Annotated in this window: 58 protein-coding genes, 1 tRNA gene, 2 other RNA genes and 3 pseudogenes (2 of these 64 cut by a window edge); 11 read left to right on the forward strand and 53 right to left on the reverse strand. The window is 42.0% G+C overall.

Going from position 1 to position 57,417, the window contains the following annotated elements:
• The 6 genes from FZ954_RS06860 to FZ954_RS06885 all read right to left on the reverse strand — a co-directional run.
• Positions 1–783 carry the 5' portion of an alcohol dehydrogenase catalytic domain-containing protein gene (locus FZ954_RS06860; protein WP_148877840.1) on the reverse strand. 255 nt of this gene lie to the left of the window's left edge, so 783 of the gene's 1,038 nt are visible here — the first part of the coding sequence; it begins with the start codon at positions 781–783; its stop codon lies beyond the left edge, outside the window.
• A 727-nt stretch (positions 784–1,510) separates the two neighbouring features.
• A complete protein-coding gene (locus FZ954_RS06865) occupies positions 1,511–1,717 on the reverse strand; it encodes a CsbD family protein (RefSeq protein WP_005591616.1) in 207 nt (68 codons plus the stop codon).
• Between the two features lie 34 nt (positions 1,718–1,751).
• Positions 1,752–2,351: an Asp23/Gls24 family envelope stress response protein gene (locus tag FZ954_RS06870; protein ID WP_005591615.1), complete on the reverse strand. Its 600-nt coding sequence runs from the start codon at positions 2,349–2,351 to the stop codon at positions 1,752–1,754.
• Between the two features lie 13 nt (positions 2,352–2,364).
• On the reverse strand, positions 2,365–2,538 hold the full coding sequence (locus FZ954_RS06875) for a DUF2273 domain-containing protein (RefSeq protein ID WP_005591614.1): 174 nt from the start codon (positions 2,536–2,538) through the stop codon (positions 2,365–2,367).
• A gap of 12 nt (positions 2,539–2,550) precedes the next feature.
• Positions 2,551–3,117, reverse strand: a complete 567-nt coding sequence (gene amaP / locus FZ954_RS06880; protein ID WP_148877841.1) for an alkaline shock response membrane anchor protein AmaP — start codon at positions 3,115–3,117, stop codon at positions 2,551–2,553.
• 45 nt (positions 3,118–3,162) lie between these two features.
• On the reverse strand, positions 3,163–3,402 hold the full coding sequence (locus FZ954_RS06885; protein ID WP_015605856.1) for a GlsB/YeaQ/YmgE family stress response membrane protein: 240 nt from the start codon (positions 3,400–3,402) through the stop codon (positions 3,163–3,165).
• 270 nt (positions 3,403–3,672) lie between these two features.
• Between FZ954_RS06885 and FZ954_RS06890 the strand changes: the two genes are divergently transcribed.
• Complete coding sequence (locus FZ954_RS06890) at positions 3,673–5,154, forward strand: M protein trans-acting positive regulator PRD domain-containing protein (RefSeq protein ID WP_148877842.1); 1,482 nt, start codon at positions 3,673–3,675, stop codon at positions 5,152–5,154.
• A 163-nt stretch (positions 5,155–5,317) separates the two neighbouring features.
• Here FZ954_RS06890 and FZ954_RS06895 read toward each other — a convergent pair whose 3' ends face one another.
• From FZ954_RS06895 to FZ954_RS06970, 14 genes are all read right to left on the reverse strand, one after another.
• Positions 5,318–6,076, reverse strand: a complete 759-nt coding sequence (locus FZ954_RS06895; protein ID WP_148877843.1) for an ABC transporter ATP-binding protein — start codon at positions 6,074–6,076, stop codon at positions 5,318–5,320.
• Complete coding sequence (locus tag FZ954_RS06900) at positions 6,073–6,939, reverse strand: ABC transporter permease (RefSeq protein ID WP_148877844.1); 867 nt, start codon at positions 6,937–6,939, stop codon at positions 6,073–6,075. The genes FZ954_RS06895 and FZ954_RS06900 overlap by 4 nt, the downstream gene beginning before the upstream one ends.
• Positions 6,940–7,041: 102 nt before the next feature.
• Positions 7,042–7,536, reverse strand: a complete 495-nt coding sequence (locus tag FZ954_RS06905) for a carbonic anhydrase (RefSeq protein WP_061908850.1) — start codon at positions 7,534–7,536, stop codon at positions 7,042–7,044.
• A gap of 168 nt (positions 7,537–7,704) precedes the next feature.
• A complete protein-coding gene (locus FZ954_RS06910) occupies positions 7,705–8,400 on the reverse strand; it encodes a TIGR00266 family protein (RefSeq protein WP_005591607.1) in 696 nt (231 codons plus the stop codon).
• Between the two features lie 72 nt (positions 8,401–8,472).
• The gene (radA, locus tag FZ954_RS06915) at positions 8,473–9,840 is read right to left on the reverse strand and encodes a DNA repair protein RadA (protein ID WP_148877845.1); all 1,368 of its coding nucleotides are present in this window, start codon (positions 9,838–9,840) and stop codon (positions 8,473–8,475) included.
• A gap of 10 nt (positions 9,841–9,850) precedes the next feature.
• Positions 9,851–10,366: a histidine phosphatase family protein gene (locus FZ954_RS06920; RefSeq protein ID WP_187423340.1), complete on the reverse strand. Its 516-nt coding sequence runs from the start codon at positions 10,364–10,366 to the stop codon at positions 9,851–9,853.
• Between the two features lies 1 nt (position 10,367).
• The gene (locus tag FZ954_RS06925) at positions 10,368–10,811 is read right to left on the reverse strand and encodes a dUTP diphosphatase (RefSeq protein ID WP_148877847.1); all 444 of its coding nucleotides are present in this window, start codon (positions 10,809–10,811) and stop codon (positions 10,368–10,370) included.
• 85 nt (positions 10,812–10,896) lie between these two features.
• Positions 10,897–11,346: an 8-oxo-dGTP diphosphatase gene (locus FZ954_RS06935; RefSeq protein ID WP_148877848.1), complete on the reverse strand. Its 450-nt coding sequence runs from the start codon at positions 11,344–11,346 to the stop codon at positions 10,897–10,899.
• A gap of 254 nt (positions 11,347–11,600) precedes the next feature.
• Positions 11,601–12,290: a gamma-glutamyl-gamma-aminobutyrate hydrolase family protein gene (locus FZ954_RS06945; RefSeq protein WP_005591601.1), complete on the reverse strand. Its 690-nt coding sequence runs from the start codon at positions 12,288–12,290 to the stop codon at positions 11,601–11,603.
• A 169-nt stretch (positions 12,291–12,459) separates the two neighbouring features.
• Positions 12,460–13,203, reverse strand: coding sequence for a 16S rRNA (uracil(1498)-N(3))-methyltransferase (locus FZ954_RS06950; RefSeq protein ID WP_148877850.1), 744 nt, complete (start codon positions 13,201–13,203; stop codon positions 12,460–12,462).
• The gene (gene prmA / locus FZ954_RS06955; RefSeq protein WP_187423341.1) at positions 13,204–14,157 is read right to left on the reverse strand and encodes a 50S ribosomal protein L11 methyltransferase; all 954 of its coding nucleotides are present in this window, start codon (positions 14,155–14,157) and stop codon (positions 13,204–13,206) included.
• 141 nt (positions 14,158–14,298) lie between these two features.
• Positions 14,299–14,769: a GNAT family N-acetyltransferase gene (locus tag FZ954_RS06960; protein WP_148877852.1), complete on the reverse strand. Its 471-nt coding sequence runs from the start codon at positions 14,767–14,769 to the stop codon at positions 14,299–14,301.
• Complete coding sequence (locus tag FZ954_RS06965; protein WP_148877853.1) at positions 14,766–15,218, reverse strand: NUDIX hydrolase; 453 nt, start codon at positions 15,216–15,218, stop codon at positions 14,766–14,768. Before FZ954_RS06965 ends, FZ954_RS06960 begins: the two co-directional genes overlap by 4 nt.
• Positions 15,219–15,227: 9 nt before the next feature.
• A complete protein-coding gene (locus FZ954_RS06970) occupies positions 15,228–15,698 on the reverse strand; it encodes a DUF3013 family protein (RefSeq protein ID WP_148877854.1) in 471 nt (156 codons plus the stop codon).
• Positions 15,699–15,785: 87 nt separating this feature from the next.
• Here FZ954_RS06970 and FZ954_RS06975 point away from each other — a divergent pair, with 87 nt between their 5' ends.
• The 3 genes from FZ954_RS06975 to FZ954_RS06985 all read left to right on the forward strand — a co-directional run bounded on the left by FZ954_RS06975 (position 15,786) and on the right by FZ954_RS06985 (position 17,392).
• Positions 15,786–17,054 (forward strand): replication-associated recombination protein A, encoded by a 1,269-nt coding sequence (locus FZ954_RS06975; RefSeq protein WP_148877855.1) that lies wholly within the window; start codon positions 15,786–15,788, stop codon positions 17,052–17,054.
• Positions 17,055–17,121: 67 nt separating this feature from the next.
• Positions 17,122–17,315: non-coding RNA, 6S RNA (gene ssrS / locus FZ954_RS06980), on the forward strand.
• Between the two features lie 4 nt (positions 17,316–17,319).
• Positions 17,320–17,392: transfer RNA gene (locus FZ954_RS06985), tRNA-Lys, on the forward strand.
• A gap of 88 nt (positions 17,393–17,480) precedes the next feature.
• Here FZ954_RS06985 and FZ954_RS06990 read toward each other — a convergent pair.
• From FZ954_RS06990 to FZ954_RS07000, 3 genes and pseudogenes are all read right to left on the reverse strand, one after another.
• Positions 17,481–18,617, reverse strand: a complete 1,137-nt coding sequence (locus FZ954_RS06990) for a site-specific integrase (RefSeq protein WP_148877856.1) — start codon at positions 18,615–18,617, stop codon at positions 17,481–17,483.
• A gap of 1 nt (position 18,618) precedes the next feature.
• A complete protein-coding gene (locus FZ954_RS06995) occupies positions 18,619–18,807 on the reverse strand; it encodes a DUF3173 domain-containing protein (protein ID WP_000369785.1) in 189 nt (62 codons plus the stop codon).
• Between the two features lie 11 nt (positions 18,808–18,818).
• Positions 18,819–19,796, reverse strand: a pseudogene (locus FZ954_RS07000) (replication initiation protein).
• A gap of 433 nt (positions 19,797–20,229) precedes the next feature.
• Between FZ954_RS07000 and FZ954_RS07005 the strand changes: the two are divergent.
• From FZ954_RS07005 to FZ954_RS07025, 5 genes and pseudogenes are all read left to right on the forward strand, one after another.
• Positions 20,230–20,742: a helix-turn-helix domain-containing protein gene (locus FZ954_RS07005; RefSeq protein WP_002919839.1), complete on the forward strand. Its 513-nt coding sequence runs from the start codon at positions 20,230–20,232 to the stop codon at positions 20,740–20,742.
• Positions 20,743–20,965: 223 nt separating this feature from the next.
• On the forward strand, positions 20,966–21,481 hold the full coding sequence (locus FZ954_RS07010) for a DUF308 domain-containing protein (RefSeq protein ID WP_002896717.1): 516 nt from the start codon (positions 20,966–20,968) through the stop codon (positions 21,479–21,481).
• A 588-nt stretch (positions 21,482–22,069) separates the two neighbouring features.
• Positions 22,070–22,117, forward strand: a pseudogene (locus tag FZ954_RS12175) (hypothetical protein); the annotation flags it as partial.
• 216 nt (positions 22,118–22,333) lie between these two features.
• Positions 22,334–22,699, forward strand: a pseudogene (locus FZ954_RS12180) (XRE family transcriptional regulator); the annotation flags it as partial.
• 313 nt (positions 22,700–23,012) lie between these two features.
• Entirely contained in the window at positions 23,013–24,158 is a 1,146-nt protein-coding gene (locus FZ954_RS07025; protein WP_060553848.1) for a low temperature requirement protein A, read from the forward strand.
• Between the two features lie 494 nt (positions 24,159–24,652).
• Here FZ954_RS07025 and groL read toward each other — a convergent pair whose 3' ends face one another.
• The 13 genes from groL to FZ954_RS07100 form a co-directional block, all read right to left on the reverse strand.
• Positions 24,653–26,275, reverse strand: coding sequence for a chaperonin GroEL (gene groL, locus FZ954_RS07035; RefSeq protein ID WP_148877857.1), 1,623 nt, complete (start codon positions 26,273–26,275; stop codon positions 24,653–24,655).
• Positions 26,276–26,298: 23 nt separating this feature from the next.
• On the reverse strand, positions 26,299–26,580 hold the full coding sequence (gene groES, locus FZ954_RS07040) for a co-chaperone GroES (RefSeq protein ID WP_048766103.1): 282 nt from the start codon (positions 26,578–26,580) through the stop codon (positions 26,299–26,301).
• A gap of 140 nt (positions 26,581–26,720) precedes the next feature.
• Positions 26,721–27,011, reverse strand: coding sequence for a hypothetical protein (locus tag FZ954_RS07050; RefSeq protein WP_005591588.1), 291 nt, complete (start codon positions 27,009–27,011; stop codon positions 26,721–26,723).
• A gap of 17 nt (positions 27,012–27,028) precedes the next feature.
• Positions 27,029–27,868: a PTS system mannose/fructose/sorbose family transporter subunit IID gene (locus FZ954_RS07055; RefSeq protein WP_039975565.1), complete on the reverse strand. Its 840-nt coding sequence runs from the start codon at positions 27,866–27,868 to the stop codon at positions 27,029–27,031.
• A gap of 1 nt (position 27,869) precedes the next feature.
• Positions 27,870–28,715 (reverse strand): PTS sugar transporter subunit IIC, encoded by an 846-nt coding sequence (locus FZ954_RS07060; RefSeq protein WP_148877858.1) that lies wholly within the window; start codon positions 28,713–28,715, stop codon positions 27,870–27,872.
• A 118-nt stretch (positions 28,716–28,833) separates the two neighbouring features.
• Positions 28,834–29,328: a PTS sugar transporter subunit IIB gene (locus FZ954_RS07065; protein ID WP_125382829.1), complete on the reverse strand. Its 495-nt coding sequence runs from the start codon at positions 29,326–29,328 to the stop codon at positions 28,834–28,836.
• Between the two features lie 38 nt (positions 29,329–29,366).
• On the reverse strand, positions 29,367–29,801 hold the full coding sequence (locus FZ954_RS07070; protein ID WP_148877859.1) for a PTS sugar transporter subunit IIA: 435 nt from the start codon (positions 29,799–29,801) through the stop codon (positions 29,367–29,369).
• Between the two features lie 179 nt (positions 29,802–29,980).
• Positions 29,981–31,261: an ABC transporter substrate-binding protein gene (locus FZ954_RS07075; RefSeq protein WP_148877860.1), complete on the reverse strand. Its 1,281-nt coding sequence runs from the start codon at positions 31,259–31,261 to the stop codon at positions 29,981–29,983.
• Positions 31,258–31,941, reverse strand: a complete 684-nt coding sequence (locus FZ954_RS07080) for a response regulator transcription factor (protein ID WP_148877861.1) — start codon at positions 31,939–31,941, stop codon at positions 31,258–31,260. Before FZ954_RS07080 ends, FZ954_RS07075 begins: the two co-directional genes overlap by 4 nt.
• Positions 31,934–33,247 carry a sensor histidine kinase gene (locus tag FZ954_RS07085; protein WP_148877862.1) on the reverse strand — a complete coding sequence of 438 codons (1,314 nt, stop codon included), beginning with the start codon at positions 33,245–33,247 and terminating at the stop codon, positions 31,934–31,936. Before FZ954_RS07085 ends, FZ954_RS07080 begins: the two co-directional genes overlap by 8 nt.
• The gene (locus tag FZ954_RS07090) at positions 33,247–34,233 is read right to left on the reverse strand and encodes a substrate-binding domain-containing protein (protein WP_148877863.1); all 987 of its coding nucleotides are present in this window, start codon (positions 34,231–34,233) and stop codon (positions 33,247–33,249) included. Before FZ954_RS07090 ends, FZ954_RS07085 begins: the two co-directional genes overlap by 1 nt.
• 209 nt (positions 34,234–34,442) lie before the next feature.
• On the reverse strand, positions 34,443–36,221 hold the full coding sequence (locus tag FZ954_RS07095; RefSeq protein ID WP_148877864.1) for an ABC transporter ATP-binding protein: 1,779 nt from the start codon (positions 36,219–36,221) through the stop codon (positions 34,443–34,445).
• 1 nt (position 36,222) lies between these two features.
• Complete coding sequence (locus FZ954_RS07100) at positions 36,223–37,929, reverse strand: ABC transporter ATP-binding protein (RefSeq protein WP_148877865.1); 1,707 nt, start codon at positions 37,927–37,929, stop codon at positions 36,223–36,225.
• Between the two features lie 157 nt (positions 37,930–38,086).
• Here FZ954_RS07100 and FZ954_RS07105 point away from each other — a divergent pair, with 157 nt between their 5' ends.
• Both FZ954_RS07105 and galU read left to right on the forward strand, forming a co-directional pair.
• Complete coding sequence (locus FZ954_RS07105; protein ID WP_148877866.1) at positions 38,087–39,103, forward strand: NAD(P)H-dependent glycerol-3-phosphate dehydrogenase; 1,017 nt, start codon at positions 38,087–38,089, stop codon at positions 39,101–39,103.
• Positions 39,104–39,133: 30 nt separating this feature from the next.
• On the forward strand, positions 39,134–40,036 hold the full coding sequence (galU, locus tag FZ954_RS07110) for a UTP--glucose-1-phosphate uridylyltransferase GalU (protein ID WP_015605882.1): 903 nt from the start codon (positions 39,134–39,136) through the stop codon (positions 40,034–40,036).
• 98 nt (positions 40,037–40,134) lie between these two features.
• Here galU and FZ954_RS07115 read toward each other — a convergent pair whose 3' ends face one another.
• The 17 genes from FZ954_RS07115 to tadA form a co-directional block, all read right to left on the reverse strand.
• On the reverse strand, positions 40,135–42,111 hold the full coding sequence (locus tag FZ954_RS07115; RefSeq protein ID WP_148877867.1) for a C69 family dipeptidase: 1,977 nt from the start codon (positions 42,109–42,111) through the stop codon (positions 40,135–40,137).
• Positions 42,112–42,393: 282 nt separating this feature from the next.
• A complete protein-coding gene (locus FZ954_RS07120) occupies positions 42,394–43,077 on the reverse strand; it encodes a rhomboid family intramembrane serine protease (RefSeq protein ID WP_062004326.1) in 684 nt (227 codons plus the stop codon).
• The gene (locus tag FZ954_RS07125; protein ID WP_148877868.1) at positions 43,061–43,597 is read right to left on the reverse strand and encodes a 5-formyltetrahydrofolate cyclo-ligase; all 537 of its coding nucleotides are present in this window, start codon (positions 43,595–43,597) and stop codon (positions 43,061–43,063) included. Before FZ954_RS07125 ends, FZ954_RS07120 begins: the two co-directional genes overlap by 17 nt.
• Before the next feature lie 20 nt (positions 43,598–43,617).
• Positions 43,618–44,751 (reverse strand): N-acetyldiaminopimelate deacetylase, encoded by a 1,134-nt coding sequence (locus tag FZ954_RS07130; protein WP_148877869.1) that lies wholly within the window; start codon positions 44,749–44,751, stop codon positions 43,618–43,620.
• Between the two features lie 85 nt (positions 44,752–44,836).
• A complete protein-coding gene (gene dapD, locus FZ954_RS07135; RefSeq protein WP_125387234.1) occupies positions 44,837–45,535 on the reverse strand; it encodes a 2,3,4,5-tetrahydropyridine-2,6-dicarboxylate N-acetyltransferase in 699 nt (232 codons plus the stop codon).
• 234 nt (positions 45,536–45,769) lie between these two features.
• The gene (locus FZ954_RS07140; protein WP_148877870.1) at positions 45,770–46,660 is read right to left on the reverse strand and encodes a hypothetical protein; all 891 of its coding nucleotides are present in this window, start codon (positions 46,658–46,660) and stop codon (positions 45,770–45,772) included.
• Positions 46,661–46,772: 112 nt separating this feature from the next.
• Positions 46,773–47,753: a hypothetical protein gene (locus FZ954_RS07145; protein WP_260470146.1), complete on the reverse strand. Its 981-nt coding sequence runs from the start codon at positions 47,751–47,753 to the stop codon at positions 46,773–46,775.
• A gap of 75 nt (positions 47,754–47,828) precedes the next feature.
• A complete protein-coding gene (locus FZ954_RS07150) occupies positions 47,829–49,181 on the reverse strand; it encodes a hypothetical protein (RefSeq protein ID WP_125372634.1) in 1,353 nt (450 codons plus the stop codon).
• Between the two features lie 605 nt (positions 49,182–49,786).
• Positions 49,787–50,158, reverse strand: a complete 372-nt coding sequence (locus FZ954_RS07155) for a PTS glucitol/sorbitol transporter subunit IIA (protein WP_125372635.1) — start codon at positions 50,156–50,158, stop codon at positions 49,787–49,789.
• Between the two features lie 98 nt (positions 50,159–50,256).
• On the reverse strand, positions 50,257–51,237 hold the full coding sequence (locus FZ954_RS07160; protein WP_048766067.1) for a PTS glucitol/sorbitol transporter subunit IIB: 981 nt from the start codon (positions 51,235–51,237) through the stop codon (positions 50,257–50,259).
• 16 nt (positions 51,238–51,253) lie between these two features.
• Complete coding sequence (locus FZ954_RS07165) at positions 51,254–51,796, reverse strand: PTS glucitol/sorbitol transporter subunit IIC (protein ID WP_023024625.1); 543 nt, start codon at positions 51,794–51,796, stop codon at positions 51,254–51,256.
• The gene (locus tag FZ954_RS07170) at positions 51,793–52,290 is read right to left on the reverse strand and encodes a transcriptional regulator GutM (RefSeq protein ID WP_048766061.1); all 498 of its coding nucleotides are present in this window, start codon (positions 52,288–52,290) and stop codon (positions 51,793–51,795) included. The genes FZ954_RS07165 and FZ954_RS07170 overlap by 4 nt, the downstream gene beginning before the upstream one ends.
• Positions 52,290–54,116: a PTS sugar transporter subunit IIA gene (locus FZ954_RS07175; protein WP_080978303.1), complete on the reverse strand. Its 1,827-nt coding sequence runs from the start codon at positions 54,114–54,116 to the stop codon at positions 52,290–52,292. The genes FZ954_RS07170 and FZ954_RS07175 overlap by 1 nt, the downstream gene beginning before the upstream one ends.
• A 62-nt stretch (positions 54,117–54,178) precedes the next feature.
• Positions 54,179–54,979, reverse strand: coding sequence for an SDR family oxidoreductase (locus FZ954_RS07180; RefSeq protein ID WP_125372636.1), 801 nt, complete (start codon positions 54,977–54,979; stop codon positions 54,179–54,181).
• Positions 54,980–55,163: 184 nt separating this feature from the next.
• Positions 55,164–56,513 (reverse strand): glucose-6-phosphate isomerase, encoded by a 1,350-nt coding sequence (locus FZ954_RS07185; RefSeq protein WP_125372637.1) that lies wholly within the window; start codon positions 56,511–56,513, stop codon positions 55,164–55,166.
• A gap of 310 nt (positions 56,514–56,823) precedes the next feature.
• An RNA gene (gene ffs / locus FZ954_RS07190) (signal recognition particle sRNA small type) lies at positions 56,824–56,922 on the reverse strand.
• A gap of 32 nt (positions 56,923–56,954) precedes the next feature.
• Positions 56,955–57,417, reverse strand: partial view of a tRNA adenosine(34) deaminase TadA gene (gene tadA, locus FZ954_RS07195; protein WP_185758380.1) — the 3' portion only. Its footprint extends 5 nt past the window's final position; 463 of the gene's 468 nt are visible here — the last part of the coding sequence; its start codon lies beyond the right edge, outside the window; it ends in the stop codon at positions 56,955–56,957.

Here is a 57,417-nt window from a genome sequence, read left to right on the forward strand (position 1 = left end):
GCCGCCGTTGTGAAGGACTCCAAGCGCTTGATCGACAGCTGCTTCTGTTCCGACACATTCAAGCGCAGCGTCAGCACCGCCGCCGAGGATTTCACGCACCTTGGCAACGCCTTCTTCGCCACGTTCAGCGACCACCGCTGTTGCTCCTGATTCAAGCGCCATCTTTTGTCGGTCTTCGTGACGGCTCATGAGGACGATTTGGGAAGCTCCCCGCATCTTAGCCGCGATAACAGCACATTGTCCAACAGCGCCATCTCCGATGACAACTACCTTGTCGCCTGGTTTGACATCTGCCACACGCGCCGCATGGTAGCCTGTCGGCATGACATCAGCCAGCGACAAGAAGGACTTAAGCATCCCTTCTGAATAATCTGACGGCTGACCCGGAATTTTCACCAAAGCCCAGTTGGCATACTTGAAGCGCATATATTCTGCTTGCACCCCATCTGACCAGTTATTGCCAATATGCCGGTCACAAGTCCCGTCATATCCTGCTCGGCAGGCATCACAATCCCCACATCCATGAGTAAAGGGAGCAATGACAAAATCGCCTGCTTTCACAGTCGTTACTGCCTCACCGACTTCCTCGACAATCCCAATCGCCTCGTGTCCACTGTTCATGCGCCCAGGCTTCACCTGCTCATTTCGATAACTCCACAGGTCAGAGCCGCAGACACAGGTCCGAACAATACGGATAATGGCATCATCTGGATCTAGAATTTGCGGATGATCCATTTCTGCTAGTCCAACTTGACCAGCCTTAAGATAAACTGCAGATTTCATTGCTTTTCTCCTTGTGTTTTGCTAACTATATTATATCACTTTTCAGAGACCTAGCCTAAGGGAAGGTAAAAGAGTTGCGTGACAATTTTCTTTCCCAGCAAGCCCTACCCATCACTTTTTAAAGCCGCTTTCTTAGTCCTCACTAGCTGAGGCCATACTCCAGCAATAGCTGCTGAATCCATCAAAATGACCTCTAGCGTGACTCGGCTAGAGGTCTGATTCACCTTGCTGATATGGGAGCAATCAGTTTATTCCATTCGGAACTGACTAACAATGATTGTTGATTATTAAATTTTTAATTCCTTTAAGCGCTAATGATTTTCTTTTATCTTAGCATTAGAAATATTAATCACAAAGCAACTATCGGTTAACATCTCGAAGACTGAAAACCATCTAAAAGCTTCTACTTTCTATCCCACTGTCATAATCAGATAGGCTAAGCAGGCCTACCCAATGATCTAACCAATAGTCCAGTAAAGCAACGACTTATATGTTACAAATAAATATATCAGCAAAGCAAATCGAATGCGAAATTAAGTTTTTCCTTTCCCTATCTTCACTTGTATTATACTCCTTCTACCAAAAGATTGCAAGCGTTTACGCTATGGAGTTTGAAAAAATTTAACTAAAAAGAATGAACATAAAAAAGTAAAGGAGACCCTAAGATGAGGTCTCCTTTAGACTATAGTTGATTTCTACCAGCTACTATATATAATACAGCATAACCTTATTTCTCGTCGTCTTTATGAAGCATATTTTTAACACCTTCAATAGCGCCTTCAACTGCATCTTTTGCATCTTCAGCAACTTCTTTGACTTTAGAAACAACTTTTTCAGCTGCTCCTTCTTTTTCAAGTTTTTCGTCACCGATTACTTTCCCAACACCTTCTTTGACAGCGCCTTTAGCTTGGTTGAATTTTTCTTCTGTTGACATAGCTATGTCCTCCTTTATTTCTTTTTGTTTTTAATTAATGTACGCGAGCTTTTTCACTTGATGAAGCAGCATCTTTAACAGCTTCTACACCTTCACCAACTTTTTCTTGAACGGCTGAAAAACCACCGCTAAGACCAGATTTTGCTTTTTCGAATTGCTCTGAAGCAAATTCTCCTGTTGATTCAGCAACATCTGTCACTCGATCTTGAAGGCTAACTGAGTCAGCTTCATGTTGTTCTTTCGTTTTAATATCAACAACATTGACATTTACTTCAACAACTTCCAAATCAGTCATCTTAGAAACTTCCGCCACAACAACATCTTTAATTTCCTTGTACAAGGCAGGAACATTCTTTTGATATTCCACTACTACGTTCAAATCAACAGCCACTTGTTCTTTCCCAACTTCAACATTAACACCATTCGTTACGTTATCAGTATTAATCAATTTATCTGCTAAATTAGAGAAGAAGCCACCATCAACAGCTAGCAAACCTGAAACTTTCTCTAAAGAGAGACCAATGATTTTTTGAATGACTTTATCTTCGTAAGTCAATTCACCTTTTACTTCATGAGTTGCTTGCGCAACTTCCTTTTTAGCAACATCTTTAAAATCTTTATTTGTATTTGACATAAGAAACTCCTTATTATTTATTTAATATATTTTTTTGTTGTATATAATATCCGATTCCTGCTCCTATGGCAGCGCAAATCAAGACAAATAGTGTCTTAAAGAAGCCAAAGGATAGGATAAAGCAGGCTAGAACACCGCCCGCTAATCCAGATAGGATTAGATATTGATATTTTTTAAACCATTCCATTTTGGTACTTCCTTACTTTACACGACTAGTATTTTTTTTAGCCTGCGATTTTGGTTTGAAATCTGATACAGAGATTTCAAGCTTGACATCATGATTGAGACCGAAGAATTCTGTTAATCCAGTAGCAATTTCTTCTTGAATCAACTGACTTCTTTTGATGATGTTTTCTGACGGAACAATTGCTCCTTTAACAGAAACCATACATTTGTTTTTCCGGCTATTTACGGAAACTGTAGGATCTTTAATAAAATCATGGTCTGTCACCAGACTACGAACAAATCCTTCTATCGCTGAATTTTTCAGTATCAGTTTACCATCCGCATCAGCTAACTGAATTTCCAAACGTCTCTTAGGATAAAAAAGTATCACTAACATCAGCAACAATATTAAGCTTGCTAAAACCAGTGTCCCCCAGAAAACATATCTAGATAGATAGTATCCTACAAACGGAATCTTTTTCCAAGTGAATAACTGGAGGCCTAAACCGCTAACTTTATGAAAATCTAGTAAAACAGGAATCAAAATCGTCAAGATTAAAATACAGAAAATAAGGGAAAGTATTTTTCTTGATTTTGACATATTGAATCCTTTCATCATTAAATTATATTTGTACAAAAAGCAATTCTATGCTTTCTTTCCTACAAAAAACGATACAACTGCAACTACAATAACCGCACCAATGATAGAAGGAATCAAAGCCATGCCAGCCAAACTAGGTCCCCAAGTTCCTAAAAGAGACTGACCAACAGCTGAACCAACTAAACCTGCAACAACGTTGGCGACAATTCCCATAGAACCGCCTTTTTTTGTTATTGATCCAGCAACCAGACCAATAAGCCCACCGATAATAATTGACCACAACATAGTGATTCTCCTTTCTAAATCAAAATTATTTAATATTATTTTTGATTAATATAATTATATAATTTTCCAAATTGGAAACATAATAATTCAGCTTGGTTTTCTTACCGTTTATCTGTACTATAGATACAAAAAGATAAAAATTCCTTGTTCTACAGGCTTTTATAAGCATTTTTAGATATATTTCAGAGTTATTAAACGAGATTAAATGTATAAAAATATGGTATAATTTCCTGATAATAAAAACACTATATAAAGAAAGATATTATTTTAATGCGAGAATTACTGTCTAAAAAGAGTCACAGGCAATTAGAACTATTAGAACTACTATTTAAAAACAAACGCTGGTTTCATATTTCTGAACTGGCTGAACTATTAAATTGTACAGAACGTTCAGTAAAAGATGATTTATCCCATGTTAAGTCCTCTTTTCCCCAATTGATTTTTCACTCGTCCACTAATGGCATACGTATCATTAATACTGATGATAGTGATATTGATATGGTCTATCATCATTTCTTTAAGCATTCAACTCATTTTTCAATTTTAGAATTCATCTTCTTTAACGAAGGATATGAAACTGAGAATATTTGTAAAGAGTTTTATATAAGCTCTTCCTCACTCTATCGTATAATCAGTCATATTAACAAAATCATAAAAAAGCAATATAATTTTAAAATTAGTCTCAATCCTGCTCGAATCATTGGAGATGAGATTGATATCCGTTATTTTTTTGCACAATATTTTTCGGAAAAATATTATTTTCTTGAATGGCCCTTTACAGATTTTTCAGTAGGACCTTTGTGTAAGCTGTTAGCACTGGTATACAAAGAAACTGTATTTCCTGTCAATTTCGCAACTCAACGAATGTTAAAATTGCTCCTCGTTACGAATTTATATCGAATAAAGTTTGGCCATTTCTTGGAAGTTGAGAAAAATTCTTTTAACAATCAATTGTTAGAATCTTTCATGCAGGCAGAAGGAATTGAAGACATTGTAGCGAGCTTTGATTCTGAATATCATATCTCTTTGAATAAAGAAGTGATTGGTCAACTATTTGTCTCCTATTTTCAAAAAATGTTTTTCATTGATGAAAATTTATTTATGAGCTGCGCAAAAACAGACAGCTATGTAAAAAATTCGTATCAATTATTAAGTGATTTAATTGTTCAGATAGAAAGCAAATATAATCTTAAAATTGACAATAATGATAATCTTATTTGGCATTTGCATAATACAGCACATCTGCACCGTCAGGAACTATCTACAGAGTTTATCCTATTTGATCAAAAAGGGAATACCATCAAGAACTTTCAAAATATTTTCCCTCAATTTGTTTCAGATATTAAAAAAGGAATTGAACATTATCTAGAGACTCTTGGTATCGATAATAATTCAATGAAAGTCAATCATCTATCTTATACTTTTATCACTCACAGCAAACATTTAGTGCTGAATCTTTTACAAAATCAGCCTAAATTAAAGGTTTTAGTCATGAGTAATTTTGACCAGTATCATGCAAGATCAGTAGCAGAGACACTTTCTTATTATTGCAGTAATAATTTTGAACTTGAAGTTTGGAATAAATTAGAATTATCAATCGATTCTTTAAAAGAATCACCCTATGACATCATCATTTCTAATTTTATTATCCCACCGATTGAAAACAAGAGGCTGATTTATTCCAACAACGTTAATACGGTTGAGTTAATATCCTTACTTAACGCCATGATGTTTATTGGAATAGATGAGTGAGCAAGATTTTCATAAGATAAAAAACCGCAATCTAGCGGTTTTTATTGATTTATTTGAGAAAATGTTAAAAAAAGATACAGTCCTGTGGAAAACAGAACTATATCCGTTTAATAACTATTCACTGCTTATTCCCTTTGTCAGCCTTACAAAAAACTGGTCAACTTTACTCAAACAAACCATAATAGTCCGCTATGGTCATCTTGGCTTTTTCTTCTTGCTTGAGATCTTGAATGATTTGCCCTTCCTTCATGACAATCAGTCGGTTGCCGTATTTGAGAGCATCCTCCATTTGGTGGGTAATCATGAGGGCCGTCAGCTGGTCTCTGCGGACAAAGTCGTCAGTTAGCTCCATAAGGGCAACGCTAGTCTTGGGATCCAGCGCTGCTGTATGCTCGTCCAAAAGAAGCAATTCTGGACGCTTAAGCGTCGCCATGAGCAGACTCAAAGCCTGTCTCTGACCACCCGATAGAAACTCAATCGGCGTATCCAAGTGTTTTTCCAGACCATTGCCAATTTTATCGATAGTCTCCTGAAACTCCTGCCGATAGCTATTCAACCGACGAGGGACTAGACCGCGCGATTCGCCACGAAACTTGGCAACCAGCAAGTTTTCCGCCACTGTCATCCGAGGGGCCGTTCCCATCTTGGGATCTTGAAAGACACGCGACAGATATTTAGCTCTCTTTTCAGGAGAAAAGTTGGTCACATTTTCGCCCAAGATGTAAATGCTACCGCTGCTCAGAGAGAGCGTACCGGCAATCACATTAAAAAGAGTTGACTTCCCCGCTCCATTGCCACCCAAAATCGTGATAAAATCATGCTCATGAATCTCCAGCGACACATCGTTTAGGATGACCTTTTCTTCATCAAAGCCGTTATTGACTCGCTTGCTGGCATTTTTTAATTCTACAATCGCTGTCATTTGCTTAACTTAGCTCCTTTAAAGAATGTATTTTTCAAGGTCGGAATCATGAGGCAGACCGCCAAGATAACCGCACTGTAGAGACGGAGATAGCTCGTGTTGAAGCCAAGAGCAATGACACCCCAAATCAGAAACTGGTAGGCAATGGCACCAACCACAATGGTAATCAGGCGTTCAGCCAAGGTCAAACCCCTAAAAAGTACTTCCCCGATAATCAGGCTGGCCAAGCCGACGACGATAACCCCAATTCCACGGGACACATCCGCATAGCCTTCCTGCTGGGCAATCAAAGCACCAGACAAGGCAATGACGCCATTAGACAAAATCATGCCCATCAATTCCATGCGGCCAGTATTGATACCGAAACTACGCGCCATATCAGGATTGTCCCCAGTTGCGATATAGGCCTGCCCTAGCTTGGTATCTAGGAAAAAGAGTAGGGCTACAATGACCAGGCTGACAAAAATCAAGCCTGTCAGGAAATTGTTAATTTCTCCAGAGAAGGGCAAAAAGTCCTGAATCTGCTGAGTTCCCAGCAGACCTAGATTAGCCCGCCCCATGATCATAAGCATAATGGAATGGCAAGAGGTCATGACCAAAATTCCTGACAGCAGGGTCGGAATCTTGCCCTTGGTATAGAGAAGCCCGGTCGCCAAGCCTGCCAGACAGCCCGCCAACACCGCAGCCGCCGTCGCCAAGAAAGGGTTCACCCCCTTGGTAATCAAGGTGACAGCTACCGCCCCACCTAGTGGAAAGGAACCTTCCGTAGTCATATCTGGAAAATTCAAAATCCGAAAAGTCATGAAAATCCCCAGACCCAAAATGGCCCAGACCAGACCTTGTGAAATAATGGAAAGAATCATCTTATTGTCCTAACTAAATTAAAATCGTATTCTATTTTAACACAAAAAAGCAGCCAATTTCAATGCCGAAATACCGACAGATAAATTGGCTTTCCTAGGTAATTACTGAACGACGGTCATTCGCCCTGTAGCAACGTCATATACCGCTCCTGAGATCTCTACATCATCTGGGATTAGGGGTGATTGGCGGAGAAGCTCCACGTCTTCCCGCACACTTTCCTCCACATCTGTAAAAGGAAGGAAATCCTGACCGCTAACATCAACGCCCAGCTCTTGATTGAGAAAAGCAGTAAATTCTTCATTTTTAAAAGTCTGTGCGCCACAATCCGTATGGTGCAAGACTACAATTTCCCGCGTGCCCATCTGCTGCTGCGAAATAACTAGCGAGCGAATCATGTCCTCTGTCACCCGACCGCCAGCATTGCGCAGGATATGGGCATCTCCTAGCGCCAGCCCCAGAGCTTGAGCCACGTGGAGTCTGGAGTCCATACAGGTCACGATTGCGACCTTGGTCTTGGGCTTAATCGGCAGGTGGGAGGTTCCATGCAGGTCCACATAGGCTTGGTTGGCCTTCATAAAGTTTTCAAAATAGGACATTCTTTCCCCTTGCTAGAATTTATTTGATATTCAAACCATTTCCTACCATCTTATCATCTTTTGGGTATTTTGTCAGTTTTCAGATCTAGATAAATCAAAAATGTCCGTTTTTTATAAAAAAAATGAAAGAAAAATGCAAAAAAGGTGCGGAAATTCATCCACACCTTTCTATGAACCTTTTGCGATATAGCGGCTGAGTGAGCCCGCAAAGCTTTGAAGATTGAGACTTTGAACATAGATTTCTCCAGTGCCTCGGAAGGTGTTTACAACTCCCTCTCCCGTTCCGATCGACTGCCAGAAACCATTTTCTAGATGGATATTATAATCCAAAGACTGACTCCAAGCTACGACATGGGCATTGTCAATGGTTACTTCTTGGTTATTTAGCTCAATTTTCCTAATCGATCCATAGGCATTGGCCAAGAGAGTGCCCTGACCTTGAGTCGTCATGACGAAGAGGCCACCTTGACCGCCAAATATCGCCTTGCCAACAGACTGGCGCTCCATCGTATAGTAAGCTGTACCATCCAGAGCCAGAAAGGCACCGTCATTGAGCCGGTACTGCTTTTCTCCCAGATAGAGAGGGATAACTTGGCCGGGAACTTCTGGTGCTAAAGCTAGGAAACCATTATCGGACTGGGCGACAGCTTGGGTGATGAAGGTACTTTCACCCGACACCATGGAACGGCCGACTGCCTTAACAAAGCGGCCCAAACCTGAACCGTTAGCATTGAGCTGAGTGTTCAAGGTTACATTAGGCGTGTGATAGACCATACTGCCACGCTGGATAAAGACTGTCTCTCCTTGATTGAGGTAGAGGTCAACGAGTGGAAATTGCATGTTGCTATCCATGGAAAATTGCATAAGAGTTCCCTCCTTGTTTTTAAGAAAATTATAGCAATAATAAAATATTTTTGCAATCTAAAACAAAGAAAATCATCCAGCAAAGACTTTTTTCAAGACTTCCCCAATTGTTGTCACACCGATGACTTGGATATTGTCTGGAACTTTGAGGCCATTCAGAGAGTTTTTGGGAGCATAGACTTTGGTGAAGCCCAGTTTTGCTGCTTCGTTGATGCGCTGCTCGATGCGATTGACTCGACGGATTTCGCCTGTCAGGCCAATTTCACCGATAAAGCACTCTTGAGGATTGGTAGGCAGTTCCTTGTAGCTGGAAGCAATGGCTACCGCCACCGCCAAATCAATGGCTGGCTCATCTAGCTTGACACCGCCAGCTGACTTGAGGTAGGCATCCTGATTTTGCAGGAGAAGGCCTGCCCTCTTTTCCAGAACCGCCATGATGAGGCTGGCTCGGTTAAAGTCCAGTCCAGTCGTGGTTCGCTTGGCGTTGCCAAACATGGTCGGTGTCACCAAAGCCTGCACCTCAGCTAAAATCGGCCGCGTTCCTTCCATGGTCACGACGATAGAAGAGCCTGTCGCACCATCCAGCCGTTCTTCCAGAAAGACTTGACTTGGATTCAGCACCTCAACTAGCCCGCCAGACTGCATTTCAAAGATACCAATCTCATTGGTCGATCCAAAGCGGTTCTTGACTGCTCTCAAGATACGGAAAGTATGCTGACGTTCACCCTCAAAATAAAGCACGGTGTCCACCATATGCTCCAACGTTCGGGGGCCAGCTAAAGTTCCTTCCTTGGTCATGTGACCAACGATAAAGGTCGCAATATTATTGGTCTTGGCCAGTTGCATGAGCTCGGCTGTCACCTCGCGAACCTGAGAAACAGAGCCTTGAACACTGGAAATTTCTGGTGACATCACCGTCTGTATAGAGTCGATAATCAGAAAATCTGGCTTGATCTTCTCAATCTCCGTGCGGATGTTTTGCATATTGGTCTCGGCGTAGAGATAAAATTCACTGTCAATATCACCGAGGCGTTCCGCCCGCAACTTAATCTGCTCAGCTGATTCCTCCCCGCTGACATAAAGGACAGTGCCCTGATGAGAAAGCTGAGTGGACACCTGCAGAAGCAGGGTAGACTTCCCGATGCCAGGATCCCCGCCAATCAGGACCAGACTGCCAGGCACGACTCCTCCACCCAGCACACGATTGAACTCATCCATGTCCGTCTTGGTCCGGTTGACATCAATCGAAGTGACCTCAGCCAGCTTCATTGGCCGAGTCTTTTCGCCTGTCAAGGAAACACGGGCATGCTTGACTTCTGCGGCTTCTACTTCCTCAACAAAAGAAGACCAAGAGCCGCAGTTGGGACAGCGACCTAGGTATTTGGGCGAATGGTATCCACAATTTTGACAGACAAAGGTCGTTTTTTTCTTAGCGATGATAAACCTCTTTCTATATCTCTATCTCACATTCAATCACTTGGCAAAAATCAATCTGCTGATCAGGCACAAACTGACGGATCAGCATGCGATGGGCTACAAGGACTACTATCTGATAATCTCGATACTTTGCCATACAGTCTACAAAACGAGCCTTCATCTCCTCAGCCGTCTCATACTGAATAGGACTACTGGGGAGCAAGGCACCATTATTTTCTAAAAACAGGCTTCGAGCTTTTTCAAAGTTCCCTCTTCCCGTTTGATAAACCTGCCATTCGTGTAGCAAAGGCTCCACTCTCAAAGGAAGGCCAGTGGCACAAGCCACATAAGATGCCGTTTCTAAAGCTCGCGTCATTGCAGAAGCCACCAGCAAATCAGCTGAACGCAGTAAAGGATGCTGGCAAAGTTCCTGAGCCTGCCGTCTTCCCTGCTCAGATAAAGGCGCCAAATCCAGACCAAAGCCAGTATAAGAACGCTCCTCTAACTCATGGTAATCAGGCTCACCATGGCGCACAAAGATCACTTTCATCTCAATGCCCAGTAGAGCCAAATCCGCCTGTCCGCACACCGTCGGCTACATCCCCATCCGCAATTAAAAATGGTGCAAAGACAGCCTGGACCACACGTTCACCAACTTCGAGGACGACTTCCTGATCTGTGATGTTTTTCATCTGAGCAAAGATATGCCCTTCATTTCCAGGATTGCCGTAGTAGTCACCATCAATAACCCCAACGGAGTTAATCAAGACCAGGCCTTTTTTACGAGGGTTAGACGAGCGGTCATAGAGGTAAAGCACCTCACCCGGCTGCATATAGGCCTTGACACCCGTCGGAACCAGCTTAATCTCCCCCGGCACAATGATGGTGCGCTCTGCTACTTTCAAATCATAGCCCGCTGCGTGAGCCGTCTCTCTCTTGGGTAATAAATCTTCATTTGGAAAGCTGGAAACCAGCTCGAATCCACGAATTTTCATACATTTCTCTTTTCTATTTTTACTGTCCCTATTATACTAAATTCGCAAAAAACAAGCAAAAAAACCGCCGATTGGGCGGTTCTCCTTAGTATAAATCTTTGACGACCTCTCCATCTTCTAGATAGGTAAACTGCTCCGTCAAATCTGATGTGAAAACCTGATACATTTCCTTAAAGCTCACGGCCAGCGAGTAGCGGTCAAGGTCTTTGCGGTCAATCCAGAATACCTCGCCTTCGTCGGATGAAACCAGTTCTCCCTCAAAACGATTGGTCTTGTAAAGAAAAACGATATAGCGCTCATCTTTTTCAGTATAAAACTGCTTGACACCACACAAGCGAGGCTCATAGATCGTCAGACCCGTTTCTTCCTTGATTTCCCGTATCACCGATTTGACAAAGGACTCACGATGTTCAACATGGCCGCCTGGAAAGCATAGTCCCGTCCAATCATCATTTACTTTATTTTGCACTAAAATGCGGTCCCCATCGTAAACCATACACATATTTGTTAAAATAACTCGTTCTGCTCTTGACATCTCTGCTCCTCCATCTACCGACCGATTCGCTCGGCCTGCTGTGACTCATTATAACATAAAAGTGAGCAAATTGATGAAAATCCAGATTTCTCAGCCTTTCCAGCAAAAAAACCGCCGATTGGGCGGTTCTTATAGGGAGATTATTATGAAAAAGAAAAGTTTTAGGATTTCATCAAACAAAGTTAGGAGGTCTTCATTTGATGGTTATATTATATAAAGCTTATCTTAAAATTAGCTAAAAATAATTTTAGATTTTATAATTCTTGCAAAAGATATTGAAATAGCTCTAAATTGCCCTTTTCTTCGTTGATCAAAAACTCTGGATGCCACTGAAGGCCGATGATACGACTGCCATCCACAGCCTCAATCGCTTCGATAGTATTATCCCTTGGGTCAAAGGCAGTTGCTCGGAAATTAGGCGCCAAGTCCTTGATGCTTTGGCGATGGACAGAATTGATCTGGCTGGCTTGACCAAATAACCGCTCCACAACACTGCCTTTCTCTGTGCGAATGGAGTGCGAAGTTCCAAATGGTTGCCCCTGCCAATGATTGTCAATTTGCTGATTAAGCGTGCCACCAAAAGCAACGTTGACCAACTGCAGACCGCGGCAGATAGCCAAGACGGGCTTACCCTGACGAATAGCTTCCTTTAAGAGAGCTAGCTCAAATTCATCGCGAGCCAGATTGTAATCATCGCTATCGATGGCCTTTTCTTCCCCATAAAACTGCGGATGAACATTTTGACCGCCTGATAGGATCAGCTTATCAATGGTTTCTATATAGTCCTTGACCAGACTTTTATCCCCAACAGGAATCACCATAGGCAGACCACCGACTAGCTTGATGCTTTCGGCAAATTTGCAAGATACAGACGAATGAATATTTTTGCCCGCCTGATCCACTGGACAAAGATTAGCCGACACTCCAACAATTGTTCTGCACATAGATGATCCCTCCTTAACTTAATATAGAATATCTTACCATTCCGCCTCTCAGTCGTCCAATAGTATTTTTTAAAGCTGGCCATAAAAATTTTTTATGTCAAGAACAGTTTTCCACAAAAAGAGATATAGTAGCGACAGACAAGAAAAAATCAGCAGAAGTCCGCTGATTTCATTTTTCTAATTCGAGCATAACGCTGACTGCGGTCAAGGCATACAGCGGAGCGGTTTCAGCCCGCAGAATACGTGGGCCTAGACCTGCTGAGACAGCGCCTACTTGGCCAAAGGCTGTTATTTCCTCTGGCGATAGACCACCTTCTGGTCCGAAGATAAAGAGCACTTTTGCGCCGGTTGCCAAGCCTGACAGAGCCCGGACTAGTGCTGCAGATTCTCCTTCTTTGGCCGATTCTTCATAGGCCACGATGATGCGGTCAAAGTCTGCCAAGGCTGCCAGAAAATCGGCCTTTTTATCAAATAGCCGAATCTCAGGAATCAGATTGCGCTTGCTCTGCTCAGCTGCTCCCTGAGCAATTTTCTCCAGTTTTTCACTCTTTTTGGCCAGCTTTTTGCCATCCCACTTAGCCACCGACCAGGCAGCTGGGAAAGCCCAGATAGCACTGGCTCCTAGCTCCGTTGCCTTCTGAGTGATAAACTCTAACTTATCACCCTTGGGAAAGCCTGAAGCAATGGTCACTTGAACCGGCAGCTCGGTATTGTCCGCCAGCTCCTCCAAGATTTCCAAGCTCTGCTGACTGGGGTCCAATACCCGGGCCAGCCGTTTCACGCCATCATCAAAGACCAGTGTGACTTGGTCGCCCTCTTTGAGCCGCATGACTGAAAACATGTGTTTGGCCGTGTCCTTATCCGTGACCACCAGAGGAGACTGAGGACTTCCTTTTATAAAATACTGTTGCATCTAACCACCTATCACGCCTGAAATGTCCTGCGTTTTCTTAAAGACACAGGCATTCCATTCGCCCTGAATCATATGCGTTTCCAGGAAAAATCCTGCCGCTTCTGCTGACTCGCGCACCATTTCCCACTTCTCAGAAATAATCCCACTCATAATCAGATAGCCCTCATCCTTGACCAGACGATAGGCATCCTCTGTCAGATGGATGAGAATATCAGCCAAAATATTGGCAACAATGACATCCGCCTCGATTTCTACACCTCGAAGAAGATCCCCCGGCGCCACATGGATATTCTCCATACTGGGATTGAGCTCAATATTTTCCTGCGCCACGCGCACCGCCACCTCGTCTAAATCATAGGCGTAGATGTCCTTAGCGCCTAAGAGAGAGCTGGCAATAGAGAGAACGCCACTACCTGTACCTACATCTAACACCGTTTCTCCGCCACGCAGGACCTGCTCCAGCGCAAAGAGGCTCATCTTGGTCGTCGGGTGAGTACCCGTACCAAAGGCCATGCCAGGATCCAGTTTAATAATCTTCTCACCAGCTGTCGCCTCATATTCCGTCCAAGACGGCACAATAGTCAAGTCATGGGTGATCCGAGCTGGCTCAAAGTATTTCTTCCAATTGTCCGCCCAGTCTTCCTCAGCCAGTTCCTGCCGAGTCAGCTGAATATCTCCCGTCTCCAAGCCGAAGCCATCCAGCTCAGCCAGACGCTTATTGGCCTGGGCCGCAACAGCCTCTATATCCACCGAATCCGGGTAGTAGCCAGTAATCCGGACCCGATCGCTCTGCTCAACTTCTGGAAAAAGCTCACCATACTGGTCGACCTGTCCCAGATAATCTGCGCTGTCATCGATAGCCACACCCTGACTGCCCAGCTCAATCAGAATATTCGAGGCCGCTTCCTCCGCCTCACGCTTCACTTCAATCGTTAATTCCTGCCAAGTGTCCATTATTAAATACCAGGCCCGTAAAACATAAAGCCAAAATAGGAAATTCTCTGACGACGTTTGTGTCTATGAGAACTTTAACATTTGGCACAGTGTTTAGGGCGGGTTCAGTTTAGAAATTTAACTGAACGATCCTTTCTTTGTTTATTTCATTGTCTTCGTCATGTAAACCATATCCATGCCCTCTTTTTCAGGCTCCGTATGGGTCTGATGATAGCCATTTTTCTCATAAAAAGCCACCATGCCTTTATCCTGGAAAACCGTACACAAATCCCATTGCGTAATGGTGGAGAATGCCTCCTCAATCAGACCAAGCCCCTCAGAACCATATCCTTTATTCTGGTACTCTGGCAAAATCGCTACTGTTCCAATCCAGCCTGCTGTCTGTTCGTCATTTGTATTCAATCGGATAAAGCCCAGAATCTTCTCGCCGTCTTTGACAAAATAATAAAAACTATTGGGCCGCTCAACCAGCTTCCAGCGAATTCGCTCTCGCTCCTCCAGATAAGGATCATATTGATCCTGATATTTCTCATAAACGGCCTTAAAACTCGCTCGCTGAATGGCAATAATAATCTCTAAATCCTCAGCGCCTGCCCGTTCAATATAAATCATACTCGCACCTCCAAATAATCACTCAACCTGTCCTGCAGCTGCGGAATAACCTTGTCATCTGCTAAAAACTGGCTCACATCCATCATCTGATAAACCTGGCCCTCATCACCAAAGACAATGCTGGCACATTCTTCCTGAGTGATGGTTCCCACCATAAAAATAGAGGTTTTGTCAGGATCAAGCATTCCTTGATATTCCTTAACCCAGAGAATATCTGCTTCTTCAAGCTTCAAACCAAGCTCTTCAAAAACCTCTCGTTGGACGCATTCAAAAGGCGTTTCCTCGTCCTCTCGGCCACCGCCCGGTAACTCCCACATATTGGGCCAAGGAATGGTTGAAATATCGTCTCGCAAGATAGTCAGCAGCTTGTCATCACTGAGCAAGGCAATCTTGCAGCCAGAAAATTCCATCTGTGTGTGCAGCAAATCTAGTCCTTCTGCATTTTCCATAAGCGCCTCCTAATACCTCGGATAAGGATAAAAGTCTGTCTCAGCCAAGTCAGCTCTGCCATTTTCAAAAGCCTCTACATTCCAAGCTAGCTCAAACTCTGCTGCCTCTGGATCTGCTAAGAAGTCCATGAGCGCATCGAGGCCAGACTCAGCTGTTTGGCTTAGGAAATCCACGAAATAAGCCAGAAACTCCCGTGACAGGCCCTTCTTCGGCTCATAGGGCAGGGCAGCCAGATAGTCCTCGGCCTCAAAACGAGACTTGACCGGATTATAGAAAAGCACGGCTTCCTCAAAGTAAATATCCTCAGCCGAGGCATTGCCCTCAGCATCAACTGTCTCAATCCCTCCTGGATTTTGCACCTCAAGGAGAAAGGCCACTTCCACCGTGTGGTTCTTCTTGTCCCAGTTTATCTCATAGTCAAAAGGAAAGCTCTTCCCCATTTCCTCGTCCAATATCTCCAAAAAACCGTACTTAGCCATGATTTCCTCTTTTCATTGTGATAAAATATTACTATCTACAATAGTAACACAAAAAGCCAAGAAAAACACTTGCAGAAAGGAAATCTTATGCCAGAAAACCTCGCCCTACGCATGCGACCGACCAGCATTGATCAAATCATCGGCCAGCAGCATCTGGTCGGACCTGGGAAAATCATCCGTCGCATGGTTGAAGCCAACCGCCTGTCCTCGATGATTCTATATGGACCACCCGGCATCGGCAAAACCTCCATCGCCTCGGCTATTGCCGGCACAACCAAGTTTGCCTTTCGGACCTTTAACGCCACCGTAGATAGCAAGAAGCGCCTGCAGGAAATCGCTGAAGAAGCGAAATTTTCCGGCGGACTGGTGCTCCTGCTAGATGAAATTCACCGCTTGGACAAGACCAAGCAAGACTTTCTGCTGCCACTATTAGAAAGCGGTCTGGTCATCATGATTGGGGCGACGACGGAAAATCCTTTCTTTTCTGTCACCCCTGCTATCAGAAGCCGGGTTCAGATATTTGAGCTTGAGCCCCTCAGCAACGACGACATTCGGACGGCCATTCAGCTAGCCCTGACAGACAAGGAGCGAGGATTTGATTTCCCAGTGGAGCTAGACGATGAGGCTCTGGACTTCATCGCCATCTCTACCAATGGAGATTTGCGCTCCGCCTATAACTCGCTGGATTTAGCGGTGCTTTCTACCCCAGAAGATAGCAAGGGCATCCGCCATATTACACTTGATGTGATGGAAAACAGCCTGCAAAAGAGCTATATCACCATGGATAAGGACGGGGACGGCCATTATGATGTCCTCTCTGCTCTGCAGAAGTCCATCCGTGGCTCCGATGTCAATGCTAGCCTCCACTACGCAGCTCGCCTCGTTGAGGCAGGAGACCTACCTAGCCTAGCTCGACGCTTGACCGTTATCGCTTACGAGGATATTGGTCTGGCAAATCCTGACGCCCAAGTCCATACCGTTACAGCTCTAGAAGCTGCCCAACGGATCGGCTTTCCTGAAGCCCGTATCCTCATTGCCAATATTGTCATTGATTTGGCGCTGTCGCCCAAGTCCAACTCAGCCTATGTGGCCATGGACAAGGCCTTAGCTGACCTACGGAGGAATGGAAACCTGCCCATTCCCCGCCACTTACGCGACGGCCACTATGCCGGCAGCAAGGAATTGGGCAACGCACAGGACTATCTCTACCCTCACTCCTATCCTGGCAATTGGGTCAAGCAGGACTATCTACCCGACAAGATAAAAGATGCCAATTACTTCACGCCTAATGAGAATGGCAAATACGAGCGAGCCCTTGGATTGACCAAGAATAAGATCGATGACTTAAAAAAATGATGGCATCGTTTGCAAAAAATCACATTTTTCTCTTGAATTTTTCAAAATTTATGGTATTATAATTATAGAAACGCTGTGGTGTACGACTTCACACTTAAGTGTTGACCGACTATTTTTTGTATTATTAGGGAAACAAAAGACTTCTAACAGCGTGCAAGCCGTGTCACGCGGAAGCAGCTTCAGTTAGAGCGAGTTGCCCACCTGCTTAATTGCGCGGGTTCAATACAAATCGTGAAGGTCCGGCACCAATACAGCTTTTTCTCTTGCCTCCTTAGCTCAGTTGGTAGAGCAGTAGACTCTTAATCTATGGGTCGCAGGTTCGAGCCCTGCAGGGGGCATAGAAAGTATGACTAAGAAAGCCTATTCTGTAGGCTTTTTTACTTGCTCTGAAATCATTCTGCCCCATCATTTGCCCCACATTTTTTATTAGCAATCTTTCCAAACATCTCTTATTTGATTAAATTCTTCAAAAATTTTCTCTTCTAAAGTGTATCCATACACTTCTACCAACATCGAAATATCTCTATGCCCTAGAATTTTTGCAATAACTCCAAGGTCAAATCCTTTGTGCCAGAGGTAGCTTCCATAGGTGTGGCGTGCTCCTTTTGTCGTGATAATTGGATAAATGTTCAACTCATTTAAGAGAACACTCAAAGCTTTATTGACACTTGCAATATCTGGTACCAAGTGAATATATCCATAATGCTGAAAAATCATTTTATACCTATTCTTGATTCCTAGCTCTTTATTAGCCTTCTCCTGTTCAATTTTTAGGACTTGTAATATCTTAATACATTCTTCGTCTATCGGTACCATCCGAATAGACGTTTTATTTTTTGGAGGGACAAATTTATGAGAAAGGGTATTAAACCTCCTATATGTTTTTAGCAGTCCTCTGTCAAAGTCAACTTCATTCCAAGTTAACGCTATTAACTCTCCAAACCTCATGCCTGTTTTTAATAGAAAATAGACAATATAAGGAACAATTGAACGTTGGTAATCAAATTTTCTCTTTACTGCTAAAAGTAAATCCAGATAGTCCTTTTCTGTATGTAAATATTTCTCTTCTGTCATCTGTTGTTCTTTGGATGAAAATAACTCGACATGTTGTGTAAAATCATCTATTAGAACTTTGTCTGCAATTGCCATTTGGATGCTCTGATGAATCCCAGTATACAATCTACCAAGAAAATTTCTACCAACTGTTTGTCCATACTTATTCATAATTCTTTGGTATTCACTCGCACGAATTTGAGTGACTTTTTTATTTCCAAATAATCTTTCAATTGTGTTTTTACGGAGAAGATATTTTTTCTTTGTCTCTTCCGACCTACTACTCGGTAGAATTTTTAGTTCAAGCCATTCTTGATACAGATCTACAAGAGAAATATCTCTAGAAATTCTTTTTCCTAAACGAAGTTCTTGCAGAATCGGTTCAGCTTCTGACTCTGCAAGTTTTTTTGTTTTAAAACCGCTATTATGAACAACAGTTTTCCCTTCGCTACGAATTTCATAGGTCCATAAATTACTATCTCCTCGCTTTCGATAACGAACACTTGCCATATTACGCCACTTCAGTTCCTAGAATCTCATTTACAACACTTTTTGGAACAACCATCAAACGTTTGCGATTATAAAATGTATAGCCTCGTGAGACAAGTAATTCTCTTGCCTGATGAATGATATCATTTGCTGTATGAGGGCGATAGCCCATTTCAATTAATTCTTTGTTACTAATTAAATTATTGTCCATAGTTATCCTCCTTATTTATTTTCTAAATTCAGAAACTCGCCTACAAGTAGTTGTAATTCTGCATTTAATTTAGGGAGATTCTGTATTAATACTTCTTTTAATTCTTCCGCAAATTGGTTCGTTTCTTCTCTCAATAGTTTGCGGACTCTTGTTTTTTTCTTTTTGATGCTGTCTGATTTTAAATTTGGAAAAGCCAATGATAACAGTTCAGGATTGTTGAGAAAGATAATTGTAAATGCTCTTTGCTCCACTCGAATATGATCTAGCTTATAAAAACCGAAATTATCAAGTCTACTCATAATATCTTGGACCATCTCCTCACCAATCGCTTTGGTTCTGAGTTGGAACTCTAGTCTCCACCAAAACGGATTTACACCCAAATCTAGCTTCTCTTGGCGCTTGTGAGCAATGATTTCTTTATTCTTATCATATAACCTAACTTGTACATTACTACCGCTAGAACCCCAATATTTCATCTCTAATTCGCCCCCTCGACCATAGAAGACCTTATGGGTAACACCACCTTTAATATGTTGCAAATTAACGATTTCAGGCCTATTGAAAATATCAAATGCCAAATCAAAACGAGACAATCGTACCGTCAATGAATTCAATCTAGCAAAGTACATTAATTGCCTCCATACTTTCATCCCATCAAATTCTTTTAAAGTATTAGGATTGAAATCAATTCTTATTAATTGTTCATTTCCATAAGTGGATAATTGAAAAAATATAATATTGATCGAATCATACTCATTAAAATCCTTAGCTAAAGTAAAGACATCATCTCGCACGTTATCATGTATTTCAAATGCGTCAACTCTTGTACTTATTGCCTATTTCAAATTTTTAAAAATTCGTCTTAGCGAACCAGTGTCTGTATCCCAGATAACCGTTAATCTATCAATACTGACATCTAGTCGCTGTACTAATTTTCCTACATCACATTGTTCCTGAATGTTTCTTAAATCTTGTATAGAGACCAACAAAATTGCCCCCCTTTTTTTAGATTTTTTGGCTCTCAGAAACGCCGTCAAATCAACGTTTACCCGTTCCGTTGTTCTTTGGACGTTGTCCTAAGTGTACCTTTTTGCTGGCTGTTAGAATAGCCAGCTTTTGCTTGGTAAGAAATTGTGTGGACGGCAGTCTGCAGGACTTCGCCTGACTTCCCGTCAGGCGAAGTCCCTTGCCCTTGTCCACTCAATTTCTAGCACCAAGGCTTCTAATAGTCATAAGTCGTGGTCTCGTCCTCAAGTCCTTCCTCACTATTACTAAACTAACATACCTTTTTGTGTTATTTATAACTTATTTTTAAGTTATAAATATATTTTATAAAAAACATTTTAGTTAGTCAACTAAAAACTTGATTTGTAAGTTTATAGGTGATAAAATAAGTTAAAAATAAAAGAATAGGAGTTTTCCATGACCTTTATTATTCAAAATTTTGGACCCAATTTGGCACGCCTACGCATAGAAAAAGGAGTAAGTCAAACTCAACTAGCTGAAGATTTAGGAATTGGTAAACAGTCCATCTCTGATTACGAAAAACAAAAAAGCTATCCTACCTTTGCAAATTTGGATAAGATAGCAGAATATTTTAATGCAACTCCAACCCAACTCTTTGGAACGAGTAAAGAGATTGAGTTAGAAAAGAGTGTTCTTGAATCTAATGAATACTCTGATAAAGTAAGTGAGATTTTAAAAGCTGTCAAATACATCGAAGATTTTCTAGAAACTGATGGACAGTACTTAGAGGATTTACTTTACTTAACAAGAGGCAACCAACTATACACAGAAGATGGAGATGAGTTGTATATTGATCCAACTTCTCAGAAAAGAACACTTCATAACCAATATGAACCTGGTTTTATTGTAGCAAGGGATAAATCTCCACTAGAACTCTTAATTGAAAATAAGGAATTGTTTGATAAATAGAAAAAGCGAGGATAACCTCGCTTCAGATTGAAGTTAAAATCTTTAGAAGACACTTTTATAAGGACTTTGTCTTCAATCTGTGAAAAGGAGTGAAAACTCCTTTTCTTTTTGTAAGTCAGACTGAAACTTCCAAATTGTTTATTTATTTTATTGACATTTTCTATAAAAATAAGTACAATAGTTTTATTAGCAAACTATACTATACTATATAGAGGGTATTGAAATGAAATTTTCTAATCGTTTACTGCTATTCCTTGCAGGAGTTGTTTTTGTCCTTTTAGGACTTTTCCTATTTACAAACCCAGTAGCTAATCTTGTTGCTTACAGCTGGTGGATTGCATTTAGTTTACTGGTTTCTTCTATAGCAGCTATTTTAGGCTATTTCTCTGCACCAAAAGAGCTTCGCTCACCTGTTTATCTTTTCCAAGGATTTGTTAGTCTTCTCTTAGCTCTTTACCTCGTTGCTTATGGCTTTTTGACCCTGCCGGTCGTCATTCCGACCATTGTAGGAATTTGGTTAATTGTAGAAGCCATTATTGCTTTCTTTAAAGGCAATCGTCTAGGATTGATTTTCCCTATTATTGGTAGCAATATCACGTGGGTAGCCTTGCTTGAATTTTTACTAGGTCTAGTGATTCTGTTCAATCCAGTGGCTACAGGTGTCTTTGTCGTTTATGTCATTGCCTTTGCATTTTTAGTTACTGGCTTCACCTACATTATTGAGGTCTTTCGTAAATAGTCTAGTTGCTATTTCTATCGCATTCAAAAAAGCTGGGAAATCATATTCTCAGCTTTTTTGTCTCTTTAATTATCACTTTTTCGCATTCCATTCTGCGTAGAATTGCTCCAAGTATTCTTCCAAAAAGTGATGGCATAGTGCTCTAGCATTCGATAAGTTGCAATAATAACCGGTCGAGAACGGGGCATCGACTCAATCATACCGAAAATAAAAGAGCGAATGTTATCTGCAAAAAGAAAGCTTAGATTCTTTGCGATTTCAACAAAAAAAGCACTGTTTGTACTGACCCCAAAAAGTTAGACAAGTAATTTAAGTGAAGGATTTAGTTCTGTATTTCACAGGACTAATGTAAGTGGCTCATTTGGACTATCCTCCTGTTTTGTTTTGTCACTTACAGTATAGTCCTTTTAGGCTTTTCTTGTATTTTGAGTTTAACTAGCACCACGGGTATTATTTTTCCTTTTACTTACCAGATAGAAGTTAAAACTTAATTGAAAAGAACCATTTAATTTAACTAATGAGAGAAATTTTCGAAAAAAAATTAACAGACTGAAGAGACTGAGGTAATTAGGAATCGGTAAACAGTCCATCTCTGATTACGAAAAACAAAAAAGCTATCCTACCTTTGCAAATTTGGATAAGATAGCAGAATATTTTAATGCAACTCCAACCCAACTCTTTGGAACGAGTAAAGAGATTGAGTTAGAAAAGAGTGTTCTTGAATCTAATGAATACTCTGATAAAGTAAGTGAAATCTTAAAAGCTGTTAAATACATCGAGCATTTCCTACATACTGATGGACAGTACTTAGAGGATTTACTTTACCTAACAAGAGGCAACCAACTATACACNTTTGCAAATTTGGATAAGATAGCAGAATATTTTAATGCAACTCCAACCCAACTCTTTGGAACGAGTAAAGAGATTGAGTTAGAAAAGAGTGTTCTTGAATCTAATGAATACTCTGATAAAGTAAGTGAAATCTTAAAAGCTGTTAAATACATCGAGCATTTCCTACATACTGATGGACAGTACTTAGAGGATTTACTTTACCTAACAAGAGGCAACCAACTATACACAGAAGATGGAAAAGAGTTGTATATTGATCCAACTTCTCAGAAAAGAACACTTCATACCCAATATGAACCTGGTTTTATTGAAGCAAGAGATAAATCTCCACTAGAACTCTTAATTGAAAATAAGGAGCTATTAGATTAAATAAAAAAAGCGAGTTTTAGGCTCGCTTTTTCTATTGTATAATCTTATTCTTCAGTTCTTCCGGTTGCTTAGTTGCATTGAACTCAACTCGTTTTGTTGTTCCATCTTTCTCAGTATGATAATAACTTGAATGTTTCAACACCCATTCTTTATTACCAATCATCAAACACTCCGCCTGTAAGTTGGTACATGAGGTAAATGTGTCCAAGGTTTTTACAATTCGCGCCACATGAAATTATTTAAGCATCTCCTTTTCTCTCATTACCATTTTCTGTTATAATAAATTGTACTTCTAGAATAGAAAGGACTTAAGATGACAACTCTTATTAAACATAAACGTGTAGAATTTTCAGAACTATTTTATGACCTAGTGTTTGTTTTTGCAATTTCAAAAGCAACTGCTTTAATTCACCCTCTTCATAGCGGTGTTGTGGCTTGGGATTCTTTACTTGATTTCTTCATCTCTGTCATGGTTATCATCAATTCCTGGATGATTCAAACCATTTATACCAATCGCTATGGAACAAACTCGTTATTTAACATGGTAATCATGTTTATCAACATGGGACTTATGCTCTTTATGTCCAATATGATTGGATACAATTGGCAACAATGGTTCTATTATACCTGTTGGGCTGTTGGTACATTGACCCTTACCTTATTTTTTCAATATTTGGTTGAGTTTTTTAGAGAATCAACCGATAATACTGATCGGGAAAGTATCAAAGGTTTTCTATGGTTAACAGGTCTAGGAAGTTTAGGAGTCTATCTGGCAGCTCTTTTTCCTATTTACGTTGGAGTCTATATCTTTATTGCTAGTATTCTGCTAACATTTATTGTGCCAATTTTCTTGATTACTAAAGATGAGCATTTCCAGGTAAATCTTCCCCATTTAATCGAGCGCGTCTCCCTTCTTGTCATTATTACGTTTGGAGAGATGGTTGTTGGGCTAGCTAGCTTCTTTACAGTCGAGAATTTCTCGATTTATTCGGTTCTCAATTTCGTTATCATGCTTTCCCTGTTCTTGTTTTATTTTGGCGAATTTGACCATGCTATTGATGAAGGATCTAGTCAAAAGGGATTATTTGTAATTTATAGTCACTATCCTATTTTCATCGGGCTTATGTTGATGACAGTTTCGATGGGTTATCTCCTGAATCCCGAGGCTAATCTTCTCGTTGCAATCAGCTTCTTTTATATCGGAATTGGCCTCTTCCAAGCTGCTGTCCTAGCAAATGGGCCCTATAACAAAAACTATCTTCGCTATCCGAGAAGTTACTACTGTGCTCAAGCGACACTCTATCTGGTTGCCTTGATTCTCTCTTTGCTTTTCGCTTCTAATCCTATAACAGTGTTGAGTATTGCAACCATCTTCGCTCTAGCTATAGCCATTCATTTTATTTATTTTTATGTGACACAGAATAAAAAATATTCCAAATCTAACTGGGGGTTCTTTTAATGAGTTTATAACATAAAAAAGCTTTGGGAACCAAGGCTTTATATGATATCAATCACCGACCACGAAAATGTTTAGCTTACAGAACTGCTAGTGAAGCTCTAGAGGATGAGTTCGAGTAAATGTTGCACTTATTCTTGCAATTTATCATTTACTTGATGCACGAACTCGATATTTTTTTCGTTAATTTGTTTTTGCCCCACTTTTGCCCCATTTTTAAATCCTGACATTGAAAATACCTAAAAGTATTTCCCTAAAATCAGCTATATTTCAACATTTTTGTTTATTTTCAATATGAAAAGTTCTTACAAATCCATGCAGGGGGCATAGAAAGTATGACTAAAAAGCCTTGGAATCCAAGGCTTTTTCATTATTTTACAAATTTTTGTCTCATTATCCGTACAATAAAAAGACTTCAAACCATTGTTTTGGATCAATAGTTTGAAGTCTTTTTTACTTTATTGATTTCAAAAAAGTTGTACTTTCTTCGATGTGTCTTACATCATGCCGCCCATCATGCTTGGGTCCATAGCTGGTGCTGCTGGCGCAGGTTCTGGCCTATTGGCCACAACTGCTTCTGTTGTCAAAATTAGACTAGCAACTGAAGCGGCATTTTGCAGGGCTGAGCGCGTCACCTTAACTGGGTCAATGATTCCAGCTTCAATCATGTTCACCCATTCGCCAGTCGCTGCGTTAAAGCCTGTACCAGCTTCAGAGTTTTTCAGGCGGTCGATGATGATAGAGCCTTCAAAACCAGCATTCAAAGCGATTTGACGGACAGGCTCTTCCAAAGCGCGGAGGACGATGTTCCGGCCAGTCGCTTCATCGCCTGTTAAGTCAAGGTCAGCTACTGCATCTAATACGCTAACAAAGGCTGTACCACCACCTGACACGATCCCTTCTTCTACTGCGGCACGAGTCGCATTAAGGGCATCTTCAATGCGGAGTTTCATTTCTTTAAGTTCGGTTTCGGTTGCAGCACCGACCTTAATCACAGCTACACCACCGGACAATTTAGCCAGACGTTCTTGCAATTTTTCTTTATCAAACTCAGAAGTTGTACTTTCGATTTGCGATTTAATAACGGCCACACGGTTAGCAATGGCTTCTGGATTACCAGAGCCTTCCACAATCACAGTGCTATCCTTGTCAACAGTTACTTTAGAAGCTTGTCCAAGCGCTTCAATGGTCGCATCTTTGAGCTCCAGACCAAGGTCTTCTGTAATCACTGTACCACCAGTCAAGATGGCAATGTCTTCCAACATAGCCTTGCGACGGTCACCGAAACCTGGTGCTTTAACAGCCACGACATTAAAGGTACCACGAATCTTGTTAAGAACCAGTGTTGGCAGAGCTTCACCATCCACATCATCTGCAATGATCAAGAGCGGACGGTTGGTTTTCAAAATACTTTCCAACAATGGCAAAATCTCTTGAATGTTAGAAATTTTCTTGTCTGTAATCAAGATATAAGGGTTGTCCAGATCAGCCACCATTTTTTCGCTATCCGTCACCATGTATTGAGACAGGTAGCCACGGTCAAACTGCATTCCTTCTACGACATCCAGCTCTGTTTCCATCCCTTTGGACTCTTCGATGGTGATAACGCCATCGTTGCCAACTTTTTCCATAGCTTCAGAGATGTACTCGCCGACTTTCTCGCTGCGAGAAGATACGGCAGCAACCTGAGCAATTGCTTCCTTGTTAGAAACTGGAATCGCAGTTTCTTTCAGAGCGCTGACAGCAGTCGCAACTGCTGCTTCAATTCCGCGGCGGATACCGATTGGGTTGGCACCCGCAGTCACGTTTTTAATCCCTTCTCGGACGATAGCTTGGGTCAAGACAGTAGCAGTCGTTGTTCCGTCTCCAGCGATATCATTGGTTTTTGAAGCCACTTCTGACACTAGCTTAGCACCCATATTTTCAAAATGGTCTTCCAGTTCGATTTCCTTGGCAATGGTCACACCGTCATTGGTGATGAGGGGTGAACCAAAAGATTTTTCCAAAACGACATTGCGACCTTTAGGGCCCAAGGTTACCTTGACAGTATCTGCTAGAATATCCACACCACGAACCATTGCGCTGCGTGCATCTGATGAAAATTTAATATCTTTTGCCATTTTTAAACCTCTTTCTTAGATTTTTACTCCACAATTGCAAGAATGCTTGCTTCCCCAACAACCAAGAATTTCTCATCTTGATCTTTGACTTCAATGCCAGCATGACTTTCAACTAAAACCTTATCACCTGGCTTGACACTTGGTGCAACCAACTCTCCGTTCAACGTACGGATTCCTTGGCCAACTGCAATAACTTTTGCTTCTTTTGTCGCGTCCTGTCCTGCACCAGCAATGACAAAGCCACCAACTTTCTGTTCTTTTTCTTCTACTTTTAAGACCACACGGTCACCTAATGGTTTTAACATCTTTTTCCTCCAAAGATTGAATTTTAGCACTCTATGACATCGAGTGCTAATCTATAGTTATTATTTTATCACTTGGTCAGAAATAGTCAAGAAAAAACTTTGCCGAATGACAAAGTTTTTGGGGAAATTAATTGGAAACATTATTGAGCTAACTTCAGTTTCTCTTCAAAATCATCAATCACTTTTTGCAGATTTAGTCTACCCTTGTAGATGCCATAGCCAAAGACCAGCATGACAAGAATTCCCAAAATAGCTAAGATGACTCCTACGATAAACAGAAGCAGATTAGTTCGATGAAAGAGATAAATCAGGACAAAACCGATACTGGCAATGGTAAAGAAAAGACTAAACCAGCGTCCGAGATTTTCAATCATATGCTTCTGGTATTGAATTTCTGTTTCATAGCCTTGAATCAATTCTTGTTCTGTCATGATTTTTCCTCTTTTTCTTAATATTGGAGACCTGGGTTAAAGAAGCCAGCCAGTACTCCAAGAAAGGCGATAACAACCAGAATGAGCATCACTTTGATTGGAGAAAGGTTCTTCTTGGCCATGAGCCACCAGCAAAATACGATAAAAACAGCTGTTAAGAGACCTGGGTAAACACCGTCTAATTTATCTTGTAAGACAAGGTAAGGCTCTTTTTCACCCGGATTGGTCAATTGGAAGGCAGTTTTGATAGGTACCCAAGTTGCTGCAACAGCACCGATAACCATTCCGCCGACAATCCCAACAGATTTACGGATAGCTTGCCCTTGTTCTCCTACTAGAAATTCAACGGCCTTGTCTCCCAATTCATAGCCTTTAAAGTAAGCGAAACGCATACCGAAATAAGCCAGCAGATTCCAAACTAGGATATAGAAGATGGCACCGACAGGTGAGCCTCCATTTGAAAGCCCCATTGAAATCCCTAAAATAACTGGAATCAAGGTTCCAACGATCAGAGAGTCACCGATACCAGCAACCGGCCCCATCAAGCCAGCCCGAAGTCCGTTGATGGTTTCGTCATTTACTGCTTCTGCACCATTGGCACGCGCTTCTTCCAAACCAGCTGTGATCCCAACGACCAGAGTACCCAGCTGAGGTTCCGTGTTGAAGAAGGCTGTATAAGTGTGCATAGAACGCGCTTGCTCTTCTTTTGTATCGTACAATTCTTCCACGATTGGTAGCATAGAAGTCAAGTAACCAAAAGTCTGCATGTGCTCTTGAGAGAAGCAGGTCAAGTGACCATAGTACCAGTGGTGGAATGATTTGGTCAGTGTTTTTTTAGATATTTTTTTAGTTGCCATCTTAGATATCCTCCTCGTCATCATCGTCAAAATCACCTACTGCCACAGCACTAGCTTTGACATTTTTCGCCATCTGTACTTCATAGAAGAGCAGGGCAAAGATCAGTGATACAACTGCACTAGACACAAGGTTGAGGCCAAGTGAGGCAGCCAAGGTAAAGCCAACGAAGAATGGGACAAAGTCTGTCACTTTTTCAACGATTTGTTTCAAGAGAATCGCAATACCGACACATGGGAGGAGAGAACCTACTGTGAAGAGGGTTTTCATTGGTAGACCATCCATTGGGAGGGCATCTTTCAGAGCTGTAACAGCATCAGCACCGTAACGGCAAAGAATTAATGTTGGCAAAAAAGAGAAGAGGAAGTGGGAAACCCAAGGCAGATACCAGTCAACTGCATACAATTTTTTGTATGCTCCCTGTTCGACTGCTTTCCAGCCCATGTGTTGCCATACCAAGTTCATCGTTGCTGTTCCGTAGAAGAGAACAGTTCCCAGCGTACCAACCAGCACACCCATTGATTTTGCAAAGTCAGCAGCCTGCTGAGCATCTGAAATCCCTTGTGACTTGATCGCAACCATTGCCAAAGGAATACCGATATAAGAAACTGCACGGACATCGGCCGAAACAGTACCGCCAGGGGTTACCAGCGCGATATACACCAACTGCATGGCTACCCCACAGATAATACCGAGGCTCACATCTCCTAAAATCAAACCACAGACGAGGCCTCCGACAAGCGGACGTCCAAGTGTATAGTTACCAATACTTGAGCCACCCATACCCGGCATAGAGGATAAACTAGCAAAGATACCGAGTATTGCGGCTTGCAACCAAGAAATTGTCATAATCTTTCTCCTTTAAGTAAGATCGAGCAGGAGCTCAGTTCCAACTCCTTCAAACAGACCCTGCCCCGCAAGGCTATCGAAAGTCCAAAACCTTGTCCTGCTTAACTTCTGCTCCTGTTTAAAAACCAAATTTAGATTTGAAATCGCTCCAGTAACCGATGGAAACGTCTGGAAGCAGCTGGAATTTCACCTTGTAACCTGCTTTTTCAATCGCTTCAATCGCTTCCGCTTCTTCTTGCGTGATGGATTGATTGTTGCCCAGCTTGACAGCTCCTGGACGGTCATTGGCTGGTCCGACGATGATTTCTTTGACATTACCTGGCACAAATCCTTGGTCCACCAAGATTTCTTTCATATCAATCGGATTTTTGGTAATCAAGAAATAGCGGCTGTCAGATTCAGTTACCTTGCCAGATTTTTCCTTGAAGGCTTCCTTAGTCCAAACGAAAGTTTTCTTGTCAGAAGCCCCTTTGTAGGCTTGAATCAAGACTTTGTTGCTGGCTGCTGCATCATTGACTGCAATCAGCCCATCGCAAGGATATTCCTTAGCCCAACGAGTGACAGTTTGACCGTGGATCATGCGGTCGTCAATCCGTACAAATGTTACTACCATTTTGAATCTCCTATCTAAGTTAGTAAATGAATAACTTTTTAAATGTCGTCGTCTTCCTCATCATCGTCTGATGAAACTTCAAACTCCTGCAAGGCTGCCGTCGCTTCTGAAAGAATCGTTTGAGCAAGGTCTTTGCCTTCCAGCATGTCCTTCATCACAAGGCCAGTGAGCCCCATCGTCAGATTCAGCCCTCCAAGAATGACTGCCGAATCCAATTTGCCTAATTCTGCTAGGACACTAGCCGCTGTGGTCAAAGGACTGCCTCCGACAATATCGGCTAAAACCAAGACTGAATCATCTGCTTCTAAACCTGCCAAGGCTTGACGGAAATCGAGAGCAAAATCATCGACTGATTTTCCCTCTTTCAGACCCATAGCGATGATTTGGTCTGTTTTATCACCAGCAAACATCTTCAAGGAGCTTTGTACGCCTTCAGCTAGCCCCCCATGACTGACCAGTACAAGATATTTCATCTTTCCTGCCTCCTTATTTTCTTGATTCTATTGTACACAAAATGAAATCGCTTCCCTATTGTCAAATGTCACTTTGAAAAGATGACAAATGTGAGTTTAGATGTGACAAATGTCATATTGGTCTAGTCACCCGTGGCTTTTTTTCTGACTTAATTAGAAATAAAAAAGAAAGCAGAAAATTATCTGCTTTCTATTTCTCTTTGAATGCTCGGCAAGGCACTGTCAATCTCTTGATTTCCCAGAGCTTCCTTAATCAAATAATCAAGCCTTTCCAAGGTCTGCCGATCGACTTCTTGTCCAATATCTATGATAGAACGCTCCATCATACTATCTAGCCTCTCAGAAGTCAGAGAATCCAAGCCGAAGTCATCTGCCTGCAGAATTTTTCTGGTTTGTTGACTTTTCACAACAGAGGGCAAGACTGAAGTTCCCTGCGATTTTTCAAACAAGGCCTGCTGGCTCTCTTTGTCCTGTGACAACAAGAGCATAAATTCCCAAGCCAGCTTCTCTTGCTTGGTGTTGGAAGACATGCCAAAGAGGGAAGTCTTGACCTGAGTTCCCATCACCTTGCTATTGGCTGTCGGCATCGGGATACAGGTCCAAGAAAAGCTAGAATACTTGGCAACATGGTATGGGTAGGGCTTGTAGGTCCGATACTGGGCCAGACTCATAGGATAGAAGGCCACCCGCCCCTCATCAAAGTCATGAGAAGTCACCTTATAGTGCTGGCTGAGCATATCTAGCTTGCTCATAAAGGCCAAGGCTTGGTGCATATCTGGGCTGTCTACATTGATACCGGATTTATCGGTCAAATGGCCGCCGTAAGCTACCAGAGCTTGCTGCCAAGTGTAATCTGTAATACCATACTGATCTACCACGCCATCGCCATTGGTATCCTTGGTTACTTTCTTGCAAATCTCATAGAAATCCGCCAGGGTCCAACCTGACTCAGGAATGCTGATTCCTTCTTTTTCAAGCAGGTCCTTATTGACACACATCATGATAGGATTGCTCTCAACTGGAAGAGCATAGCTGACTCCCTGATATTGCCCAGCTTCATAAGCGACGGGATAAAAGGCTGCCCGTTCATCATCCGTTAAAAGGGTATCCAAGGATTTGAGGGCACCAGCAGAAGCCAACATGCTAAAGTCATTTTCTGGCACCATGAAAAGATCTGGCTGTTCGCCTTTTAAAACCTGTTCTGCCAGCCAGTCAGCATAATTCTTCTTGGGAATCCCGCTTTCGTAGACGACTTTGACATGGGGATGCGTCTTTTCAAACTTTTTAATCAGGGTGTCCAAGACCTTGTTTTCACGACTATTTGGAACATCCCAGCTAGAGCCCGCATAGACACCGATGTGTAGGACTTTTTCATGACTAGACGACCAAAGTGCAAAGCTTAAAATACCTGAAACAAAAACCAAAACAAGAACAACCAAATGTCTAAGTCGCCACTTCATTTGTCACTTCCCTTGCTAAAGTCTCGCTGGGTGACTCCGGTCTGCACGGCCCAGATAGCCAGCTGAGTCCGGTCACGCAGATTCAGTTTAGATAGAATCCCTGATAAGTAGTTGCGCACGGTTCCTTCCGACAGATAAAGCTTGGCTGCAATCTCCTTATTAGAAATTCCAAAGCCAATCTGCTGGATAATCTTCCACTCTGTCTGGCTCATGTCCTCTACATTTTCCTCTGACACCGTGATAGCAAAGTTGGACTGGGCCATCTGTGAAAAGATTTTGAAAACCTTGGTGGCAATATTGGGATTGATCATAGCTCCGCCTCGATAGACTGTCTGAATGGCTTCGTAGAGCTCTTCTGTCGAGACCCCTTTGAGAATATAGCCAGACGCGCCGTATTTGAGAGCAGAAAAGATAAATTCATCGTCATCAAAGGTCGTCAGAATGATAATCTTAACATCCGGATACTGTTCCTTGACAGCCTTGGTACAGAGTACACCGTCCATGATCGGCATGCGGATATCCATCAAAATTACATCTGGGCGTACCCGATGAAGCTTTTCCAGAACTTCCTTGCCGTCTCCAACTGTCCCAACTACCTCGATGTCAGCATGAGCGGACAGGATGATTTGCAGAGACTCACGAATCAAGGCCTGATCGTCTGCAATTAAAACTTTAATCATTCCAACCTCCTATTTTAGGGATTTCAATGTAGGTATAGAAGCCCTCTCGATTTTCAAAATGAACCTTCCCACCGATAATAGCCAACCGTTCCTGCATTTGCTTCAGACCATAGCCATAGTGCAATTCATCAAACCCTACACCATCATCTCGAATGGTCATAATATAATTTTCTTTTTCTAACAACTCAATCCAAACGGTCTTGGCGTGCCCGTGACGCACAGAATTGGTCATTGATTCCTGAACGATGCGAAACACAATATCTTCTTTGGCAATATCTAAATCGATCGTATCCCATTCATAGAGAAAATGGATATCCAAGTTGGAAATGGCTTCATACTCTCGAATAATCTTTAACAAAGCCTCTTTCAGACTATTATTCTCCAAAGTTCCCGGCCGCATTTTATTGAGTGAACCTCGGACATCCCGAATCCCGTCACGAACGACGACTGAGACATTGTTGAGCTGCTCTTTGGCCCGCTCGGTATCAATGTCTACTAGTACCTTGATCGCATCAATTCCCGCTGAGATACCCGTCAAAGCATGCCCCAGTGTATCATGAATCTCACGGGCAATCCGCTTTCTTTCTCGGTCTTCAGCAATTTTTTCTGATAAGGCTAGATAGCTGTTCAACTCCCGATTGGCCTGAGAAGCCATGCGGAGTTCCTCCTCAATTCGGTGCCGCTCTGTAATCGCCGACATGATATAAAAGAGCAAGGAAATCATAAAAACAACAATATTGAGGGAGAAAAGAAAGTTCTTACCAAAAAGCAGTAGCAAACGTATAGATTCTGGATAAAAACGAATATAGGTATCCAATGAAGGCAGTTTAACAAAGAGTGACAGCAGGTCGTAGTTTGACAATAGCAACATACTGAAACTCAAGATAATAAAGGAAAACCAGTATTTTTTGTCCTTGGAGGCATTGAACTCTTTGGAGCCATAGAAAATATCTGCAAAGACGAGAAGAATCAGCCCATTGTAAGACGAATGCAGGGCAGTAAAGATGACCAGCATTAGCAAAATCTCAATCATGGTCACCTTATCATAAACGGATAGCTGATTGGGGTGCTTTTCCCGATAGTACATCACCAGCAATAGACAAGCATAAAAGATAATGGAAATCAGAAAAGTGAAACTGGGAGATCCTGGAATGGCATCTAAGCGTTCCAAAAGCGAGTGACTGAAGCCTCTTGTCACGGCATAATTAGTTGCAAAGAGGTAAATCGAAGCATTATAGACAATGGCTATAAAATTGATGACCATCAGAGCTATTTTACTGTAAAAAATGCTTTTGTTTGGTTTCATTACTGCCACCCTGTAACTGTATACTCGCTGATATTGTCCTTGTTTATCAAGCGGACTGGTATCAAATACTGTCTATCACAGGACTTCTTTTCCCGCAACAGCTCAATCACTTCTGCCACCTTTCGTCCCATCTGAATAGGCGACTGGGCCACTGTTCCTTGAATGTCGTTCGTATTGGCTAAAAAATTCTTAATATCTGGAGAAGCGTCAACTCCATAAATATAAATTTTTTCTGTGACACCTTGATCTTTGATTGCTGCCAAGGCACCGATTGCAGCACGATCATTAAGAGCCATGACGACGTTAAATTCTAAGCCATTATCCAAGGCATTTTTGACCTGGGGCATGCTTTCTTCGGTCTGTCCCAAAGTCTCCAGCTGAGAAACGATTCTATAGCTGGGATGGCCCTTGATAGTATCCAGAAAGCCCTGTAGCCGATCCATAGCTGAGATGGCATTCTGGTGTTCAAGTAAGAGAATATCTGCCTCAGAAAGCCGACCCATCATATCTTTAGCAATCAAAACTCCCGCTTGATAGTTATCCGACACGATAGTCGTATCAACGGCTACTTGCTTACTCATTGGCGCATCTACCACGATAATGCGGATGCCAGCTTTTTTAGCAGCATTCAAAGCCCTGATAATATCTGGACTATCACTCTTTACTGGGTTGATGACGATGACATCCACTTTCTCTTTGATAAAATAAGCAATTTGCTGACTCTGCTTTTTCTCATCCAATTCCGAATCACGAACATAGAGCCGACTCCCCTGTTGATTGGTTTTTTTCTCCAATTCAGCATTCAAGGTTTGATAAAAATCATTGTTCATGGTCATATAGGTTGCCCCGATTTTCATTTGATTGCTATCGGGCATGCTAGCCTTAGAATAAATAAAAGTAAGGCAACAGATTACCAGCACAAAAATAGACCAGAGAGCACATTTCTGGCAAGTCTGAATCCTCTTTTTTCCCTTACTCGATCTCATTCCCATCTCCTAGACACCTATACTTATTAACAGTTCACTTACGTTTATTATATTATAATCAAGCGAAAAATCAAAACGTTTCTTGAATTCTAATAAATCAGAGACTAAACGACAGACTTTTTTAGCTTCTGATTTTTAGGGCGAGATAAATGAATATCAAAAACAAAAACGAAGGTAGCCTCATGAAATACCTCCGTTTCTGTATATATTTATTCAAATACAAATTGATTGTGGTAGAGCTCAGAATAGAAGCCGCCTAGATGCAGCAATTCATGATGATCACCTCTTTCAATGACTTCCCCATCTTTTAAGACAATAATCTGGTCCGCATTTAATATGGTCTTTAGACGGTGAGCGATGACAAAGCTGGTTCGACCTGCTACAATAGCCTCCATCGCACTCTGGATCTTGCTCTCGGTTACCGTATCAACATTGGAGGTAGCCTCATCCAAGATCAGCACTTGAGGATCGGTCAAAAGGGTTCGAGCGATCGAAATCAATTGCTTTTGACCTGTTGAAAAGATGTTTTGATCATCATCTACTATTGTGTCGTATTTATCAGGCAAGCTTTCAATATACTCGTGAATATGGGTGGCACGCGCAGCGATTTCAACCATCTCCTGACTTGCATCCGGTACTCCAAATCGGATATTGTCTCGAATGGTTCCGCTGAACAAGACAGAATCTTGCAAAACGATACCTACATGACTGCGCAAGCTATCCAAGTCATAATCTCGGATATCGCGCCCGTCAAATTCGATACTGCCCTTATCCACATCGTAAAAACGATTGATCAGGTTCATGATGGTCGTCTTCCCTGATCCTGTCGGTCCTACAACGGCAATCATCTTACCTTTTGGCGCTGAAATGGAAACATCTTTCAAAATCGGCTTACCTTCGACATAAGAGAAATCCACATGCTTTATCTCGACGCCTTCTTTCAGCTCGGTAAAGGCCGGAGCATTCTGCGGACGCACTTCCTCGGGCGCATCAAACATTTCCTGAATCCGATCCGCACCAGTGAAAGCCAGCTGCAGACTTCCCCAGCTTGCCGCAACCTGAATGATAGGCTGATAGTATTGTTGAGAAAACTGTGTAAAGGTTGAAATCAGACCAATGGCTACTGAGGTCTTCACATTAGGATCATTGAGCATAATGGCTGAACCCACAAAAATCACGATAGCCGTATTGATCAGGCTCATTCCGTTCATGACAGGAAAGAGTAAGCCAGCAAAAGCGCGTCCTTTAAAGGTTGCTGACCGAACCTTATCATTTTGTTGGACAAAGCCTTTGATGACTTCTTCTTGCATTCCCTGCACAATGACTACCTTCTGGCCGGAAATCGTCTCATCCATATAAGCATTGAGCTGACCAACTTCTTTTTGCTGCAAGTCTGTGTACTTGCGAGCCAGCTTGACGATGGACACCAAGACAATGATGGCTACTGGCGTACTGGCAATCGTCACCCAAGCCAAGGTCGCATGCCGCATAAACATGATGATAATCAGACCAATGTAAAGAGCGATATTGCTCATCACTTGGACTAGGCTCTCGTTGAAAGCCTGCAAGATATTATCTAAATCGCTGGTAAAACGAGACAAGATATCCCCGTCTTGATGGCGGTCAAAGAAGGAAACGGTCAAGCGAGCTAATTTTCCAAAGAGACCCTTGCGCATTTCATTGGTTGAGTAAGAAATGATCCGACTCATCAATAGCATGTAGATCAAGCTAGATAGCGAAAGGAAGATGAAAGCCAGCGCCAAATTCCACATGATTCCTTGGAAAGCGGCAAAGGCTGAAACATCACCTGAAGCAAGCTTGCCACTCGCAAAAGCACTGCCCAACTCCACCAGCTCACTGATGGCGAGACCAGTAAAAATCGGAAAGAGAACCTGTAAAACCGTCGAGATGACAATCATAATCATGACGACCAAAAAGGCCAGTTTATACTGTTTGAAATATTGCCAGAAAAATTTTGCTGTCTTCATCTTAGTCCTCCTTTCCTTTTTGTGTCTCATAAATTTCTCGGTAGACATCATTTGTAGCAACCAAGTCTGCGTGTCTACCTTGGCCAATCAAGCGTCCTTGATCTAGCACCAAAATCTTGTCCGCATGAACCACGGAGCTAATCTTCTGGGCAATGATGATGGTTGTAGTTCCCTTCAAATCATTGTTCAGTGCCTCCTGAACCAGCTTTTCGGACTTGGCATCCAGAGCTGAAGTCGAGTCATCTAGGATAAGAATATTAGGATTGCTGACAACACCACGCGCGATGGACATTCTCTGCTTTTGTCCGCCAGAGAAATTATTTCCCCGTTCTTCGACTTGGCTGTTGTAGGTGTCTTCCATGCGATTGATAAACTCGCTTGCCTGTGCAATGTGCGCCGCCTGTTCTAACTCTGGCAGGCTGGCATTTTGCTTTCCTTGACGCAGATTGTCCGCAATCGTCCCCTTAAATAAAATAGCTTTTTGCAGAACGATAGAGACATTTTTTCTCAGCGAAGCTTCACTAATGTCTCGCAAGTCCTTGCCACCAATTTTAATGGAGCCTTCCTGAGGATCAAAAAGACGCGGAATGAGCTGAGCCAGAGTTGATTTCCCTGCTCCCGTCGCTCCGACAACACCAATCATCTCTCCTGGTTTGACTTCAAAGCTAATATCCTTGAGCATGGGCTCTGTATCTGTCGGATAGGTAAAGGTCACATGGTCAAAGACCAGACTACCTTCCAAATCTTCTTCAGCTTCATTCTTGAAGGTCATCGCTGGCTCTGTATCCAAGACCTCCTTGATCCGCCGAATTGATACCATGGCACGTGTAACGGTATTGCCCAGAAAGCCAACCATGATGATGGTAAACATAATTTGATTCAGGTAAGAAATGAAAGAGACAATCGAGCTAACCAAGCCTGGATCCATCTGTATCATGCTAGACAAGAGCCACATAGTCAGATAGACAGCCCCGTAGCCGACGATCATCATCATCGGTTGAACGATCGAAAAGGCATAGCCAATAAAGAGATTTTGCTCCAAAAGTTCATCTGAAACTTGCGTAAATTTCTGATACTGCTCTCTCTCCTGCACGAAAGATTTGACGACACGGACGCCACGCAGATTTTCTTTGGCAATCGAATTGATCTTTTCTAAGAGAACTTGGAATTTGGCAAAGCGTGGCCCCATCAAGCCCATCATCACTCCTGTCAAAAAGAAGACCAAAAAGACCATCAAGACAATGACCCACCACAAGGAGGGAATGGTCACCACCGCCAAAATAAAGGAACCTAAAAATAAAATAGGCAGGCGGAATAAAATCTGGAACATCATCATGACCAAATTTTGCACTTGGTTGATGTCATTGGTCATTCGGACGACTAGATTCCCCGCATTGAACTGTTCAATATTGGCATAAGAGAAAGTCTGGATTTTCCGAAAGGTTTTTTCACGTAAATCTGACGACACACCTTGCGCAATATAGGCTGCCAGGGTCACATTTGCCCCGCCAGCAAGCAAGCCAACCAGACCAAAGCCCAGCAACCAGGCTCCCAAACGATAGATTTCTTCCCGATTTCCTGCCAAAAGAGCATTCAAGACATCTTTTAAATACAGGGGCTGCAACAGCGAGCTAGCTAGCATCAGCGATGTCATCAGAAGAGATAAAAAGATAAATAATTTATAGGCTGATAAAGCTTTTCTGAACATAATTCCTCCTCGTAGATTTTTAACTTTGTTTAGCTTCCTTACTATATCATAGATAAAAACAATGTCAAGTAAGAAATTTCAGTTATTATATGGTACAATATAATAAATAACTCTAAATTGATTGAGCCCTTTTGTGGGTCTCGTACAAGGAGAAAAGATGGATAAACAACGAATTGCTGTGATTGGCCCTGGCTCTTGGGGAACGGCTCTGTCGCAAGTCCTCAATGATAACGGCCATGAAGTCCGGATTTGGGGCAATATTGCAGAGCAGATTGACGAGATCAATAACCAGCATACAAACAAACGCTATTTCAAAGATGTGGTTCTAAGCGAAGAAATCAAGGCTTATCACGACTTGAAAGATACTCTAGAAAACGTAGATGCTGTGCTTTTTGTCGTGCCGACCAAGGTGACCCGTCTGGTAGCCAAACAAGTTGCGCAAACCATAGATCACAAGGTAAAAATCATGCATGCATCCAAGGGATTAGAGCCTAACAGCCACAAACGAATTTCAACTATTTTGGAAGAAGAAATCCCTGCAGACTTGCGTAGCGAGATTGTCGTTGTTTCAGGACCTAGCCACGCTGAGGAAACCATCGTCCGCGACATTACCCTGATTACCGCAGCATCTAAGGACCTCGAAACCGCTAAATATGTGCAGGAGCTCTTCAGCAACCATTACTTCCGCCTCTACACCAATACCGATGTCGTTGGAGTAGAAACAGCAGGTGCTCTCAAAAATATCATCGCGGTTGGAGCAGGTGCTCTCCACGGACTGGGCTATGGCGATAATGCTAAGGCAGCCATCATCACACGCGGGCTGGCCGAAATCACGCGTCTAGGTGTCAAGTTAGGAGCCAGCCCTCTGACTTACAGCGGCCTTTCTGGGGTCGGCGACTTGATTGTCACAGGAACTTCTGTCCACTCTCGCAACTGGCGGGCTGGCGATGCGCTGGGTCGTGGCGAAAAATTAGCTGATATTGAAGCCAACATGGGCATGGTTATCGAAGGAATCTCGACCACCAAAGCTGCCTACGAACTAGCTCAAGAGCTCGGTGTCTACATGCCAATTACCCAGGCTATTTACAAGGTTATCTATGACGGCCATGATATCAAAGATGCCATTCATGATATGATGAGCAATGAATTCAAAACTGAAAATGAGTGGTCTTAAGTTACAGTATTTTTTATAAAGGAGAAAGTTATGTCAAAAGTCAGAAAAGCAGTCATCCCTGCAGCCGGTCTCGGTACCCGCTTCTTACCAGCCACTAAGGCACTAGCCAAGGAAATGCTGCCCATCGTTGACAAACCAACTATTCAGTTTATCGTCGAGGAAGCTCTCAAATCTGGAATCAAAGACATTCTAGTTGTCACAGGGAAGTCAAAACGCTCCATCGAGGACCACTTTGACTCCAACTTTGAATTAGAATACAACCTCAAGGAAAAGGGCAAGAACGACTTGCTTAAGTTGGTAGATGAAACCACTGGTATTGGCTTACATTTTATCCGTCAGAGTCACCCACGTGGACTCGGGGATGCTGTTTTACAAGCTAAAGCCTTTGTCGGAAATGAACCTTTTGTGGTCATGCTGGGTGATGATTTGATGGACATTACCAATGACAAGGCAGTGCCACTCACCAAGCAACTCATGGATGACTATGCAGCAACCCACGCGTCTACCATTGCAGTCATGCAGGTTCCTCACGAAGAAGTCTCAGCTTACGGCGTTATTGCACCGCAAGGCGAAGGCGTCAATGGCCTCTACAGCGTTGAAAAATTTGTTGAAAAACCAGCACCAGAGGATGCGCCAAGTGATTTGGCCATTATCGGACGCTACCTGCTAACACCAGAAATTTTTGAAATCTTGGAGAAACAAACTCCTGGTGCGGGCAATGAAATTCAACTGACTGATGCCATCGATACCCTCAACAAAACTCAGCGCGTCTTTGCCCGTGAATTCAAAGGCGACCGCTATGATGTCGGTGACAAGTTTGGCTTCATGAAAACTTCTATCGATTACGCCCTCAAACACCCTCAGGTTAAGGATGATTTGAAGCAATACATTATCGATTTAGGCAAAAAATTAGATAAGAAAACGAAAAAATAATAGAAGCGCTCAAGCAATAGATTAGCTAATGCGTCAGCTTTTATCATCGTACAGAAAAACACCTATATTTACTAGGTGTTTTCTTATAAGCTATTCACTTACTTATTGTCTTGGTTAGAAGAGTAGTTAGTGTTAGGGAATGATTCTACATTCTTGAAATTTTTTCCACCTTCCGAACTTGCCGCATAACCAAAGCGGTTATTTGGATTGCCTGCTGTATTGACAACTGTGGTTTGTGGAGTTTTTTCTGGCTCTGAAATAGGAGCTTCACCGTATGATTTTGGTTGCTCAAAGACTTGGACACTTGTTATCTTACCTTTTGTAGCCGCATAGCCAAAGCGGTTATTTGGATTGCCTGCTGCATTTGCAACTGTTGTGTCTGGAGTTTTTTCTGGCTCTGGACTAGGAGCTGGATCTTCTGGCTTCTTCTCTGGTTCTTGACCAGGAGCTGGTTTCTCTGATTCCTTTTCAGGTTCTTTTTCTGGAGTAGATGGTTCCTTATAATCATCAGGAAGAGACGCTCTATATGGATCATCTTTACGTCCAGCTGCTGCTAATTGAGCCTGCATTTGAGCTTCATAGTTTTTGAAATATCCAAATAGACGCTCAGATCTAGCTAAAGCTTCATTGGTTACTTCTGATTCTGCAGCCTTCGCAGCTTCTTCATTTCCTTTCAAAGTAGCATATTTATCATCTCTTGCTTTTTGCTCAATAATCCATTGTTTTTCCAACTCTTTCCAATGGTCTTGAACACTCTTGCCAAAGATATCTTGGTTCTTGATAGCCATTTGGTCAATGTGCCATACTGTCCAGTACCATGAGTTTGGATCATAAGTGGCTGTCTGTGGTTTGAAGGCCTTGTAAGTATCCTGAACGTTACCGTAGAAAGGCACATATGGTGTATTGCGTGATGGTCCCAAACCGAGCCAAACTTTACCACCGAAAGATTTTGGCAGTTTCGGATCAATTTGGTAGACATGGGCATCGATAACATTTTCATTACCTAAAGCGTATTTGTACTGATCTTTACGAACAGCATCATTAGCCCCATCATCACCTTGTTTCTTAACGCCAATTTGATCATCCGGTACGAAACGGCCATTCAGATGTTCAAAGCGGTTTCGTTGCATAGCAAAGGCATCTTCAAGAGTGAATTTCTTGTTTGGATCTGTTGGAGAGCGGAAAAGTTCGTACTCCTCATCTTCATAAGTAATTTTAGATTTTGGATCAAGCAGTGTGATTCCTGCATAAGTACGAGAACGATCGCCTTCTGCATATTTTTCAGGTCCGTATGATTTAGCAATGTGGAAATTACCATCTTTATCTGTCTTATAGTTTCCTGCTTCTTTGGCTACTTTCTCTACATCTTCAGAAGCAATAACATTTTCTTTGTCCTTCAAATCTACATGGCCAAGGTAATAAGTATTAGCAAATACTGCGTACTTATCTTCAGGCACTTTCACGGCTACGTATTGGTGGCCAGACAAAATTTCCATGTACCAAGTCTCTTTTTGATCAGCAACCACCACTGTATTCCCTTCAGCAGAACCCTTTTCTTGAATGACTTTTCCAAGCAACTCGATTGCTTCACGAGCTGTTTTGGCACGAGGCAAAATCACATCTAACATAGCAGCTTCGGCCAGCCCATCTGCTTTTAAAGGATCTTTTTCAAGGACCTTTTTATTTGGGATTGCTGTGACTGTGGATGACATAGAAACACCTGCTTCATTAAAGCCATGTTCTCCAAAAGCACCGTTACTACCATCACCACGCGCAGAATCATAGGTTGCAGTATATTTCATTTCGCTGGCTGCACGTGGATAGGTGAAACCGTTGGACTCATCCACAATCTGGTCGCCTTCCTTATATTTCTTAGCTTCCACAACAACATAATTTTTGTTGTGCTTGCCACCATTCGGGTAGTAAGGATAGTCTTCTGTACGACCAAAAAGTGTTGATCCATCCTTAGTCAAATGCCGACCAATAATGAAGCCACAGCAGGCTTGCACAGCTTGGATAGGTAAGAGCATGATTGCCATTAATGAAATAGCAATTTTAAAGATTGTCTTCTTCATTATGAACTCCTTTTTATTTTTGGGGAATACCCCTGATGTTTATAGTTCTAGTATAGTCCTTTTTAGATCTTTTTGCAAGCGCTTACAAAAATGTTTTTTTATACCTTTTACAGATAGAAAACAGAGAAAACATACATTGATGAAAAAGTAGAGATAGAAACATTCCCAGTTTATTCCTAATATATGACTGATTATTCCTCTTTAAAGTAAGATTCCTTGCTTTATAAAAATCATATTTATAAAAAGAATACCGCTTTAAAAAGCGGTAATTGAGTTCATTTCTTAAAAAATTGGTCGTTGAAAAGTCAGAAAAATCAAAATAGCTGCTAATCCAAGGTAGGCTGCCAGTGCTAAAAATCGTTGAGTCTTGCTAAAAGCGTAGCGCTCCCCCGATACTGGTAAGATCACAGCTCCTAAAGCTCCGCCGACTAGACCGCCCAAGTGACCTGCAAGGCTAATTCCCGGTAAAAAACTCATGACCAGATTAACAGCTAGCAAGCTCATATAGGACTGACCCAGCTGCTGCAGATAGTAGTTTCGCGTAGCATAACGAAGCACAACAACGGAAGCAAAAAGGCCGAAAAGAGCAGTAGAAGCCCCAGCTGCCAAGCTATTGGGTGAAAAATAGACCACAAATAAATTCCCCATCACGCCTGACATCAGGTAGAGTATCAAAAATTTCCATGAGCCAAAGATAGCCTCAATCTGTCGACCCAGAAAGTAGAGCGTCAGCATATTGACCACAAAATGCTCCAAGCCAATATGGATAAAAATGGCAGCAAAAACCCGCCAAAACTGCTCCGGCAGCGCTTGAATCGTGTAACCGTGCACGGCTCCAAAGTGATACAAGGCTTCGGAACTGCTGTATTGAAAACCGTAAGAAAGAAACATCAAGACAAAAACAAGGCTCGTTAGGATAAGCAGGATGCTTGTCACAGGATAGTCTCTATCAAAGATCTGCTTCATAAATAAGTAACTCCTTTACCGCAACATCATGTTGAGCTGGTGTAAATTCTGCCTGTTGGACTGCATAAATAGTGCTAATGCTTGCCCCTGTATAATCAGCCAGATAGCGATCATAGTAGCCACCGCCGTAACCAATCCGAAAGCCTTGAGAATTGAAGACCACACCCGGCACATGAATCAGATCAATTTCTGTCTTGTCCACAGCCTCTTCACTTATCGGCTCCATAAGACCAAAAGAGCTTTTTTGCAAGCAACTTTCATCATAATCCACAAATATCATCCGACCCTGGCCATAGGTTTTGGGCACTAAAACCCGCTTGCCGTCCAACTGAGCCTGCTTGATAAAGGATGCAGTTGAGACTTCATGCGGCATAGAAAGATAGGTAGCGATAACCTGAGCGTTTTGATAAGCTGCTGAACTGAGCAAGTGCTGGGTCAGCCAGTTATCTGCCTGCTCTTTTTCTTTTCCTGTCAGTTTCTTCATCTGGTTCAGTACAGTTTGTCTCAGCTCTTTTTTCATGCAGCTCGTCCACCTTTTCCTTATCTTTCGTTGATTTTATAATCTAGGAATTTCCCAATTTTTTCAATAGCAAAGGGCAGTGCGGCCTCATCCGGTGCCATCTTGGGATGATGGAGGGCATAGGGACTGTCCACTCCCAGCCAGAACATGACACCCTTGACCTTACTGAGCAGATAGCCGAAGTCCTCACCTGTCATAGCCGGCGCAATATCAATCAACTGCACTCCTTCTTCCTTCTGGAAAAAGTCCATCAATTCGTCTGCTAGGTCAGGATGATTTTCTACAGGTAGGTAGCCACCTTGTTTAAGCTCCAAGTCCAATTCCAGACCGAAACTTTGGGCTATGCCCTCTGCTATTTCCCGTAAGCGCTTCTGAGTCAAGAGATTCATCTCCTGAGTCAGAGTCCGAATGGTGCCATGCAAAAAGGCCGTTTCTGCGATGACATTGTTGGTCGTGCCAGCATGGAGCGAACCAAAGGTCACAACCGCCCCCTCGATAGGATCGACATTGCGGCTGACAATAGTCTGCACCTGGGTGATAAAGTAGCTAGCCGCCACCAAAGCATCATTGGCTTCATGAGGAAAAGCCGCATGCCCCCCCTTCCCCTTAAAAGTCAGCTTGACTTCGCAGGTGCCAGCAAAAAGCGTTCCTCTATTAGTGGCAATATCGCCAACTTTGAGATCTGGCCGCACATGGAGGCCGTAAAATTCATCCGGCAACCAGTCGCCAAAGGCACCGTCTTCGTACATGAGCATACCGCCAGCTTCATTTTCCTCAGCAGGCTGAAAGAGAAAGAGCAAATTGTGGGTAGGCTGAGCCCTCACAGCTTGCTCCAGCAGGCCTAGAGCCACCGTCATGTGCATATCGTGTCCGCAGGCATGCATGCGACCCTCATGAGTGCTGGCAAAGTCCAGACCTGTATCCTCCACAATCGGCAAACCATCAATATCTGTCCGCCAGCCAATCGTCTTATCGGGTGAACTTCCCTTGATAAAGACCAAAATACCAGTCCGCCAAGTTCGGATTTCCACAAAGTCTAGACCTGCTGTCAGGCCATCAATGACCTGCATCAGGTAGGCATGAGTCTTGTATTCTTCCAGACCGATTTCTGGTATCTGGTGTAAATCACGGCGAATGTTCAGATAATCAAGCATTTTTCTTTCCTTTAAAATCTTGTCAGTACAAACAAAGAGTCAGACCGCCCCGATGAAGTTCAAGGGCGGCTATTTTTAACCAATATTAAAGAGTACGCAGAGCGTCTTCCAGAGCTGTCTTCTGCTGGGTCTTCTCGTCAATGGTCTTGATAACTCGTGCTGGAACGCCAGCAACTACTACGTTTTCCGGAACATCCTGGGTCACAATCGCACCAGCCGCAACAACGGAACCACTGCCAATTTGTACACCTTCAATCACAACTGCATTGGCACCAATCAGCACATTGTCTCCAACCCGAACTGGCTCTGCGCTAGCTGGCTCAATGACTCCCGCCAGAACAGCACCAGCACCGACATGACTGTTTTTGCCGACAATCGCTCGGCCACCCAGAATAGCACCCATATCAATCATGGTTCCAGCACCGATTTCTGCACCGATATTGATGACTGCTCCCATCATGATGACAGCATTATCACCAATTTCAACTTGGTCACGGATAATAGCGCCCGGCTCAATACGGGCATTGATATCGCGCTTGTCCAAAAGCGGCACTGCAGAGTTGCGGGCATCCTGCTCTACGACATAGGTCTTATTTTCCTCTAAGTTCACTAGGAGCGGCTTGATTTCTTCCCAGTCTCCAAAAAGAACATTGCCTAACTTCACAACAGACCAAGGAATCGCTCCGTGCAATTCTCCATCGAAGGTTACCTTGACAGGAGTTTTTTTCTTGGCATCAGCGATGAATTTGATAATTTCTTGAGCATTCATTTTCGTAGCAGACATGGTGTCACCTCTTTGTTCTTTCTATTCTTTGTTTGGAGAGGAAAGTCCCCTCTCCTATCTCTTTTATTTCTCTATTATAACATAATTCGACTATGCAGTTGTGACTTTATTAGCAGCTAGTAGCTATTTGGACTCTTGGAGTTTATTCAGATGAAATTGGCCTTCCTTATCTCTTTTTCCCATCCTTCTATCCTTGTCTATTTAAGAAAAAATCCGTGCTCTCAGTCTAGGCTCTCAGACCGTACTTGTCATTATACTGGTGAGGCGGTAAGTCCCATTCACTTCGTCAAAATACAACGAAACAGACATCTTTTCCTTAGTTGGATAGCTCATACTAAAAAAATCAACTTGTTGTTTAAACGGTTTATGAGCATAAATACTCTTAGGCATCCCCAGTTCTTCTATGGCTTGCTTGACTTCCATTCCTTCTCGATCACTTTTGGGAATGAGCGACCGATAATCATCAACTGTCTTCGTAATTGATTCCCCAGCATTCTGGAAGAAAGCGGCAGATACCGTATAGAGCTCCATTCCTCCTCCAGTACTCCTAAGACGCATATTAACAACTCCTTTTCTTCCTGTTAGCTTGTATGAAAGCAGCACCAGTTGACTATTCTCCACACGATTATCCACACTCCCAGAGCTGGCTTTCCCATACTTCTCAACGATATCCTCTGGAGACACATTAGGTTGGTTCATGGTTTTAATCAACTCGAATATCTCTTCGAATGGAAAATCGACCTCTCGATTCTTTTCAATAAAAGCTGAATTCCCCTCCGTCAGGATCTCAATCTTATTTTCTGATTCTGTCGGAACAGTATTAACAGACGATATAGCTGATTGATTTCCTTCTGACTTAAAAGTTGGTCGCATATACATCATCAAGAAGCTAATCAGTCCCACTAGACCAGCGGCAATCACTAAGAGTGAGGCATAACGAGATAGCACAGACTTTGCTAAAAACTGGCCATTAGGATTGACTGCTGACTCTGTTCGCCGCTTTTCTTTACTTGAAAACTCAAAACCCGACTCTCGAGGGCCATCATTAGAGAAGGCTCTCTGCTTTTTTTGGTCTAAACTTGACCTTTTTCCCCATTCTCTTTGGACTTTTCTTCCTTTTCCCATCCTCATCCTCTCCAAGGAACCTAAGTTCCTCTTGTTTTTCTAGTAATTCCTGTCTTTCCGCTAAAAACAACTTCTGCTAAATAAGCCAAGCTCTAGCACCAAGCACTTCCTATCAATAAACACTCTTCCGAGTCAACTCATAGTCACCTGTTGGACTTAAGACAAACTCTAAATAGAGATATCTTCCATCTTTTAGTTTATATTTGATGTAAACTGTCGTTTGATTCTTATAGTCTGCCGACTTATTGATAACTTGTGGCACACCAAATCGTTCTAATACTGCTTGTAAATTTTTACTTGGTGCTGATTTATCCACAGTAAAATCCTGAAAATCTTCCTCAATCCATAAATCCGAATGAGTTGATTGAGACTGGCTAAGCAATCCTTCCCCTCGAATTGTATTCAGCCGATACTGATCTCCGATAAGATTGAAATAGAGCTTGACGATTTGCCCTCCACCTGATGAGAGATAAAAAAGGTAGAGAGCCTTTTCTTCTCCATCTTTAGCCACACTTCCCGAACTTGCTTTTCCATATTGTTCAGCAATTTCCTCTGCTGTCGGAGACAGTTGCTCACTCGCCCCCTGCCCAGGCGAAGAAACGTGCAGAGATAGGACATCCTCGAAAGTCCAAGTCATATTTTCTGGCTCCTTGTCAGCACTAGAAGCCGATGATGCCGACTCCTCTTGCTCCGAAGCTTCCCATTCGCTAGACGAAGAGTCTGCAACGTAAGCAGAAGCTATATTTTCTTGGCTCGATTCCCAGCTTATTTGGTCAATACTTCTGTCCCGAGTACTCACATTTGAAAGAAAACGATAGAGTAAAAGAAGGGCTAATGATAGCAAGACCAGACTCATCAAAGCACCAGCTAGAGACTTAACATTCCCCTTCTTTCTTGTTCTAAGGCTCTTCGATCTCCAACCACTTTTGACTCCAAACTGCTTCTCTCCTAGCTTTTCTTTCCTTGCTTCTTCCTTTGTCTGCTCGAGGGCAGTTCCTCCCCTTTCCCGCTGATTCCTGACTGACGAAGTGTTTCTGGCTTTAAACTTGGATTTGTGCTCCCGCCTCAATGCTTCTAAATTTCTATCTTTCACCTTTTCACCTATCAACTAAATACTTGATTGCTCATTCCCTTTCTACAAACGGCTGATTCTCCTGCTAGGCAAGTACTACTGAGCACCTGCATCTCCCGCTTCACTTTCCAAACCTAGACTCTCTGTCAATTGATAGCTTTGAGAGTTTTTATTTTTAAAAGAAAAACCGACCTTCTGACCATCCTCTAAACGGTAATAAATCGATAGAGTAGCATTGCTCAAGATTCCCCCATGCCAATCGAGGCGCTCTGGAAGTCCCAACTGACTGACAATCTCTTGATAGGTCTTTCCTTTCCCTATACCAGAAAGATCTTGACGAGTGAGCTGAGCATTTCGGTTAGGCAGTTGCGTACTACTGAGATGCGTACATTTTAGGGATTCCAACTTAAGAGTTTCAGAAGGACCAAGATAGCTCTTAAAAGAGAGGTTAACTTTCGCTTCTGTCCCTGCTTGTGAATAGTTTAAATCTATTGTCTTGATTAGGTCATCTTGGTTCGTTTCCCTACCAGATTCAGCTTTCCCTAACTTTGCAACCACCTCGTCGACCTTTGTCAGATTTGGAACCGATGAAGTGAAGTCTGAGAATAAAGAAGTGATATCATCATAGGTGATATGAAACTGATACTCCTCTTTCTTAGCAATCCATTCTGGACGATTATCAGATTTTAAATCTTGATCCTTTCCATATGAGTCTAACATACGAGAAATAGCTGCAGCTTCTTCCATGCGTTTTATATCATCATTCTTTTTCCACTGCTCTACTATGCTATACATTGAGGCTATAATCCCCAAACTAGAAAGTAGCATCACCCTTATCTTAGAAAAGATTCCTCGTTTTTTCTTCCTAAACTCTACTTTATCTGTCTCTCTAGCAAGCTCATTGGAGCTTATTCGCGGAGAAAGCTTGGTCTGCTTTGCTTCAGTTACAAGGCCTGACATCGGCTGGATAGCTTGATTTCCACGAAGGAGTTGGTTCTGTTTTTTAGCTTTCAGTGATTCTAAGCTAGAAATGAGACGCTTTAGCTCCCTCTGCTTTAATTCCAACAAATTCTTTGACAGAAGCGACAGAGGCTCCTTCACCTGCTGAGCTCCTTCTAACTGCTCAGAAAACACCGGCTGGTCTTGAGAATTTATTTTAGTCCCATAGCCGTTTTTGTCCTCTATCGAAGAAATGTCAGACAGCTCATTGCTTGAGCTCTCTATTGGAAATACCACTTTTGATGGAGACCAAACGGAGGAACGAGCTTGATTTTCTTCTGCCCCTCCCTGCGCTTCTTGCAATCCCGCAGACGGTTTGATATGTTTGTCTCCCTTGGTTTTCCATTTGGATAGAAAGGATGGTTGGCTATCTGCTGGCTTTTTCGTTTGAGCCTTCTTGAATTTCGATTGATGTTTCTGCCTCAAAGCTTCCAGATTTCTCTTTCCCATAACTCCTCCTCTATTGGCTCTTCTATCATTGAAAAGACGACCCTATTAACCGTTCACAATGCCTCTTCGCTGAATGCTGCTATTCTCTTTTCTATACCATTCATACTGGGGGTAACATCCAGCGATTGTATGCACCATGAAACTTGTCATGCTAATATAACTTTATTCCAGTATATCATATTTTGAACTGCCTTAGCTTGAAAGCACACAAGCAAAAAGGCACGAACTCTCGTCCGTGCCCACAAAACCAACTATATATGACTATTTTTGTTTCACTTGTTCAGCCAAAAATAACTTCATCCGAACTCCTTTCCAATCTTGGTCTTCTGTTTTTCTAGAACCGTCCAAATAGCAGCCAGCTCAACTTTCTAGATAAAAGTCTATCACATTGCTACTGCATCTTCTCTGATTGTAACATATAATCAGGGAAAGGAAAACTGCTGCTGAATAGATAAGTAAGTAAAAGACAAGCTAGATAGCGAGCTAACTAACAAAACATGATAAAATCTATTTTTTAAAATAGCAAAAAACCTCCTAGAAGGGAGGTTGTGCCTAGTTTTAGACTTTTATTTTTCTAAATTGCTTGATTTGAAATTTTATTATGGTCAAGCAGTTTCGAAAATCTGAATGGTAGAGCTCTTTTCAATTACTACTGCTTGGTTTGCTGCAACATGGAGAGTGCCCGGCAGGCTGCCCTCTTTTGAACCATCAAAAGAAATCGTGATATGGCCCAGTCCAGTTAAATTTTTTTCTACTACATTTCCTACGGCAGTAATCGAATATTCCTGACTATCTACGACTAGCTTTCCACCTTCTAGTATTGCACCTAGAAGATTTTTGTTATCGATTTTAAAACAATACTCTGCTAAGTCTTCCGGAGCTTCTTCTCCAAACAAAATGAGCATATTGGCATCTTGAATCATATTCTGAGCTTCAGGCCCCACTTGAATTACTTTAGCTTCAAAAATTTTCTTCATCTAATTCCTATTCATCCTTTCTCAAATCTGTCATAAACTTATGCTTATAGATAAGTTTAACATAATAGTTGCTATGTTTACGTGCATCTATCAAAGGTCTACTGATAAAGACCAATACTAGCTATCCAAGCTACTAGCACCCGCGGAACACCATTGAGGAAGCGTGAATAAAGCACAGACGGGACACCAACCTCAACTGTTTCAGACTTGGCTTCAGATAGACCGAGTGCTACAGGAATGAAATCACAACCGTTTTGAGTGTTGATAGCAAATATAGCTGGCAGAGCCATTTGGGGCGGAATATTCCCTTTGCCGATTTCAACTCCAATTAAGGTTCCAATAATCTGACTGATAACAGCTCCAGGGCCTAACAAAGGAGATAGGAATGGCAAGGAACAGATAAAGCCAATCAAAATGAGTCCCCAGATGTTCCCTGCTAGGGGAACCATTAATTTTGCCAGCCAATTTCCAACACCGGAACCTTGAATAACCCCAATCAGCAAGGAAACAAAGGCCATGAAAGGAATGATTGTGTTGAGCATTGTTTGGATGGCTTCACGAGCAGCCTGGTTGAAAGTCGCAACGACCTTCCCAGCGCCCATCCCAATTCGTGCTACAATACTTGTTTCAGCTTTTTGCTCTGTAATTTTTTTAGTAGTATCGTAAGTTGGCTTTTCTGTTACCACAGTTGTCTCTTTTTCATCTTCATTAGCAGCAGAAATTTGATTAAGGCCAACTGCTGACACATAGATTTCCTCAGTGATATATTGAGCTAGAGGGCCACTTTTCCCTGTAGCGACGATATTGATTGTAGGGATCCCCTTTTTAGGATAAATACCGCAGCGAAGAGTACCGCCACAATCCACGATTGCTAAAGCAATTTCCTCATCAGGGATAGAAGTTTTAAACCCGTTAACAGCTTCCATACCGGTCAAATCAGCAATTTTATCTACAATATCTGGCTTTTCTCCGCCGCCAGTGATATAGATAAATTTGTGCTTAGCCTCACTAGGTGTAATGACCAAAGGTCCTCCGAAGCCGCCATTTCCTTTAACAACTTTTATACTCTTATATGACATAATTTCACTCTTTCTATCAATCAAATGTTTTACTCAAGGTAACACCTTGCTGTTTTGCTACATAAGCAGTTGTAAAATCGGTCACCCAACCGCCTACAAAGTTCATGACAAGCCCAACAAGCATGTAACGAATGGCTAAGTCCATTTGACTTAAACCTAAAGTTTGAATTCCTGTTGCAATTCCCATCCATACAAACAATTCCCCAGGATTGATATGCGGAAATACACCATTTGAAGTGTGGCAGAACTGCATCTGAGCTGCTACAAAACTAGGTTTATAATATTCTGGTAAGAAACGTCCCATACTGATTGCCATCGGATTCCCCAGCATAAAGGCTGAAATGAAAGGTAAAATCATATACCGGCTAACAGGATTTTTGGCAGAAATCTTAGCCAGGGAATTGACCTTCTCTTCTCCCAAGAAAGCGATAAGTGTATTCATTGCAATCAATAGCATTAAGACAAGCGGTACAATATTTGTCATCCAGCTAATAAAGGTTTCTCCACCTAATTGGAAGAGTTTCATAAAACTCTCTGCAAAATTTGTAATGTGATTCATAAGGAACTCCCTTTCTTATTTTTTTTAAATAACTGTTTAATAGATAATTGTAAGTAATTCGCATAAAAGCCGAATCCCAGAAAAGAATCAGATGAACTTGTCTCTTTCTCAATACCTGCCTCATGCCAAAGATAGACTTTTCTAGCATCTTCTATGGCTGATTGCATCAACTTATTTTCTTTTCTCACAAGAGGATTATACTTGTCAAAATAATGGATGTCTTCTCCAACATAATCGTCCATATTTTGAAAACGTGCTAAGATTGTGACTCCTTGCATTTTGCTAGCTTTAAGAACCCGACCGTTTTCATCAACCGCGAACATGACAATCGTACCGGATTTGATTCTTCCGGACTCCCTGCCAATCGCTACGCGCCCCAGTTTTCGGAGCATCGTATAGGTCTTATTGAAGTCTTTAAGTTGCTGCCAGCCGAGGAACATTTGAAATACATAAGCTGCCATGACAAATACAGCGAAAATTATTAGCGAACTCATTAAAATACTCCTTTACTCTTAGAAAATGATAGAAACTCTGTCTCTGTTTCTACAGCCCTCAATGCTTCTTTTAGAGAAGGCTCTCCTGCAATTCGAAAAATATCGTCATACAATTCCAGCAATTCACTTTCCATTTTTCTTTCAATTTCTGAGGGAATGGCGACTAGAAAGATAAATTCAATCCATTCATCTTCTTTTTGATAAGGCTCTTCTAGTTTTCCGAACATTAAAATAGTCTTTGCATAACCCTGGTTAATTGTATGGGGGAAGGCAATTCCTCCACCAAAAATGGTTGATTGCTTTTTCTCCCTATCAATTATCCGATTTCTAAACCCTTCATCAATCATCTGAAGCTTCTCTAACTCTGCAACCATATTTAGCAAGTATTGCTGATAGGTTTTTTGGGGGCTCAACCGAAGAAAGCGTAAGCTGACTGTTTCTAGATTTTTTTGATGAAAAGCATTGGCCCTCTGCCATTCTTCCTGCAGCCATTGATCATCAAAAAGATGATTAACTTGAATGACTGGAGATTTGGAATTTTTATATTTCAGAGGCACCGTCGTAAAAATTGCAAAATATTCCTGGTTCAGCTCTACATTAAAATCCTCTTCAGAATGTTGGGTAATGTCTATATCATTTCCAAGGACTCGCCTGAGTTGCTGAATAATCATCGCAGCAGTTCCTCTTCCTGTTGTGCAAACTACAGCTATCTGCTTGCGAGAACCCTTAACAGCAGAATTTTGCTTTCTTAAAATCATTTCAAAATACAAAGCCAGATATCCGATTTCAGATAATTCCAATTCAGAACCAAAAATTACAGATAGTTCTTCTCCAGCTATTTTTGCCATTTCAAAAGCAAAAGGATATTGAGTTTGAACCTCGCCATGAAATATATCATTAGCTTGCACATGGAAAATCAGTCGATTGATTAAGGGGCCTAGATGAGATTTGATTTCTTCAAATAATTCTTCATCATCAAAGTGAACCAACATTGTTTCTTTGACTTTCTTGACAATCCCTTGAAAAATGTTTGAAAGCTGTTCAGATTGATAAGACGGCTTGCTTAAAGTGTCAATAAAACGGACATTAAACGGAAAACACAAAAAGTCTATCTCAAACTGACTGAGGGAAATCTTATAAGTCATCTCAATATGATAGATTAATTTCTCAGCCAAATGTGTCTCTGTTAAATCATTCCTATAGTAAGGAATAGGACAATTCAACACTCTAGATGTATGAATACGCTCCACCATAATTGAAATGGTCTTTCGAAGGAGTTCCTGTGTTTCTTTAGGGATTTTATAGTCCTGAACTAGCGTCTCCAGAAAAGAAGATGTTGCCTCAGTGAGTGTCCTTCCTTCAAAGTAAGGAGCCACTTGGTGAATATAGAGCAAGCGCAAATTCAGCTCGCTCCCCAAGACCTCCAGCCCACGGTTGGGCTTTCCTGAAATAGTGATAGAGTAACTCTCTGCCAAAGATTTTACTTGTTTTAAATCCTTATTAAGGGTACTTCTACTAACACCTACTTCCTCAGCCAAGTCGTCAATAAGAAGAGGGGAGGTTGACTCAATTAAACGTTTTAGCAAATAGGCAATTCTTTTACTGGAAGAATTGAAGTCACTCTCCTGTTTTAAACTACCAGATAAAATCCTTTCCAACTCTGTATAGTCATACACTTCTAACATTAACTGATCATCTTGTGCGATAATCTGGATATTAGGAGCCAAAACATCATTTAATTGTTGGATACTCTTTTGCAAGGTTTGCAAGCTAATATCCAGTTCTGAGCGCATATCTACCAAGGAATAAGTTGGCTGCGAGACCATTTTATCTAAAATATTATACCACCGATTTACTAAGGTCAACTCTCTTCCCTACCTTCATTGTTTTAACCGCGAGTTTTACCTCCGGCAATATTTGTAGTGACACCTGTTATATAGCTAGAACGGTCTGAAATATAGAACGCTACAAGATCAGCTACTTCCCGTAGTTTCCCACTCCGTCCCAATGGAGTCGTTGAAGTTGAAGCATAACCAGCTCGAATATCTTCTACCGTCTTTCCACGAGTATAAGCAAGAGCTTCCTCATAAGAAAGAGTTCGAAGTCCCGTAGCTTCCATAATTCCTGGAGCAATTCCAACCACACGTACACCATGTTTACCAAGCTCTTTCGCCCATGAACGAGTGTAACTATAGACTGCCGCTTTCGTTGCAGCATAGGCACTTTGTCCTTCAGAACCTTCCAAGCCTGCTTCTGAAGCCATGTTCACAATTACACCTTTTCCGTTTTGAACCAGAATCCGGCCTACTGCCTGACTAACCAAATACAGACCTTTTTGGTTAATCATTGTTACTTTTTCAAACGTTTCATCGTCTAACTCGTAAGGACCTTTAGGATTTTCTGCATCAATTAATAATCTAGGAACATTAATCCCTGCATTATTGACTACCGCATCAATATTGCCAAATCTTTCAACTATTTTGGCAACACCCTCTTCTACTTCAGAGCGAGAAGTTACATCAACTTTTACAAATAATAGATTCGGGTGACGTAAATCGTTGTCGCTAAGATCAAAATTCGCTACATTGACTCCTAATTCCAACAATTCTTCGACGATTGCCTCACCAATCCCAGATGACGCACCCGTCACAAGAACTGTTTTGCCTTTAATGTCTAACCAATCATTCATTTTGATACCTCTCAAATTTTATTTACAAGGCAATTATACAGCGCTTTCATAAAAGAATTAAGACACTCTTTTTTACACTGTTCAAAAAAATAATAAACTAATTAAGAGGCTTGTACTAAAAAATCCACAAGAAATGAACCTGTGGATCTTTTTATATCCTGAATGAACTCAAAGCATATGAGAATCAAAGGCGTGCATTCAACTCAGCACCCAGCTCTTCAAAGCCTGGTTTCCCAAGAAGAGCAAACATGTTTTTCTTATAAGCCTCAACTCCAGGCTGATCAAATGGATTGATACCATTCAGGTAGCCAGAAAGAGCAATAGCTAACTCAAAGAAGTAAATAGTATAGCCCAAAGTGAACTCATCTTGCTCAGGCAGGGTCACAAACATATTTGGCACTCCGCCGTCTGTGTGAGCTAACAGCACTCCATCTGTTGCTTTCTTATTGACAAAGTCAACATCTTTTCCTTGCAGATAGCCAAGGCCATCCAAGTCTTCTGCTAATTCAGGAATCAACACATTTTTGCGAGGCTTATCTACACGAATAACTGTTTCAAAGAGGATACGAGTTCCTTCTTGAATAAATTGCCCCAAAGAGTGCAGATCTGTTGAGAAGTTGGCTGAAGTTGGGTAGATACCTTTTTGGTCTTTACCTTCTGACTCACCAGCCAGTTGCTTCCACCATTCTGAGAAGTATTGCAAAGATGGTTCGTAGTTAGCTAGAACTTCTGTCAGATAACCTTTACGGTACAAGATATTGCGTACAACTGCATATTGATATGCTTCATTTTCAGCCAACTTATCAGAAGCATAAGCCTTGCGAGCAGCATTTGCTCCTTCCATCAACTTGCTGATATCAGCCCCTGCAGCTGCGATTGGCAAGAGTCCCACTGCTGTCAATACTGTAAAACGACCACCAACACTATCAGGCACTACAAAAGTATCCCAGCCATTAGCATCTGCTTCAACCTTAACTGCACCTTTAGCGCGGTCTGTAGTTGCATAAATCCGTTTATTTGCTTCTTCCTGACCATACTTCTTAGCCAAGAGTTCTTTGAAGACACGGAAAGCAATAGCAGGCTCTGTAGTTGTTCCTGACTTAGAAATAACGTTGACAGAGAAATCTTTGTCTGATACATAATCTACCAAATCAGCCAAATAGCTTGAAGAGATAGAATTACCAGCATAGAGGATTTGAGGTGCCTTACGTTCTTCCTTGCTTTGTAGATTTACAAAAGAATTATTCAAGAAATCAATCGCTGCACGTGCCCCTAAATAAGATCCTCCAATACCGATGACAATTAACACTTCACTATCAGATTGGATTTTAGCAGCCGCCTTTTGAATACGAGCAAATTCATCTTTATCATATTCTTCAGGCAAATTCAACCAGCCTGTCATTTCTGCTCCAGGACCTGTTCCGTTTCGTAGAGCATTATCTGCTGCAGTCACTTGAGGCTGCATATAATCTAATTCATGTGGTGCTACAAACTTATCCAGTACCTTTGAATAGTCAAATTTAATATGTGTCATGTTTATCCTCCAATTGTTCTTTTCTTTTATGATAACGCTTTAAGAAAAAATAAGCAAGTACTTTTACTGTTTTAAAACGTTTACATTTTTTATTCTATACTATTTTTCCAAATAAGCTAACCCTAGGACATAACTGAGAGCAATCGTTTGCGCAAGTCAACAAATTTTAGGCCTATTGAGAAGAACAATTTTGATTGACAAGAAAACCAATATGCTTCTTAAGATTGGATGTCAGCTGAATTCATTTCAGGTCCGTTCAAACTAGATTCACTGCTCCAATATTCATCTACACCTTTTAGGCTTGATTCATCAAGAGCAATAGAAAAGAGCACACAGTTCAAATCGCTTAGGGCTGCTGGATTCCTCCCCTGACCCGCTTCACGCAGAACTGTTGCTCCATTAATTAGTATAACACAAACTTTCTTTTTTGGCTAATTTTCTTTACTTTTTCCTGCGATTTCTGAAAAAGTTCTGCATAATCGCCGCACATTCTTCTTCTAAAAGGCCACTTTCAACCTCTACACGATGATTCAAGCGCTCATCCGTCAGGATGTCGTAAAGACTACCTCCAGCCCCAAATTTCTGGTTTTTCGCCCCATAGATAACCTTGGGAATGCGAGCCAGACCGATAGCTCCGCTACACATGACGCAGGGCTCAATCGTGACAAAAAGCGTCGTATCTAGCAGGCGCCAGCTATTCTCCTGCTGATTGGCCTCCTCAATGGCCATGACTTCCGCATGCATGACCGCCCGCTGCAGCTCCTCACGCGCATTATGCCCGCGTCCGATAATCTGACCATCCTTGACCAAGACACAACCAATCGGTATTTCATCATTGGCGAGGGCAATCTCTGCCTCCTTCAGCGCCTCCCTCATAAATATTTCTTTTTCCTCTATCGTGTAA

This window comes from Streptococcus sp. Marseille-P7375, from assembly GCF_902460365.1.
GTDB lineage: Bacteria > Bacillota > Bacilli > Lactobacillales > Streptococcaceae > Streptococcus > Streptococcus cristatus_I.

Bases quoted from the DNA above. Each gene is read 5' to 3' on its own strand.
- FZ954_RS07155 (WP_125372635.1), bottom strand. From the start codon at position 50,158: ATGAAGAAAATTTTTGAAGCTAAAGTAATTCAAGTGGGGCCTGAAGCT.
- prmA (WP_187423341.1), bottom strand. From the start codon at position 14,157: ATGGACACTTGGCAGGAATTAACGATTGAAGTGAAGCGTGAGGCGGAG.
- FZ954_RS06945 (WP_005591601.1), bottom strand. From the start codon at position 12,290: ATGTGCAGAACAATTGTTGGAGTGTCGGCTAATCTTTGTCCAGTGGAT.
- FZ954_RS07100 (WP_148877865.1), bottom strand. From the start codon at position 37,929: ATGTTCAGAAAAGCTTTATCAGCCTATAAATTATTTATCTTTTTATCT.
- FZ954_RS07060 (WP_148877858.1), bottom strand. From the start codon at position 28,715: ATGACAATTTCTTGGTTGCAAGCCGCAATACTCGGTATCTTTGCTAGT.
- dapD (WP_125387234.1), bottom strand. From the start codon at position 45,535: ATGTCTGCTACGAAAATGAATGCTCAAGAAATTATCAAATTCATCGCT.
- groES (WP_048766103.1), bottom strand. From the start codon at position 26,580: ATGTTAAAACCATTAGGTGACCGTGTGGTCTTAAAAGTAGAAGAAAAA.
- FZ954_RS06925 (WP_148877847.1), bottom strand. From the start codon at position 10,811: ATGAAAATTCGTGGATTCGAGCTGGTTTCCAGCTTTCCAAATGAAGAT.
- FZ954_RS06875 (WP_005591614.1), bottom strand. From the start codon at position 2,538: ATGGAATGGTTTAAAAAATATCAATATCTAATCCTATCTGGATTAGCG.
- amaP (WP_148877841.1), bottom strand. From the start codon at position 3,117: ATGTCAAAATCAAGAAAAATACTTTCCCTTATTTTCTGTATTTTAATC.
- groL (WP_148877857.1), bottom strand. From the start codon at position 26,275: ATGGCAAAAGATATTAAATTTTCATCAGATGCACGCAGCGCAATGGTT.
- FZ954_RS06895 (WP_148877843.1), bottom strand. From the start codon at position 6,076: ATGACAGCGATTGTAGAATTAAAAAATGCCAGCAAGCGAGTCAATAAC.
- FZ954_RS06910 (WP_005591607.1), bottom strand. From the start codon at position 8,400: ATGCAATTTTCCATGGATAGCAACATGCAATTTCCACTCGTTGACCTC.
- FZ954_RS07165 (WP_023024625.1), bottom strand. From the start codon at position 51,796: ATGAATCACATTACAAATTTTGCAGAGAGTTTTATGAAACTCTTCCAA.
- FZ954_RS07160 (WP_048766067.1), bottom strand. From the start codon at position 51,237: ATGTCATATAAGAGTATAAAAGTTGTTAAAGGAAATGGCGGCTTCGGA.
- FZ954_RS06935 (WP_148877848.1), bottom strand. From the start codon at position 11,346: ATGTCAAGAGCAGAACGAGTTATTTTAACAAATATGTGTATGGTTTAC.
- FZ954_RS07105 (WP_148877866.1), top strand. From the start codon at position 38,087: ATGGATAAACAACGAATTGCTGTGATTGGCCCTGGCTCTTGGGGAACG.
- FZ954_RS07120 (WP_062004326.1), bottom strand. From the start codon at position 43,077: ATGAAGCAGATCTTTGATAGAGACTATCCTGTGACAAGCATCCTGCTT.
- FZ954_RS07055 (WP_039975565.1), bottom strand. From the start codon at position 27,868: ATGGCAACTAAAAAAATATCTAAAAAAACACTGACCAAATCATTCCAC.
- FZ954_RS06905 (WP_061908850.1), bottom strand. From the start codon at position 7,536: ATGTCCTATTTTGAAAACTTTATGAAGGCCAACCAAGCCTATGTGGAC.
- FZ954_RS07185 (WP_125372637.1), bottom strand. From the start codon at position 56,513: ATGACACATATTAAATTTGACTATTCAAAGGTACTGGATAAGTTTGTA.
- FZ954_RS07010 (WP_002896717.1), top strand. From the start codon at position 20,966: ATGAAATTTTCTAATCGTTTACTGCTATTCCTTGCAGGAGTTGTTTTT.
- FZ954_RS06865 (WP_005591616.1), bottom strand. From the start codon at position 1,717: ATGTCAACAGAAGAAAAATTCAACCAAGCTAAAGGCGCTGTCAAAGAA.
- FZ954_RS07180 (WP_125372636.1), bottom strand. From the start codon at position 54,979: ATGAATGATTGGTTAGACATTAAAGGCAAAACAGTTCTTGTGACGGGT.
- FZ954_RS07115 (WP_148877867.1), bottom strand. From the start codon at position 42,111: ATGAAGAAGACAATCTTTAAAATTGCTATTTCATTAATGGCAATCATG.
- FZ954_RS07070 (WP_148877859.1), bottom strand. From the start codon at position 29,801: ATGAAATATCTTGTACTGGTCAGTCATGGGGGGCTAGCTGAAGGCGTA.
- FZ954_RS07150 (WP_125372634.1), bottom strand. From the start codon at position 49,181: ATGGGAAAGAGAAATCTGGAAGCTTTGAGGCAGAAACATCAATCGAAA.
- FZ954_RS07005 (WP_002919839.1), top strand. From the start codon at position 20,230: ATGACCTTTATTATTCAAAATTTTGGACCCAATTTGGCACGCCTACGC.
- FZ954_RS07025 (WP_060553848.1), top strand. From the start codon at position 23,013: ATGACAACTCTTATTAAACATAAACGTGTAGAATTTTCAGAACTATTT.
- FZ954_RS07130 (WP_148877869.1), bottom strand. From the start codon at position 44,751: ATGCTTGATTATCTGAACATTCGCCGTGATTTACACCAGATACCAGAA.
- FZ954_RS07170 (WP_048766061.1), bottom strand. From the start codon at position 52,290: ATGAGTTCGCTAATAATTTTCGCTGTATTTGTCATGGCAGCTTATGTA.
- FZ954_RS06900 (WP_148877844.1), bottom strand. From the start codon at position 6,939: ATGATTCTTTCCATTATTTCACAAGGTCTGGTCTGGGCCATTTTGGGT.
- FZ954_RS07065 (WP_125382829.1), bottom strand. From the start codon at position 29,328: ATGGTAGTAACATTTGTACGGATTGACGACCGCATGATCCACGGTCAA.
- FZ954_RS06970 (WP_148877854.1), bottom strand. From the start codon at position 15,698: ATGGCTAAGTACGGTTTTTTGGAGATATTGGACGAGGAAATGGGGAAG.
- FZ954_RS07175 (WP_080978303.1), bottom strand. From the start codon at position 54,116: ATGGTCTCGCAGCCAACTTATTCCTTGGTAGATATGCGCTCAGAACTG.
- FZ954_RS06870 (WP_005591615.1), bottom strand. From the start codon at position 2,351: ATGTCAAATACAAATAAAGATTTTAAAGATGTTGCTAAAAAGGAAGTT.
- FZ954_RS06890 (WP_148877842.1), top strand. From the start codon at position 3,673: ATGCGAGAATTACTGTCTAAAAAGAGTCACAGGCAATTAGAACTATTA.
- FZ954_RS06965 (WP_148877853.1), bottom strand. From the start codon at position 15,218: ATGGAAAATGCAGAAGGACTAGATTTGCTGCACACACAGATGGAATTT.
- FZ954_RS06885 (WP_015605856.1), bottom strand. From the start codon at position 3,402: ATGTTGTGGTCAATTATTATCGGTGGGCTTATTGGTCTGGTTGCTGGA.
- FZ954_RS06995 (WP_000369785.1), bottom strand. From the start codon at position 18,807: ATGGACAATAATTTAATTAGTAACAAAGAATTAATTGAAATGGGCTAT.
- FZ954_RS07080 (WP_148877861.1), bottom strand. From the start codon at position 31,941: ATGATTAAAGTTTTAATTGCAGACGATCAGGCCTTGATTCGTGAGTCT.
- FZ954_RS07090 (WP_148877863.1), bottom strand. From the start codon at position 34,233: ATGAGATCGAGTAAGGGAAAAAAGAGGATTCAGACTTGCCAGAAATGT.
- FZ954_RS06975 (WP_148877855.1), top strand. From the start codon at position 15,786: ATGCCAGAAAACCTCGCCCTACGCATGCGACCGACCAGCATTGATCAA.
- FZ954_RS06950 (WP_148877850.1), bottom strand. From the start codon at position 13,203: ATGCAACAGTATTTTATAAAAGGAAGTCCTCAGTCTCCTCTGGTGGTC.
- FZ954_RS07125 (WP_148877868.1), bottom strand. From the start codon at position 43,597: ATGAAAAAAGAGCTGAGACAAACTGTACTGAACCAGATGAAGAAACTG.
- FZ954_RS07140 (WP_148877870.1), bottom strand. From the start codon at position 46,660: ATGGGAAAAGGAAGAAAAGTCCAAAGAGAATGGGGAAAAAGGTCAAGT.
- FZ954_RS07085 (WP_148877862.1), bottom strand. From the start codon at position 33,247: ATGAAACCAAACAAAAGCATTTTTTACAGTAAAATAGCTCTGATGGTC.
- FZ954_RS07075 (WP_148877860.1), bottom strand. From the start codon at position 31,261: ATGAAGTGGCGACTTAGACATTTGGTTGTTCTTGTTTTGGTTTTTGTT.
- FZ954_RS07050 (WP_005591588.1), bottom strand. From the start codon at position 27,011: ATGACAGAACAAGAATTGATTCAAGGCTATGAAACAGAAATTCAATAC.
- FZ954_RS07095 (WP_148877864.1), bottom strand. From the start codon at position 36,221: ATGAAGACAGCAAAATTTTTCTGGCAATATTTCAAACAGTATAAACTG.
- FZ954_RS06990 (WP_148877856.1), bottom strand. From the start codon at position 18,617: ATGGCAAGTGTTCGTTATCGAAAGCGAGGAGATAGTAATTTATGGACC.
- galU (WP_015605882.1), top strand. From the start codon at position 39,134: ATGTCAAAAGTCAGAAAAGCAGTCATCCCTGCAGCCGGTCTCGGTACC.
- FZ954_RS06960 (WP_148877852.1), bottom strand. From the start codon at position 14,769: ATGATTTATATTGAACGGGCAGGCGCTGAGGATTTAGAGATTATTATT.
- FZ954_RS06920 (WP_187423340.1), bottom strand. From the start codon at position 10,366: ATGAAAGTGATCTTTGTGCGCCATGGTGAGCCTGATTACCATGAGTTA.